Consider the following 51,372-nt stretch of genomic DNA (forward strand, 5'->3'; position numbering starts at 1 on the left):
CTTGGGAAACTGTTTGGATTTACTTCTGAGCGCGACGATTGTAACGGGAACGTTTGGGAAAGTCATCAACTGAAAACAAATTCCCAATCACAAAGCGATGCCACGCGCGCTCAGAAGTAAATCCAAACAGTTTCCCAAGGATATGAATAGCGATGATCACCTCATCTTTTGATTTCATCAAGTGGTGATTGTGACGTTGAAGATATGAATCCATAAGCAAAAGTTGAGTGGAAACAAAAGACAAAATCACCTCGTATTGTTTTTGAATGTTTGCTTGGTTTGTAGTAAAATGAAAGTGCTCTTGCATGGGGATTCTCCTTTCGAATGGTTGGTCGCACTTTCATTTTAAAGGAGGTCCACAAGCAAGGGCTCTTTTTTTGCTTATTCAAAATTATCTAGCACCACGGGTATAATTAATATTTATTAATACTTGAATAGGTAGGGTGTAGTAGGATAAACTCCATCATCCTTTTTTTTGAAACTGGAGGTCATTTCCCTATGATCGCACCTTTAGATCTTCATTTGTCTTATGGCGGTGTACCCTCCCAAGTCTCACGGAGTCCTTTTACTCCTACATTTCTTCATTCAACCTATCCATGAGGTGGAGGTCGGGTGTATGCTCCATAGCTAGCTCTATGCCTGTATGGTGTGATAACGACCGACTTCTCCGTGCTTCTGATGTCTATCTTCGATACGTCTTTTCAGTTTTAGCGACTACCCGCAATGTCTTTAATTGTGGAATATCTTGTATCATTTTTTCTTTATTGAATGGGATCGGTTAATGGATTAACACGCCGTGTGCGATAGTACTCATGTAAAGCTTTAAAGACTCTGTTTTTCGCTGTTAGGGGCATCGCCACCCGAAATAAGTGCTCGCAGTCATTTTCTCCTCCGTTTACTAATCGACTCTTTCCCACGATGTTTCCCCGATTCATTCTTTTTTAGGTTCAGCTCCGCGAGCTTAATGATTTGGCATAGATGCCGGTATTGGTGGAGGTCGCCCACCTCAGCGAAAAAACCAACTACCGTCATTTCTCCGATTCCTTTGATGTCGCACATCTCTTTGGCACCTGGAATCGTTAAAACCTTTCCCCTAACTACTTTCCATACTGTTTCATTATGAAAAAGCTAATCAAAACATGGAATTTGTTCTTTTTCTTTATAAGAACATGTGTTTTTAATGTCTAGAGAGTATATCCATCAACTTTTCCAGTGTTTTTTTCTACACTCAATTTTTGATCAATATAAAAACTTAACTTTTCAACAGTGTTATATTTAAATAAGTCAACAAGAGTTACTGTATCAGGATATATTTGATTAATTAAATAAAATACTTGTGAACACTTTAATGAGTCTCCTCCAATTTCAAAAAAGACATCTTGGACACTTATCATTTCAACCCCCAACACACGTTTCCAGATTTCTGCAATTTGTTTTTCTGTTTCAGTTTTTGGTAGTACATAGTGTACTTTTTCGTTCTTCTTTCCTGTTTGTGTAATTTGTTGACTACGTTCAATATAATCCTTTAAACTACCACCAGGATTATCAACCCATATATAACGTGAAGGTAAAATACCACCAGGTAGCTGATTAGATAGATATCCACTTATTAATTGATTTGATCGTAACTTATCCGGCATACATACTAAATATGCTATAATATCTTCTTTGCCATCAGATTTATTTTCAGTTACAACTAGGGCATCTTGAACAATTGGGTGACTTTTTAGAACTTCTTCTATCCTTAATAAATTATCATTAGAATTTTCAATACAATTTTCTTTTAATGACTTAATTTCATCCAAACATATCACCTTTCCTAATTAAACATCGATTTTATTGTTATTTCTGTTTAATTCCTATTCAGATTATTTAATTCACAAATTGTTTTAAGCTATTTCGAAAAAAGGAAATTTTTACCATAGGGTCTTCTAGGATTTTGTCAAAAACATCCAAATAATTAAATATAAGTTGGTTTATATCTTCCTCTCTAAATAAATCTGTACAAAACTCTATTCTACCCGAGATGATTTCTGAATCATCAAAAATTTCTGCAACTATATCATATTGAATAGATGTTAAATTAATAGGCATTACTTCTAATGTTAAATTATTTGAAATTTCAACTTTGCTTTTTGAGTAATGATATGTTAAGAATATTTGACATAATGGTGGTCTACTTGGATCTCTATGGGTTTTTATTGTATTTATAATTATTTCAAAAGGAACATCCTGATGAGAAAATGCTTCTAATATTGTTCTTTTAGAATCTTTTAATAATTCCAAAAAGGACCATTCCTCATCCAGCTTTGTCCTTATTGGGAGAGTATTTACAAAAAGACCAACTAGATCCTCGGTGTTATCGGTTCTTCCAGAAGCACTAGTACCAACTATAATGTCTTTCTGGCCAGTATAACTATAAAGCAGTAAATTCCATGCTGTCATGAACAACATGTACGGAGTAACTCCCTCTTTTTGTGCAAGTTCTCGTAACATTTGGCTTTTTTCTCTAGAAATTTGAAAGTTGATGTATTTTCCATTGAAGCTTTGTACTTCTGGTCTAGGCTTTTCTATAGGTAATTTTATATATTGAGGTGCACCTTTCAACTTGTTCTTCCAATATAGTAATCGATTTTGAAACTCATCAGTATTAATATATTGGCTTTGCCAATGAGCAAAATCTGAATATTGAATTTTTAGTTCTGGTAAATTACAAGGATTTTTATTAACCATACTATTATAGATAGTGAAAGTCTCGTTTAATAAATTCTTAAATGATATAGCGTCTCCAATTATGTGATGAAGTGTAAAAATTAATATATGTTCTTCTTTACTTTTTCTTAAAAGCTTTATTCTAAAAATTGGGCCTTTTTCCAAGTCGAACGGCTTTTGCCCTTCTAATTGTATTTTTTGATATACAAATTCATCATTGACGTCATCAATTAATTCTACTTCCAAGTTAAATTCAGGTTCTTTTAATTTTTGTATTGGCAAACCATATTGATTAATAAAGACTGATCTTAATGTTTCATGCCGCTGAATAATTTTGTTTATACTCTTTTCTAAAATACGAATATCTAATTTACCAATTACTTTAATTGGTAGTGACATATTGTAAACATTTGTATCTTTGTGGAGTTGTTCTTGAATCCAAATTCCTTTTTGTGCATATGACATTGGGTAACTTGCCTTATCTGGTCGCTCATGAATAATCATTTGTCTAAAATCTTTTCCAGTTAACTTATGCGAGTTGTAATTGATTAATTTCTCAATTGTCGGATGTGAGAAAACTGTCTGTATTGAAACATCAATTCCTAAATTTTTACGCATTTTCGATACCAATTTCGCCGCTAGTAGTGAATGCCCGCCTACTTCAAAAAAATTATCGGTTATCCCGATTTTATCTGTTTCCAGTAACTCCTCCCATATTTTTACCATTTCCCTTTCAAGTACAGTCTTAGGTTTAACATAAATCTTATCTGCAGGCTGATGAAGTGTAGATGGACTTGGGAGTGCTGAACGATTTACTTTTCCGTTTGGAGTCAACGGAATATTCTCCATTTCAATGAAGTGTGTTGGAATCATATAATCGGGTAAACGCTTTTTAAGATATTTGCGAACATCGTATTGAAAATTAGCATCTTTATTAAATAACGAAACATAAGCTACTAAAGACTGATTTCCATTGGGTGTTTTATGTATTATGACTGCTAATTCTCTTACATTATTGTGTTGTCTTATTATAGACTCAATTTCACCTAATTCTACTCGAAATCCCCTTATTTTTACCTGATCATCTTTCCTACCAATATACTCAATATTTCCATCAGGGAGATAACGAGCTATATCTCCAGTTCTGTATAATCTATTTCCCTTACTAATTTCAGGTATCTCTAAAAATTTATCAGCTGTAAGCTCAGGGTTGTTAAAATACCCTCTAGCTACACTTTCTCCACCAATAAAAATTTCACCAGGTACACCTATTGATACAGGCTGATAGTATTCGTCTAAAATATATATTTGGGTATTACTTATCGGTTTCCCAATTGGTACTGTATCAGTACTAAATTTTTGGTTAATGTTTTTCAGAACAAAATCTATTGTTCCAATAGTAGCTTCAGTGGGTCCATATTCATTTATAATGACACATGAATGTTCATAATTATAAATTCTTTCTATTAAGTCAAAATGTAATGATTCACCACCTACTATTAAAAACCGTTTAGGCAGAATATATTTACCATCTTCATTAGATAATAATAACGATAAATGAGATGGAACAACCTTTAGGCAATCAATGCTATGGAGTTTAAAATATTCTGCCAATTTGCTAGTGTCTAATATTCTTTCTTGAGAAATGACATGTAAGTGCCCGCCTGTACATAATGAAAGAAAAATCGGGGTATTCCCTAAATCTGCAGCTAATGTTGATACAGTTGCATAACTAAGTCTTGGAGTTTCATTTAAATTTAGCTTAATAATCCGATCATAAACATAGTTTAGTAGCTGCTTATGTTCCACACATACACCTTTTGGTGTACCTGTAGAACCAGATGTATAAATCGTATATACTAGGTTACCAGAGTTACAATTAATTTCTAAATCCTTTTCACTCTCATTAGAAATACTATCTTTATTTTTATCCATTAGTATAATTTTATTTTTAGGTAACATAAATTTTTCTAAATATTTTTCTTGGGTTAAAACAATAGAAACTTTTGCATCTTTCACAACAAAGTTTAGTCTATCTGGTGGATGTTCAGGCTCCAGTGGGACATATGCCCCTCCAGCTTTTAATACTCCCAAAAGAGCAATTATCATGTCTAATGATCTTTCTAAGCAAATACCAACTAAACTTTCTTTGTGAAGTCCGTTTTTTAAAAGGTAGTTAGCTAACTGATTTGCACTAAAGTTTAACTCTTGATACGTTATCGATTGATTTTCATATGTAACAGCAATTTTGTTAGGGTTTAATTTCACTTGCTCTTCAAAAAGATGGTGTATACACTTTTCCTTTGAAAATTCTTTTTTAGTTCTATTCCATGTAACTAACAATTCCTTTTTTTCTTCATGTGTTAGAATAGATAAATAAGACACTTTTTTATCTGGATTATCAACAATATTTTCCAGTAAGGTAATAAAGTGACGTGTCCATCTTTCAATTGTAGATGATTTAAATAATTCATTATTATACTCAAAAACACATTCCATTCCGTTTTTCGATTCTGTTACTTCCAGAGTTAAATCGTACTTACATGTACCATTATAATTTCTAGATGTTTCTATTGTTAAATTATGCAAATTCAGTTTCTGCTTAGGAGTGTTTTGAAAAACAAACATTACTTGAAAGATTGGTGAGTAACTATTGTTCCTTTTAAAATTAACTTTTTGTAGTATTTTTTCAAAGGGTACTTCTTGATTACTTAATGCACTTGTTGTGTTCTTTTTTGTTAGATTTAATAATTCACGAAATGTTGGATTACCCGACAAATCTGTACGAAGGACCAAATTATTAACAAAACATCCTATCAATTGCTCAACTTCTTCCGTATTTCTATTCGCAATTGGAGACCCTACTATTATGTCTTTTTGCCCTGATAAGCGATAAAGTAAAATTTTAAAAGCTGAAAGGAGTGTCATATAAATAGTTGAACCTTCTTTGAAGCTAATTTTTTTTAATGATTCCGACAATTCTAATGGGATTTCAAACTTAAATAACGCGCCTTTATAACTTTGTTGGAGTGGTCTAGGCATATCTGTGGGTAGTTCTAATATTGGCAATTCCCCCCCAAGATAATCAGACCAAAACTCCAGTTTACTTTTCATTTGATCGGACTTTAATAAATCTCTTTCCCAAACACTATAGTCTCCATATTGAATAGATAAATCTGAAAGATTATCAGTTGTACCGGAGTATAACGAGTTGTATATAACCGACATTTCTTCCATAAGTAACCCTAGAGACCAACCATCTGCAATAATATGATGTAAAGTAATGAATAATTTAAATTTTTCTGGAGCAACTTGAACTAATAACACTTTAATTAAATTAGAATTAGGGTCATTTAAATTAAACTGATGGTTGGCTTCTTTTTCTGCGAGAAGTGAACATTCTCTTTCTATAGATTCCTTTGTTAGATGTTGTAAATCTACATATTCAATTTCTATTTCTTGACTAGGCTTAACGATTTGCAATAATTCACCGTCATCCATTTCAAAATAGGTTCTTAATATTTCATGTCGTTCAACAATCCTATTTAAGCTTTTCGTTAAAATTTTAATATCTAAATTACCAGTGACATCAATACAAGAGGAAATATTATAGACAGATTTATTTTCTAGGATTTTATCTATTAACCACAATCTTTGTTGGGAAAAAGAAGCTGGAAAAACATACTCATGGCTACTTAAATGCTCATTAATATTTTCTCTACTCATTTTTTCACCTCATTTCGACGGATACGAGAAGATCGGTCTACCTTTTTTATTTTCCTTTCTATTTGAAAAGTGCCCTTTTTACTATCTACCAATTTAGCTAACTTTCTAATATTTGAGTTTTCTAACAATTCTTTAAGTGAAATTTCCAAGCCAAAATGATTTTTAATTCTTAAAAGGATTCTAGTAGCTAAAAGAGAATGACCACCTAAATCAAAAAAATCAACAGTTACCCCTATATTTTTTATCCCTAGCACCTCACACCAAATTGATGTGATTTTCTTTTCTGTATCTGTTATAGGTGTTATGAATTTTGTTTCTAATTCTACAAAATTAGTATTATACTGTAATTGTTTTCTATCCACCTTCCCATTTATTGTCAATGGAATCTCTTTTAAAAAAACAAACTTCGTAGGTATCATATAATCTGGTAAATATACTCTTAAGTAATCTATTATTTTAGAAATGTCTATTTCTTTAGAATCTTTTGTTACTAAATATGCCACTAAAAAAGTTTCTTCTTGTATAGAATGGCTTAGAACTACTACCTCCATTATTCCATTAAATAATGATAATCGTGACTCAATCTCTCCTAATTCAATTCTGTGCCCTCTGATTTTTACTTGATGATCTATTCGTCCCAAGTATTCTACATTACCATCAGGCAGCCACATTGCTAAATCTCCAGTTTTATACATTCGATTGTTTGGTAAAAAAGGGTTTGGGATAAACTTCTCTTCTGTTAGCTTTTGATTATTCATGTAACCCCTTGCTAAACACTTACCAGAAATACACAATTCCCCTGGAACACCAATAGGTTTTAGGTTGTTATGTGTGTCAATAATATAAAAGTGAACATTTTGAATTGGCTTTCCAATAGGTACGGTACTTAACTCAGTATTCGTAGGGCAATGAAAAGAAGATACCTCAATTGTTGCCTCGGTAGGACCATATAGATTAACTAAGTTAATTTTTAAATGTTTATTTACTAACTTATTAAAACGACTAACATGTTTAGGTTGTAAAGCCTCGCCACTACAGAAAACAAACTTTAAGCTTTGTAAATGAGATAGTAGTGTTGAATCTATCAATACATCCAAAAAGCTACTCAACATAGATGGAACAAAGTGAATAATTGTTATTTTCTCTTCAGCAATTTTTTCAATTATTCTCCTAGGATCCCTTTCATCACCGTGACCTAAAAGGCATACTCGAGCACCTATAAACATTCCAATGAACAGTTCCCATACTGATACATCAAATACATATGGAGTTTTTTGTAATATTGTTTCATTTTCGGTAAATTGATATTGCTCGACCATCCATTCCATTCGATTAATAACTGAATGATGTTCAATCATTACACCCTTAGGATTACCTGTTGATCCAGATGTATAAATCACATACGCGAGACTTTTCTCACTATGAATTGGTTCTGGATTTTCATGATTTACATTTTCAAATGATAAAATGTCTATAGGCCATACTTCTCCAGTGAAAAAGTCTAACCGCTCTTTATAATTTTTATGAGTCAGTACAATTTTTACTTTACTATCTTTTAAAATATAATCGATACGGTTTTTGGGATAATCAGTCATTATTGGTAGATAAGCTCCACCTGCTTTTAATATTCCAAATATACCTATTATCATATCAAGGGAACGTTCCATAAAAATTCCTACAACACTATCTTCTCCAACACCTTTGGTCCTTAGTAAATTGGCAAGTTGATTTGCTTTAATATTTAACTCTTTATAAGTCAATGATGTATCATTAAATGTATATGCAATTTTGTTTGGTGTTCTTTTCACTTGTTCTTCAAAAATATGGGTCAAAGTCTTTCCTCTAATTAAAGATACACTTGTCTGGTTAAAATCATATAATATCTTACTTTGTTCTTCTTTTGGTAAAATATTATATTCATCAAAATTTTTAAAAGGGTTTCTTAAAATATCACATATAAGTGTATACAAACGTCTATAGTGATTATCAATTTCATTTCTTGAAAAATATTCTGTCCAAAAATCTAAATCTATTGAAATTTGGCCTCTTTCTTCTCTATCATTTATGTGGATGATAAATGGATATTCTTGATATCCATTAAAATACCACCTAGTTTTGAAGTCATTCTCATTATTAATAAATTTTGAATTTTGATATGAATAAAGAATTTTAAAATAGTTTTGAATAGATGTTTTATGTTTATCTCTAATATCTTGGGCAAAAAAGTTAAATGGATATCTTTGATGCTTGAAGGTCGACAGTTGCTCCCTTTCAACTTCTTTAATGAACTTCGAAAAGTTGCAATCATGTGGAACATGTACCCTAAATGGTAATGTACTAATAAACATTCCCAATAAGTTCTTTTCTTTAGAAGAAGTCCTATTATGTACACTAGTTAATAAAGAGATATCATTTACTTCTGTAATTCTTTGAAGATAAAGGGTTAAAACAGATAAGAAAAATGTGTTTGTAGATATGTTTTCTTTTTTACAATAATCTTGAATCTCATTTGTCAAGCTATTTTCAATTGTATATGATAATCGCTCGGCTCTTAAACTTGATACAGGTTTTGTTTGATAAGTTAATGTGGTAGGTTTCTCAGGCAATTCACTGAACTTATTTGACCAATACTCTTTATCTTTAAAAAACCTTTTAGAGGAGAAATACATTAACTCTTTCTCAACAAAGTCTTTGTATGAATTTACACAATCGTTAGATACTTCCTTTCCTTGTAGTAAATAAAAATAGTTTTTCAATATTAAATCTCCAATGAGAGTCATAGTCCACGCATCCGATATCAGGTGGTGCATTTTGACATAGAACCCTGTCTCGTAATTTCCTAGCGTAAATATTACAGCTTCAATAAGAGCATTATCAAAAATATCAAAAGGTATCTTAGTTTGTTCATTTGCCCATTTATCTAATTGCTCTTCATTTATGAAATGATAAGTGGGGACTTCAATATTTTTGTAATCATATATATATTGCACAGGTCTTCCATTCTTTTCTGTAATCCGAAGACGTAATGTGTCATGGTTTTGAAAAAGAAGTTGAACAGATTGTTCTAACAACTTCAGATCCAAATTCCTTTTTATTCTCATTGATCCTGCAATAACTCCTATAGAAGTATTAGGATACAATTTTTCAGAATACCATATCCTCATCTGAGGTTGAGATAGAGGAAAATAGTTATTAGCTTCCATAATTTCACCACTCTCAATATATTCTGTTTTTTTAGTTATCTCTATTACTTTTTAAATAACTATTATTAATAAACCCTTAGTTTTATTGATTCAAAGCTCTAACAGTTAATTAATTTTAGGATTGTAAATGGAAGAAGTTTATTTATTAAGAACGTTTTGCAAAAAGCATGATGAATACATAAATGCACCAGCTTAAAAGTCATACACAGTGACAAAAAACACAATTCGAGACGGCAGACATTTTTTATCTCCCATCTAACTAAAGAACATGAATTCATAGGTGATATTCTTTTGAACACATTGTTTAAATATATGGATCAGCTTTCCACCTATATGACAGGAAGATCACCCATACCGAAAAAACACTGCACAAATTTTAGACTTTCCAACAATTCTCATATATCAATTTTTTCCTGAATTAGTAAATATTTTCAATAACAAAGTTTTTGGGTTTCACACCCAACTGGTGACCGATTTAGGAATTCAGCAGCCTCCCATTGCTTTATTGAAAGTACAACATCGATCAGAAAAATATACCTTTTATCTCAATACTTTTAGACCACATTTTCTGTCAATATAAAATTTTAAATCAATTCACACAACATATTTTTACTATTTTTTTTTATTTTTGTCAATTTGTTTTTTAAAAAGAAAATAACTACCCGTAGTGCTAGATAAAATCAGACAAGCATAAAAATAGCCCTTGCATGAGGATCTCCTTAAAATGAAAGTGCGACCAAACATTGAAAAGGAGAATTCACATGCAAGAGCACTTTCATTTTACAACAGATCGAGCCAAACTTCAAAAACAATATGAAGCGATTTTGTTCTTTGTATCGACTCAACTATCGATTATCCAGATCCATCTTCAACGTCGAAATCGTCATTTGTTGAAACAGAAAGACGAAGTCATCATCACCATCCATGTCTTTGGAAAGTTGTTGGGCTTCACTTCCGAACGGGCTTGGCACTGGCTTGTGATCGGGAATTTGTTTTCCAAGGACTTGTTCCATGAACATTCTCGATACAACCGTCGCTGCCGAGCGCTTCGCTTTGCGATCAAGTGGATTCGGCACCAACTGGCCAAACGTGGACAACACCATGCGTATGCGGTCGTGGACAGTTTGCCGGTCGAACTGTGTCATTCCGCTCGAATGTATCGCGTCAAACGATTCCTTGGAATGGTCGATATGGGCGATTGTGCTTCCAAAAGGATCACGTTCTATGGGTGGAAACTTCACCTGCAGGTTACCGACCAAGGGCTTCCGATGGGATAGGTTGTCACCGAAGCGTCTTGTCATGACCGGATGGCCGCGGAAACCGTCATAACGCAAATTCCACATCCGTATAACCTAGGTGACAAAGGATATATCAGCCAAAAGCTGCAAAAGAAGCTGTACGAAGAGCACCGAATCGCTTTTTGGACGCCCGTTCGAAAAAATCAGCGAATTCGCCAATCGGACGTATGGAAACAGTGGATAAAACGAAAACGCAAAGTGATTGAAACCGTGTTTTCGATTTTAGTCGATTTGTATCGGATCATCGAGATTCGAGCGAGCTCGGTTTCTGGATTTGAAACGGCACTGGATGGTACTCGCTTGTTGTTCTTAGGCTAGTTGAGTGTTAAAGCTCAACTAGCACCACGGATAAATAATTATTAAATATTAAATTTTATGGCTATTAATCACAAAATGTACTTTACAAACAGCTGTTTTTTTGATCAAGAATAAACATCCATGAGTAAATTTTACTCCCCACCCATGCATGAAAATCAAGCCTTCCTTCCCATAATGAATATTAACGCAAACCGTTTTGAAAGACGTTCTTTTTTATGGTGGTTCGACCCTGTAGAATAAACTGTTTGAGTCCATTTGGTGCTCCACCCATTGTGAGCCCTTTTCCTATGGAAAAGGTGACTACGAACAGAAAAATGCCTAACACACAAATGGACTCTCTGTTTGCGAATTCATCCATGAAAGGAGTAAGGATGATGGATGTTCTTTATCATCGTTGCGCGGGCTTAGATGTCCACGCGAAAACCATTGTCGTTTATGCACTAGTTGGGGAGGAAGAGCACATTCAGAAAGAAATCGAACCCTTCCCTACCTTCACGAAAGATTTGTTTCGCCTTCTGAAATGGCTAGAGGATCGTAGGATTACTCACATTGCGATGGAGAGCACAGGTGTGTATTGGAAACCGGTCTTTAACATTTTAGAGGGCTACTTTGACATTACCCTTGCCAACGCGCAACGAATCAAAAATGTACCGGGGAGAAAAACCGATGTATCGGATGCCGAATGGATGGCCAAGTTGTTACGCCATGGATTGATTGAAAAGAGTTTTGTGCCACCTGCGGATATTCGTGAGTTGCAGGATTTGACCCGTTTGCGCAAAAAGTGGATGGGGCAATTGACTGCAGAGAAGAACCGAATTCACAAAGTATTGGAATGTTCCAATATCAAGCTTAGCGCCGTGATTTCCGATATCTTTGGAGCATCTGGCCGGAAATTGCTCAATCGTTTAATGAAACAAGGGTATATCGAAGAGTGGGAAATCGACGCTTGCATTCACGAAAGGATGAAAGAAAAAAAGGCACAAATTCAGGAATCGCTCTTTGGTACATTAACGGAGCATCAATTGTTCATGATTCGGCAATCGTGGAAGCACATCGAGTATTTGGAAAGCTTGATTCAGGAGATGGACCATCGAATCGACCAACTCTTACAAACGTATCAGCAGGAGTTGGAACTTCTGATGACGATCCTAGGAGTCAAAAAAGAAACTGCCGCCGTCATCATCGCGGAAATTGGAGTGGATATGGGACAATTTCCGACTTCCCAGCACCTCGCCTCATGGGCAGGGGTCGCTCCGGGCAATCACGAAAGTGCCGGAAAACGAAAAAGCACGCGAACAACCAAAGGGAATCCTCATATCAAATCGGCTTTATGCGAGGCAGCATGGGCGTTATCACGATGTAAGAATCAGCGTTTGGCGGCAAAGTTTTGGTCATTGAAATCACGGAGAGGAACGAAAAAAGCACTCGTTGCGATCGCGCACCGAGTACTTATCATTGTGTACTGCATGCTTTCTCGAAAAGAACCGTTTCGAGAACAGCCAACTCATTAGTATAACCAAAAAGAATAAGAACTATACGAGATACCTAAAAATAAGGTAGCTCTGCTTTCTTATTGCCTTTTTTGGTCATTAACAGGGTGTCCCATTTGATCGAGGAATATACCACTTCGGCCATGGTTCGTTGATTTTCACAGAAAAAGAGAGCACTTCGTAAATGCTTTTTTATTTATATGAAATTCTTTACCCCAACATTTAGTATAGAACCAAAGTTTTTTGATACGGTTTCTTAGAAGAGATTACGGCACTAGAAGTGGATGGGCAAGCCTCATCTCATGTAAAAAGAAAAGCCCTGCAGAGATTTCTCTCCACAGAGCTTCTCGATAGATTTGTGTATTAGTCTTTATTAGTAACCGTAATATCTAGTGATTTAGCTACACCATCAAAGTTGACTACTAGACGCAATTTCGCACCATCAGCTGTAATTCCTAAATCGTCATCTGCATCAGTATAAATTAAATCTCCAGTTAAACCACTGTTATCTTCTACTGTGATAGTATCAGAAGCTGCACCAGTCACACCAGACAATGCAATAATTGATAAAGCAGGGTCAATTTCAGCTTTCGTATCTGCTAAAGTATATCCACCAAATTGGTCTTGAGCCCATACGAATACTTTACCAAAACCTGTAGCAGCTTTTAAGGTAGCTTTGTCAGTAACAGTTAAAGATGTAACATCTTTCGCATCAGTAGCGCCTACTGCTTTATTTTTGAATGCAATTGAAGTTACTTTAAGGTCATCTTTAGAAATTGTTACTTCTTGAGTTAATGTTTTAACTCCGTCTTCAGCGTTATAAACAACAGAGATTGTTGTCTTCTTATCTTCAGTGATACCGCTATTTTTACCAGCTACGTACCACTTGCCATCTACATTAGCTACAATGCTATCAGTAGTATTGCTTGTAATAACGTCTAAGATTTGGTCAGATGGAATTACAACAGTATTACCGTTTGCATCTTTTGCAGTTAATTTAATTTCTTTAGCATATCCTGCAGCTACATCGGCAGCTGTTATGTTAGTTGCAGTACTATCGATTGCAGAACCACCTTTATAGATTGTACCAATAGGTTCAATAGCATAAGTCAACTTAGAACCATTGTTATCTACAACAGAAATTGGTAATTCCTTAGTTGCAATAACCTCTGAGCCTTTCATCAACTTAGCTACAAGAGTCGCAGAACCAGCTTTAGCAGCCGTTACTACCACTGAAGGTGCAGTTTCATCAGTATCAATTGCATTATCAACTGTGATGAAGTCAGCGTTGTCTTTTACTTCATACTTAACTTCATAGCTGCCAGAATTAGTAGTTACTTTATTACCGTATTGGTCCTTAACAACGTATTTTACCGTTGTAGTAGCACCTTTTGCTAAGCTTGTAGCATGTTTGCTATTTGTATCGATTTCAATAGTTGATGGAACAGCTGGTTCACCAATTGTTACGTTTAGACGAGCTGTTTCACCAGTAGCATTTACAGTAACAGTGATTGTTGCTTTTTGACCTTTAGTCGCCCCAACAGCTGGTGTAACTACTAATTTACCATAGTCTTCACTTGACGGTGTGTTGTTGATTGTTGCTGTAGCAACTGCAGAGTTAGAAGTTGAGATTGTAAATGCTGAACCAGATGCATAGTTTTTAGGCTCAATTTTGTTACCATATTTATCAGTAACTGTTAAGCCCACAGCAACTGCAGAACCACCTTGGGCAATGTCAAGAGCAGATTTCTCTAACGAAACACTATTGATTACGCCAGTTTGCTGCTTAACCTCTAATGGTAAACGGTAAACATCACCTGTTACTTTATTTACGAATGTTAAAGTGACATTACCGTATCCTAAGAATTTAGCAATCTTTACTTTTGTAACCTCAGGTGTACCTTCTTTTACAAATGTAACATCAGAAGGATTTACAATTGTTTCATCAGAAGACACTACAATAATATTACCAGAAGGTGATTTGTCTAACTCTAACTTGTTGCCGTATTGGTCAGTTGCTGTATAAGGAACTTTTACATCAGTTAAATCCTGAGTTAACATTGTTTTTCCAGTAGGTAACTGAACGTCACCAAATGTTACATTATTTAACTGAGCACCAGCAACTACTTTTAGCTCTTTTGTAGCAGTTAAACCAGTTGGATTGTGTAAGAATGATACTTTCACAATGTCTCCAACTTTAAAGTCGTCTGCATTTGCAGCTGTATTAACTACGAATGATTTTAATATTGAATCATAAGTTACTGTTACTGTTTTACCTTGAGTTACGTTATAACCAGTAACTGTGAACTCAGTATCTTTTACAGATAATGCTTCGCCGTATTGGTCTTTTAACTCAATACCTACTTTAGCTGTAGTTGTAGCATCAAGTAAGTTTTCGTTTGTGATTGTTAATGTAGATGCTTTTTGCGCTTCAACTACTACAGTCTTAGTTACATCCTCACCAAGACCTTTTACTGTTACCTCATATGTTCCTGGTTCAATTGCTAAGTTGCTTGTACGAACTAATTTAGCAACTTTTCCATCATAGCTGTCTAATTTGAATAATGCAGTATTGCCATTGAATTTAACTTCAAAAGTAACCTTAGCTTTTTCTTCAGTAGTTAATTCTTTAGAGAATGTTACCGCTAAAGTCTTAGCGTTAATCGCACTTATCAAACAACCCCTCTTTCCCATCCCTCCAGCGGTTTAAAGTCAAGTCATATCAAGGTTTTCCGGCAGGAGGTGAATGATGATGTTGCTATTTTGCTCGTATCTTCTGGCGATCTTATCTTGATCGTAGGGCATCTTGTTGAACAGATAGCTGCATATGATGGAATGAATACAACTGAATACACAGGGAGGAACGGAATATAGCCCATTTTGCGTCAAAAGACGATGCGGCCGGAAGCGGCTTGTTTTATACGTTGGTGTGAAATTGGCTGATAAAGTAGTCCAATGCTAAGCACATGACTTGGGTTTGGGTCAGGTTGGTTTGTTCTCTGAACGTTTGGAGCTTCTCGTATAATTCAATCGGCAACCTCACGGAAGTGGTATAGGAAGCCTTTTTTGTATAGGCAAATTCCTGCGCTTTTTGCCAAAGGTTGTACGATGGCTGGGTATTCGGACGCGGGAACGGTTCTTGATTCTCAATGAAATCAAGGAGCTTGTTGGATTGCTGGAGAAGGCGAATGACTTCGGCGTTTTCCAGTAAATCCAGCGGGTTGAATGCTTCCGGGCCGGAAGTGTCCATCGCTTGCTCTGTTTTGGGAGAAGGGGGATGGTCGGGAATATAGTTATGCAGATGAGCATCCCAGCGATAGTTCATTTTGGTCATAAACCGCGACAGGCTTCGCGGGTTGGAGTAGCCGACTTCCATCGCGATTTCTTTGGCTTCTTTTTTCTCTGCATACATGGCGATGATTTTTTTGATTTTCTCTTCTTTTTTTGTCATCTTCCTCATCCTCCATTACAATTTTTCCACCGCCTCTTGCAGCTCTTCGCTCAACAGATGCAAATAGATTTCTGTCGTTCGCAAGGAGCTGTGGCCAAGCAATTGCTGGATTTTATATAAATCAATTCCCTTGCGAAGCAGATTTGTCGCAAAGCTATGCCGGAACGTATGGCAGGTCACCTGCTTATCCCAGCCGATCTCGGCGACGAGTTCATGGATTAAATACCGCGCATAAGAGGAGGAGAGCCTGCCTGTTTTTTTGGTGCTAAATAGAAAGGGGCTGTCGCTTCCTCTGAGATGGCGAATATAAAACGATAGCTCTTTTTTTAGTTTCGGATGCAACGGGCACATTCGCTCCCTTCGGCCTTTACCAAATAGTGTGATTTGATTTTTTTCAAAATGGATGTCAGATAGCTGCAGGCGGCATAACTCGCTAATGCGGGCTCCCGTATAATACAAGGTGTAAATTAATGTTTTCGTCAGGCCATGAGCGTGCTGGAATAATTCTTCGATTTCCGTCTCCGTTAATGGCTGTCTTTCTTGGCGAATGGATGGGAATGGCGCGACTTTTTCACATGGATTCGCCGTGATGTTTCCTTCGCGTATTAAGTATTTCATAAATGAGCTGAGAGAATACAAATGTCGCTTTCGGCTGGCGTCGGCAAAATTTCGTTGTTCTTTTAAATAGTACAAATAACGTTCAATCATTTTATGATCGATGGGCTCAATCGTGGGAATGCAATCATATTCGTCAGCCATCCAATCGTTAAAGCTGCATAGATCTTTTTCATATCCCTTGATCGTTTCCTGACTTCTATTGAGCATGGGGAGATAATGATGAATAAATTCGTGAATATGCTTTAATAACAAATGGTCTCCTCCTCTATGCTGACAATCTTGACTGTTCCACCTTTGCATGTGCGCCATGGATTCATTTGCGTGTTGGAAAATGATAAGTGGAAAAGGGGCCGTGATAATTCTTTCTTCTCTGGACTCTGTCAATGGCTCGCTTCGTAAACGCTGCCATTGTTTTCTTTTGGGACTATCGTCTTTCTCCTAGGTGCTAGCTAGAGCTGTGTGCGCCTTCATGATGAGGAAGCGAGCTTTTGTTGGCTATGGGATTTCTCTTGGGTTATGCATAAAATTATGAAGGGATCGTGACGCTTTCGGTTTTGCGCGACAATAAAAAAGCGGGTTTGGTTTCTTAAGGGATGGTGAGTGAGACGCGGTGTTTCACGTAAAGATGATGCCTCTCTTGCGTCCAAGAATGATTGAAGTGCTAAGCTCTCATGCCGCTTTTTCAGTGTTGACCCAATGGCTCTTGTCCTGATTATGGCTATTCACAGGCTAAGAGTGTAGAGTTATTATAACAAATTTTTAATGCTGATGCTTGATAGAGGCATCTCAAAGGCGCAAATGTTGTTCCTTTGTTTCGTTTTACCTATATAGAAAATTGCGAGGGGCAGAGGAACTGAAGATGGTTTCTCTGTCTTTTTATATTGGAATATGAGTCTGGCATTTTGTGGAATTTGTCGAAGAATAAGTAATTGTCTGTGAATAAAGAAAGGGGTACAATAGACATACAGAACTAACGTTTGGTTTTAGGGGAATAATGAATGGGCATTTCAAATTTTATTGGGGAACAGCGGTTGTTTGTAGAGGGTTATTAACACAACACTCAATCAGTAATGATTGGCATGATCGAAAGGAACTATTAGATCATTTGAGCTATCTGTCTATATGAAAATAAAGAAAGGAATAGGGGGATTATGAAGGATGGAGAGTATAGACAGAGTGTCGCGGTTGGGGGCGACACTCACTTTATTTGGAAGTGTAGTCTGGATTACATTAAAAACCTCTTTTACGATATGGTTTCAAACCTTTACTAGTTTTGTCTATTTGAAGATTATTTTCGGAATCGAACATTGGCTTACTTTGATTTTATTGGTAAGTGCTGTGATTCTTTCTTTTAGGGTTATAAGTTACGTTTGGCTGGAATTAATAACTTTTAAAGTTTTTAATGATCCAGAGGATGGAAAAGAAGCTATAAAACGTGCTAATAAAGCTTTTGATGCTATCTAGTGTTCTCTGGTGGAATCACTAAGAATAACGATCATTTTAAAAATGATATCAAATCATACATCTTGCTTGACATGCATTCAGCACGATTATATAATGATATCATCAACGAATCATATTAAAGGTGGCAGTAATGAAAGAATATAGTGGTCGAATCTTACTAAGAATGTCTCCCCAATTACATCAAGAAGTTGCACAATTAGCTTCGTCCTATAGTCAGTCGCTGAATGAATTTCTTATTCAAACTATTGAGGAAAGGGTTGAGAAAGAAATGAAAACGAATGTGTCTTTTTCGCGTGTGAACATTGATGAGTTGAAGGTGAAAGAAGTAAGGGAGGCGGTGATTGTCACTCAACACCCATGGTTTATGGAGTTGCTTCATAAGCACAACGTTTACTTCTTTAATCCTTCCCTTGGAAGAGTGACACCGATGCAGTATTTGCTTTTTTATGAAACGACGAAGCAAGAAAGTGATGGAACAAAAAACGAGCATCCGCGTCATATCGCTTATTATGGAAAAGTAAAGGAAATCATTTATGACATTCAGCCAGGCGACTACATGCATATTCCTGAACTACAACCTTTAATGAACGATCCGAAGTTTTGGGATGAAATTCGCACGTGGGAAACGACGAATGTGGTTCTTTTACGTGAAGTGGGAACATTCGCGAATCCTCTTCCGCTGAAAAATGGTTTAGAGGCGAGATACTTAGTGAACAAAACAACAACTTTGCCTTTGTTAAGAAATGCAACGTATATTGACGAACTATATTAAGTCTCATCTTTCTCAATCCCCTGCATTATGATTGTAAATGGTACAAATGAAGTTGGTATTACTGGCGCAGAAGCTGGGGATGCTTTCACAGTAACTTACTTGTTAGATGGTAAAACAGCAACGGTTAAGTTGACTGTTACTGCTGAATAATTTAAAAACCGCTGCTTTGTTTTGGGTTGCGGGCCTGTCATCATCCGAAATGAAATGGCAGAGTTTACGAAAAAGACATTGGATATGCTTCGTCAGCCGTTAGAGACAGGAAAAGTGACGATGAGCCGCGTTGCTTCCAAAGCCACTTATCCTGCTCATTTTATTCTGATTGGGGCGATGAATCCATGTCCAATGTGGATATTTAGGATCAAGAACGCGCTATTGCCCCTGTATATATGTACCCAAACTCTTTCCCAGCCTCATTTATGAACACAGATATATGAGTTGATTATTTTTCAGGAACAAAAGACGAACAGAGACAAAAGTATATGGAATTTGTCAAAGGAACCAATTTCGCTTCTACAAGCGGCTTGTAATCAGTCGCGCGTATGCGTTTTAAAAGGCAGATCTCCTCTTCCTTTCAGCGGTTGCAAACCCTTAAAAAAGAAACAGAGCGCCATCAGATTCTCGGCGATCCGTACCCGCCACACGTTGAAGTGTAATGCCAAAAGGCCCCTCGCAGGGAATGGCTGCGGAGCTTTTTCGTCTCATACATTTCCATACATATTAAAATAAGGAGGGAAAGGAATGGGAGAGATGTGGGAATGCGTTCAAGAAAAAGGAAGGGGATGAAGCCATGGCACGTTTTCGAAGTGTCGTGGGAAAGAAATGGATATTGTAACTAGCAACACTCGTTCGCTTTTAGAAATCAGAAAGTGATTTCCCGAATAATAATGGTTTCCAATTCTTTATCGAAGCCGTGTTTTTCTCTTCGAAAAGCCTTCTCAAAAGCATCAGGGTTTTTTATTAATTTCACTTTATCAAAGATAAACAGGAAAAGATGATCGGCTTCATAATGAAAGGAATCTGAGCCTAACTCTTCCCTTAATTTACGTTCCGTCATGTTTTCTCTTGTACATTTCACCTCTATTACAATTCCATATTTATCGAGTACGATATCATATCTGATGGAAGCATAACCAGCATCATCTACCACCTCTAATCTAGCATCTGGAAATATGGGGCGGATGAGCGAATATAGCATCCGCTGAACATCATGCTCATTTTCGATTTTAGTCTTATCCAAATCTTCCTTATTATGTGTGAAAATGACGGTCGGAATTTTACTTATTGTCGGCATATAATAATAAGTGCATGTATTAAGGTGAAAAAGAGGGGGTGTATTGCGCTAAATGAGGAAATCGAACTAATTCTAATGACAAATTTTGCAGCAACTGCGGAGCTTCTATATGGCCTCGGCCTAATAAATTATTAGTGACTGCCAATATCTTAATGCTCATTGCTTGTATATGAATGGAAGCAGTATAATAAACAGACAGAAAAGGTGGCGAGCTATTCGGTTGAGCAAGCCAAACAAGAAAGGGCTATTTTTGTTTTAGAAGGGAAAAGGATGAACGAGTATCAACCAACCAATAGTAACTGGAATGATAGAAAAGAGGGGAATCGAGCCATAAATAGTGTACATTAACATAACTTTGGAGCTTGACAGGCACCGTTCCCATCCCCTTCTCAAAGTTTTATTAGATTTATTTTTATAAGATGATATCCCCCTTTTCAGTGACTGGATATACCAACCCGCCAGAGTATTCCGGGTATTGGAAGTGCTCCGGCTGATACGTTTGTTCATCGTGTACTCTGTACTCCGCTGAGCTTCTTTTTCTCCTCATTTTCACGTATAATCGAACATATCGGTCTGTAGTAACTCTTTCATGACGCCTTTTAAAAGGATTCCAAACATTATAGTAGGTGCTCCAATAGGCAGTCCCCGCTTCTACCTCAAATTGTCCAGCACCAAATATTTTCCCCTTGTTAGCTAAAGCTTGTTTAAGTAAATCTGGTCCTACTTTAGCAGCAAGTTCTTCCAATTGCTGACCAAGATAAGCTGTAGCGCAGCCTAGGTATATACATCCTGCTAATTTTGCTGCTTCACCCCAACCGTACGACTTGGACCAAAGAACGATATCCCATCCTTTCTCTATGTCATTTTTCATTTGCTCAAATGTACTAGGCACTCAAATTCCTCCCATTAACCAAAATTGAGCACGAAATATTTATATTTGAAATGCCTGTATAAAGTTACAAGTAAAAAGAGCAAGTTTAAGCACATTGTATTTACTCAGTAATGGAGCAAGAGCATGTGGCAAAACGCATAATGGATGCAAAATACGCACAAAAAGCCCATAAATCGAAGGGAAGCTTGATTTTTCTGCTATCAAGTGAATCGTGTTATCTTGTGTGATAGCTACAATCAACGGAAAGGATGCGTAATGTCACCAAGTGGCTTGGCTCTTTTGAAACAAGCCAGTCACCATCCATTCCAAACACCAATAGTTAAGGACTTTTGGATTATTTGTCAGGTGAAAATTAGGTATATATAATGAATGATTGATGATAAAAATCGTTATAGAATTATCATTTACCCTTATTTTACTTATGTTACCATCTATAAAAAAGATAGATGGAGGAGTGAGTCAACATGCATACAGGAAAACGGAAGATGGTCCTACCTTTCGATCGAGAACGAAGCGAAACATCAGCGGAATGGTTCAAACCAACGGAGGAGCTGTACAGACGATGATCCGGCTGAAGCCGGATGAGTTAGAGGAGATCGCCCGGCATATTTCGGATGCCGAAGATGCTTGCGAGCGGGCGCGGACGACCTTGTCGTGGGAGCTTTCTTCTCTCGCGATGAACCTTCCTGGCGTAAGCATGCCCGCAATCGAAGGGTTGCGGGATGAACTCGTTCCTTGGCTACAACGTTATGAAGACAAACTGAATGAAGCGAAAGATGCGTCTCTCAACATGATAAAGAAAGTGGAGTAAGGGTTGGTGTCTGTCACTGCCAGAATAGAGGCGCAGGATTTCATCGGAAAACCGCTCGTAAGCTTGTTGAATTATGATAAAGGATGAGTCATACGCATTGCCCACATGAACAAAAACGAGTTTGTCTGATTTTTTATATAGATGCTTTAGATTCTCCTTGAAGATCCTTTCTTTTTTGTTATGGCAAAGCTTTATGCCTCATTTCGCAGTTCAATGTTTGTAACGATACTGGTTGATATATGCTTTTGAGTCTGAAAAAAGCATTTTTCATTCATCGATTCAAATGATCGCCTTTGCGGCAAGAATATTTGCTTGTCGAAAAATCAGGGGTATCCTTTTCCGGAAGAATGTATATACTATGTATATACATTTCGGGATGAGGGTGATATAATGAACGCAAAGGAACATTTAGAAAGCAAAATCAACCAAAGTAAAGGAGGGGACTACATGTCTACAGTTGTTGCTCAAAAATGGGGAAACAGTTTGGGCATTCGTATCCCAAAAGATGTTGCTGATCAAATAGGGATCAAACAAGGTTCCGAAATGGAATTAAACGTGATTGGAAATGAAGGGATCATCACATTAAAGCCAAAAAGAACACGGAAGAAATACACATTGGAAGAACTGCTATCACAGATTACACCTGAAAATCGGCACGAGGAAGTTGATTTTGGGGTAGAAGGGAGTGAATTGATTTAATGCCAGCAGACGTACCAGAGAGAGGCGATTTCGTTGTTTTAAACTTTCATCCACAAGCTGGTCATGAGCAGGCCGGGAGAAGGAATGCTATTGTTTTATCGCCTAAAGAATTCAATCAAGCAACAGGATTTATCATTGTTTGTCCGATGACCAATCAAAAGAAGGGTTATCCCTTCGAAGTAGATTTACCAAAAGAAGGAATATCCCTTGATGGCGATGGCTATCCAATAACAGGGGTAGTTTTAACGGATCAAATTAAATCATTGGATTGGAAAGCTCGTAATCTAACAATTTTAAAGAAATATAATCCAGAAGATGCACAAATTGAAGAAATAGATAGAATCATTGATGAATGCCTAGCGAAAATAGAAACATATCTGACTTGACATCATCCTTTCTTTTTCAGAAAGGGCTATTTTTTGTCCTTTAAACATTCATGGGTGACGGAACGTACGGGTATTAAGAAGAAAGCTTATTATAATTTCTTAAAAGGCGAAGGAAATGTGGAGGAGTATGTTGCAAAGACCAATAAGCTATTCTGCATTAAGGATCCGTTCTTTTTTTACAAGGCAGATATGGAATTCAAAGAAAGAACGTTTGGCCGTAGCCGAGCTGATTCATTTATGAATTATGTGGCACTTTCGTTTTACGGTACAGTGGACGAAGAATTAAAAAAGGGTATGCATCTTTTTAGTGAATTTGTTGAACGGATCGATGTTTTAAAATCAGTCACAAATTCGGAAAATCCAAGGGGGAGTCCTTGATTACAAAAGATAATCTTGAAATGATTTTAGAGCCTAACAAAACACATTTGTCGAAAATGAAAAAGGCAATGGACCGTATTTACTCTCTCAGAGATCCTCTTGCTCATGTAAAGCCGCTTATTTTATAAAAACTGATCTTTACGAGCACGCAAATGTATTGCAGTTTCCGATTCAAAATGCTAACTATGGTGGGCTTGTGTATGACTATAACGGTGATTATTGTGTCCATATTAACACCGCACAGCGAGAATATACGAAAATTTCATGTGGGCGCACGAGTTTTATCATTTCTTTTTTGACAGAGATAAAAGCTTCCTTAAATAAGGACGTTCGCTCCCGCATCCTCTTTTCATTTCTCTTCTCCCGATCTTCGAAAAACTTCGGGACGTGACGAGCATCTATCTCAACTTCTCAATCTCCTCCAAAGACAGCTCCGTCAGTTCATGAATCGCTTGGATGTCCATATCCTTTGGTAAGCATTTTTTTCGCGATGTGGCGTTTTTCTTGTTGCCATCCTTGCGTAATCTTCGCTCCACGCCTTCTTTCCATCCTTTCTCTAGCGCCTTTTTCTCGTACGAAATGATCAATTCCAACACTTGTTTTTTTTCTTTTGTTTCTATTTCATTCATCTCGTTTCATAATTGCTGTTCTTCTTCGTCTGATAGGTTGACATATGTCTCAAAAAAGCCGATTAACAATCGTTGCTTTGCTTTGTCCCATTCCATACGCACCATCATACGTAAAAATTGCTTCTTTAGCTCTTACTCGTTCATTTTCAGCATACCCCATTCTGCTTAACTCAACGGTGAAAAAGTGAAAGTCCATGATTTTTCCAAACGGAAATTGAAGTGTAAAGTCTGAAGGTTCATGACGAAGGGAGTCTCAACAACGCAATGGGGACAATAGGCTTGCGATGTTTTTCAAACAAGCGGCTAAAATAAATAAACATTCGTTCTGGAAAAGAAGGTTGTACGTAGCTTTGATTTGCAATATGGACGATGATGAGACGATCTTCTCCTTTCCGTTTCGTCTCTGCCAGTATATCGACATGATATTTCTTCCCCGCCGTCACATCGGTGAACAGCTCCTCCGACAAAAACGATACATGCTCGAAGTCTATATACTCATACATGTGCGGGAAAAAGAGAAGAATCAACTCTTCAAAAAAAGTCGTGATCAATTCCTTAAACAATCGGTCATGATCAACCGTCATATATGCTTTCGACAAGATGGACAACACTCCTGCTTTGGAAATGAAAAAGAAGAGAGTCCTTCGACTCTCTGTTTCTAGGTTCGAAAAACTTTGGATGGTGACAGGCACTTAGTCTTCGTCGCTGGCGAAGAAACGTAAAATATAGATGAACAAATTAATGAAGTCGAGATAGATGTTAACGACGATCATAGGGATGTCTGCTTCGCTAAACCCGTGGCGGGCAAGCCGGTTGATGTCATAAATCGTAAAGCCGAGAAAAATCAAAATGCCTAAAGCGGCAATGCCCATTTGTCCGACGCTTGAAAACGGAATAAACCACTGGACGATGAGTAAGCCGAGCAATGCGAATGCCCCAAGCGTGAGAAAGCCGCCGAGGAATGAAAAATCTTCTTTCGTTTTCGCGGCGTAAAGAGCAACGCCAGAAAAGGAAATGACCGCTAAAGCAAACGCTTTAAAGACGGCTGCCGCCCCAATAATGGAAACGTAGTAACCGATGACGGGAGCCAACGTGGCGCCTGAAACGAACATAAACGCAAACATTAGCGGGTAGCCCACCATTTTTTGGCGCCGTGAAAAGATCATCACAAGCAGCAAAATGACTTCAAGAATGTAAAGCGGCAAATACCAAGCGGTGGAAATGGATTGCCCCACATACAGCCCGCCTGTCGCTACGGCTAATGCGGCTAAAAAAGCAACAGCTAGCTTAGCAACAGGGCTGCGCGACGGATAAACGACAGATGAGTTCATGTTCCTATCTCTCCTCGCATAAAAATCATCAGCAGATGTTTCTTTTAGTGTAGCAAACCTGACTTTTTTTGTCACTGCCTGATGGCGCGCCTGCGAAGGAGCAGTGCATGAAATCACCGCCTTTCCAACAAATCGGGTGGTTTATGGAAAAAAAAGGAGGCATTATTGCGTTTATCGCCATGATGAACAGCGTAAAAAATAAAACGAGAAGCTATGCTTCTTTTTTCGCGATTTGGCATTGGGAATTGTTGCGCTTTTGATGTTCAAGTAACAAAAGGCTTTGTCGATGCGATGGTTTAGGGCAAAAAAAAAAGCCTTATAGAAGTGAGGAGAGGGCAGATGGTTAAGCGGCTGTGGAGCAAACATCAAAAATGGAACATAATCCATGGAAACGTATACAGAATAAGCGCCGCTCCCCAGAAACGATCAAGGGAGCGGCGCAGTCTGTTTATTTAAAGGCCATCGCCGCTTTGACGGCTTTTTTCCATCCTGCATAGCATGCGTTTCGGGCTTCTTCGCCCATCGTTGGAGTGAATGTCCGGTCGATGTTCCATTGTTGCTCGATTTCGTCTTGGTCTTTCCAATATCCTATCGCCAAGCCAGCTAAATAGGCCGCTCCAAGCGCGGTCGTTTCGTTGACGACCGGGCGTTCCACCGGTACGCCGAGCATATCGCTTTGGAATTGCATGAGAAAGTTGTTTTTTACTGCGCCGCCATCCACGCGCAACGCTTTTAAGGAAATGCCTGAATCCGCTTCCATGGCCGTGAGCACATCTTTTGTTTGATAGGCGAGGGATTCTAGCGTAGCGCGAACCAAATGTTCTTTTTGCGTTCCCCGTGTCAATCCAAAGATTGCTCCTCTCACATCGCTGTCCCAATACGGGGTTCCTAGCCCAACAAAGGCTGGTACCACATACACGCCTTCTGTGGAGGTGACGCGTTCGGCATATTGCTCGCTGTCAGCCGCGTTTTTGAACATGCGCAACCCGTCTCTTAGCCATTGAATGGCAGAGCCTGCGACAAAAATACTTCCTTCCAGCGCATATTCCACTTTGCCGTTAAGTCCCCACGCGATTGTGGTCAGTAGCCCGTGCTGGGACGCAACTGCTTTTTCGCCGGTGTTCATCAGCATAAAGCAACCTGTTCCGTACGTATTTTTCGCCATTCCTGCTTCATAGCACGCTTGGCCGAATAGGGCGGCTTGCTGGTCGCCGGCTGCTCCGGCAATCGGAATTTCTTGTCCGAAGAAATGATACGGCACGGTATGGGCATAAATGTCAGAAGATGGCCGCACTTCTGGAAGCATGGACTTCGGTACGGTTAATAAGTCTAACAGTTCATCATCCCATTTCCGTTCATGGATATTGAATAACAAAGTTCGAGAAGCGTTGGAATAATCCGTGACGTGCGCTTTTCCGCCCGAGAGCTTCCAGATGAGCCACGTATCAATCGTTCCGAATAACAGTTCTCCTCGCTCCGCTTTTTCTCTGGCTCCTTCCACATGATCCAAGATCCATTTGATTTTGGTGCCGGAAAAGTAGGCATCAATAAGCAATCCTGTTTTTTGGCGAAAGGTATCATCAAGCCCCTTCGCCTTTAACTCCTCGCAAATGTCTGCGGTTTGCCGTGATTGCCAAACAATGGCGTTATAGATCGGCTGCCCGGTGTTTTTGTCCCAAACCACTGTGGTTTCGCGCTGATTCGTAATGCCGATACCGGCGATTTGCTCCGGCTTGATTCCAGATTCGGACAAGGAAGTGGCGATGACTGATAAGATGGAGCCCCAAATTTCATTGGCATTATGCTCAACCCAACCTGGTTTTGGAAAATATTGTGTAAATTCTTTTTGCGACAGATGAACGATTTCTCCTTGTTTGTTAAAGATGATGGCACGTGAGCTCGTTGTTCCTTGGTCAAGAGCTAAAATATAAGTTTCCATTTTCTTCACCTCATTTTTATTTAATCACCATTTTTTAGCTTGATACTTTCGTATTCTTATAGAGGTTGACGCTTTTTTGTTCTTTATTGCCGACTAGCGCTGCTGCTATGATAGCCGCAACCACGATGGTGAAAATCCAAAAGGCAGGGGTGCTGTCTCCTTTAAAAGCCCATTGATAAAATAACGCTCCATAAGTGCCTCCGATGATCGGCCCGACGACAGGAATCCACGCATAGCCCCAGCCGGAGCTTCCTTTGCCCGGAATCGGCAAAAGGAAATGGGCGATTCGCGGGCCTAAGTCCCGGGCTGGATTGATGGCATATCCCGTCGTCCCGCCTAGGGAGAGCCCGATGGCCACAATGAGAAAGCCCACGATAAACGGATTGATCCCGTCCGCGAATCGATTCGCTCCAAGCGACAGCAAGCCAAGCAGCAAAATAAACGTGCCGATGACTTCACTTAAAAGATTGGCCGCCGGATTTTTGATGGCCGGATCGGTGGAGAATACCGCTAGCTTGGCCCCCGGGTCGTCGGTCGCTTTCCAGTGGGGCAGGTAATGCAAATACACGACGACGGCGCCGATAAAGGCTCCGATCATTTGAGCGGCAAGGTAAGCGGGCACATCGCTCCAAGGGAACTCCCCGATCGCCGCTAATCCGATGGTCACTGCCGGATTCAGATGGGCGCCGCTAACTTGGCCGACAGCGTATACAGCCATGGCTACGGCAAGTCCCCATCCCATCGTAATGACAATCCAGCCGGAATTTTCGGCTTTTGATTTTTTGAGGACCACGCCGCCGACTACGCCACCTCCAAAAATAATCAATATCATGGTACCAATAAGTTCGCCAAAAAACGCAGACATTCCTATTTCCTCCTTTTCTTTTGGTATGGTCGTTTTTTGTGAGGAGATAGCTGTTTTAGCTCATAAAAAAGATCCACAGCAACTCCCCCCGCGCCTGCAATGAAGCAGACTGCTGTAGGGAATGACTGTGGATCTCCATTTCTCCGTCACAACTATTAACTTAGTTTCAGCTTACGATAAAAAGAAAGCGTTGTCAATTATTTTTTTGAATTGTTAGATTATTTTTGTGACATACGGATAAAATGGAGCCACATCATCATCAGATTATGAAGTTTTGCTGCTGCGGTGATGCCACCGCTTCGTTATCGCAGAGTAGATTCATTGCCCGGTTGGAGAAAAGAAGCGATAAACGTCCATGCTTCTTGCTCATCCTCCCCGTCGACCATCACTTTGATGGTTTGCCCTTCGGAGATGGCCACACTCATCAGATGAAGGATGCTTTTTGCATTAATCTTTTGTTGGCCGATCACAAGCTCCAGCTTGCTTTGATATTGGCTGGCTTGTTGGACAAGCTGGGCCGCTGGTCGGGCATGGAGCCCGTTTTCAATGGTGACGGTCACTTCTTTTTCGATCATTGGGTTCACTCCTCAAATGTTTGACTAGCGGTGAATTTTCACAAGTTCCTTTGCACTTTCACTCGCCCGGACGACTTCTGACAACGAGCTTCCTAAGCCGGCCTCCACGACCGCTGCATAGGCTCCTTCTATGAGAGGGGCGTCGGCTATCCTGATGTTTTCGTGCGGCTCCAGCATTTCAAGGGCCATTTCCGCATTGATAAGTGCGCTCCCTAAATCAAATAAGACCACAACGCCTTTTTCGGAATAGACGGATTCAATCGCTGTTTGGATGTCGAGTGCATTGGTTCCGATCCCGCCTTCCGCTCCTCCGGCGATGGCGATCGGTACGTCAGGCTGAACTTGGCTCAGCAGTTTTTTTAACCCGCTGACAATTTCATAGCTGTGCGAGATTAAGACAAGGCTGACATATTTCATGGGGCTGACTCTCCTTTTTCGAATGATTCGGCTAAAGAAGCAAATAGTAAATAAGAGGAAACGGCTCCGGGATCAAGATGGCCGACAGACCGCTTTCCTAAATAAGCCGCCCGGCCCTTTTTTGCTTCCAGCTCTTTCGTATCTTCCATTTTTTCTTTCGATAAATCCACCAATTCGTTTGCACGAATCGTTTCATGGCTTTTCATCCACGCGATGACCGGATCCCACACATCGATCATCGTCTTGTCTCCGACTTGTGCCTTTCCCCGCATTTTGAGCCCGTCCAAGGCGGCTGAGAACGCCGCAACGAAAGCGTTCCTATCCGCTTCTTTTCGGTCTTTAAGAACAAGAGAAGCTTTCATAAAAGCCGTTCCATATAATGGGCCTGAAGCTCCGCCTACCTTCGCAATGAGCGTCATGCCGACATCTTTAAACAACGAACCGAGGTCGTCGTAGTGGCTGTCTGCGATTTTGTTGGCCGCTTCTTGAAGTCCCCGCGCCATATTCAAACCGTGATCTCCATCGCCAATGGCTTGATCCAGTTCCGTTAAATACGCTTTATTTTCTTGAATTTTGTCGTTCAACCGTTTGATCCATTTTTTCGCTTGTTCTACATTCCATAACATGTTGGATCTCCCTCCTTTTTTAGCGGCGACTGATCAAAAAGCAAAGCCGTTATTTTTTGAAAGCAATGGTGTCCGCTTGCGCATCGAGCAGTTCGCTGAGCTGGTCGTCTAATTTTAATAATGAAATAGAGCAGCCGGCCATTTCGAGCGAGGTCATAAATTCGCCGACGAACGTTTCATGTATATGGATGCGCTTTTCTCTTAAAATCTCGGAAACTTTTTTATGGATAATATACAATTCCATTAATGGCGTGGCGCCTAAGCCGTTGATCATGACCGCCACCTTGTCGTGTTCCTTCAACGGCAAGTCCTCGAGAATGTTGTTGAGAAGGATTTGGGCGATTTCATCCGCCGATTGGATGGAGGTTTTTTCGATGCCGGGCTCTCCATGGATTCCCATGCCGATTTCGATCTCATTTTCACCCAGTTCAAATCCCGGTTTTCCAGCTGCGGGAACGGTGCAAGGAGTTAGGGCCATTCCCATGGATCGCACATTTTCCACTGTTTTCTTCGCGACTGCTTCCACCTCTGCGAGCGTGGCCCCTTGCTCCGCTAGAGCACCGGCGATTTTGTGGACGAACACGGTACCGGCGATGCCCCGTCGGCCTGTGGTGTATGTACTATCTTCTACCGCCACATCGTCATTTACCACCACTTTTGCGACCTGGATTCCTTCTGCTTCCGCCATTTCCGCCGCCATTTCAAAATTCATCATATCCCCGGTGTAATTTTTGATAATGAGCAACACGCCTTTTCCGCTATCGACCGCTTGGATCGCTGCCAAAATTTGATCGGGGGTGGGGGACGTGAACACTTCACCGCATACGGCTCCATCAAGCATGCCTTTGCCGACATATCCAGCGTGCGCCGGCTCGTGACCGCTTCCGCCGCCGCTGATGACGCCGACTTTCCCGGAAACCGGAGCGTCTTTTCTAATCATGACGTTCGTGTCTGGCAATCTTTTTAGTTTATCAGAATGGGCTTCTACCATTCCTGCCAGCATGTCATCGACTACTTGGTTCGGGTCATTGATTAATTTTTTCATAGACTTACCTCCTCTGAATGGTTTCTTTATTTTATAACTGCAAAAATCATGCCAAAAATGAAAACGCTTTATTATAGCGTTTTCATTATGGGATGACGAATACGTTGGGAAAAAGTATCAATTTGTTTGATACTTTTTCCCAACCAAGTGCTCCAAGCCGTATTCTCTTATTTTTTTGGCGGCCGTTTTATGAGTGATTCCCAGCGCTTGGGCCAGCTGGTTATAGCTCGGATAATACTGGCAGGCAAAAGCAAAAATTTGTTTTTCATATTCTTTGAAGGGCCGCACTTCGTTGCCCCAATCGATTGCTTGTTTCTCAGGCGTGTTTTGCTGTTCATGGCATGAAGGGTGGGAGATGTAGTAAGGCAAATCCTTGCAGCGCAAAATATCGTCATCTGCGAGATTAAAGAGCCGTTCAATCACATTTTGCAATTCCCGAATATTCCCTGGCCAGTGGTAGCTAAGCAGAGATTCCATGAATCCTTTTTCGTAGCCCTTGATATTTTTTCCCAAACGCTCATTCAATTGCTGACGAAACGCTTCCACTAAGAGGGGAATATCTTCTTTTCTCGCCCTTAAAGGGGGGAGATGAATCGGCACGACATGGAGCCGATAATAAAGATCTTCGCGAAACCGCCCCTCGTCCACCATTTTTTTTAGATCGTGGTTGGTCGCGGCAATCACGCGAACATCCAATGGAATCGGCGCATATCCCCCGATTCGTTCCACTTCCTTTTCCTGTAGCACACGTAAAATTTTAGCTTGCAACTCCAAGCTTAAATCGCCAATTTCATCTAAAAAAATCGTTCCTTTATGAGCGAGTTCAAATTTTCCGCGGTGTGTTTTATACGCCCCGGTAAAGGCTCCTTTTTCATAGCCGAACAGCTCGCTTTCCATTAAATGAGGAGGGATGGCCGCGCAATTCACGCGAACTAATAGATGGTTCTTTCTAGAGCTGGCCTCATGGATCGCTTTCGCAACGAGTTCTTTTCCTGTGCCGCTTTCGCCTGTGATGATGACCGTTGAATCGGTTTTTGCCGCCTTTGCCGCGATCGTTAACGATTCTTTAAGGATCTCGCTATTTCCGATGATTTGGTGAAAGGCTTCATGAACCCCTTGGTGTTTCGCCAGCTCTGACTCTAGGTATTTCGTTTTTTGCTCCATGAGATCAATTTTGTCAAGAAGTGTTCGAATATCATCGAAAGGAGTCAGCGTGGCGACTGCTCCGCGAAATGCGCCGTCCACAAACATCGGATTGATTTTCGTGATATAACTAGATTGTTGGTTTACTTGGATGAGCTTTACTAGCTGCTTTTCGGCTTTTTTCACGTGGTTCCATTCATGCGGGCCGATGATCGATTGAATGTGGGGCCCGCCCTTGATCTTTTTTAGCAAAGCGTTCATTTCCTCATTCGTGTAGATCAACGTCCCATTTTCATCTGTTAATCCGATCAAATCCGAGACCGATTTTAGAACGAGATGCAACCGTTGCTGCAGCTCTTTTACTTCATTTAATTCTTTGCTGATTTTCTCGATGGTTGATATATCTTGAAAAATCGCGACGGCTCCAATCACTTTTCCATTAAACATAATCGGGGAACGGGTGGTCAGCAGCGTATGATGATGGATCGTTTGTTTTCTCGATAATTCCGTTTTTCCCGTCTTTAGCACTTCATGCAGTCGGGAATGGGGGATGACTTCGTCTGCGCGCTGATTGATCAGCTCATGAGGATTGGTTTGCAAAAGCTGGGCTGCCCGCGCGTTGACGTAAGTAATGATATTGTCGCTATTGACCACGATGATTCCATTCGGTAAAGCTGAGATGGCTTCATGAAGGGTAAGGGAATTTTCCATGAGAAGACGATCGGTTTCCGATTGCTGCGAGTCTTCAAGATCTGTTGGCGCAAAAAAGCTTTGAATTTGCTGGACGATCGAATCGTCAAGTTTTTCGGCAACGTGCAGGATAAATTCCTCTCCTTGGCCGATCTTTAAGGACACTAATGATAGCAGATTGTTCACCTGCACTTTTTGATCGCGATAAAGAACGTACGTCTTTTTCAGTGTTTCTTGATTCGGAAGCAGGTTTTGAAGCAGCGAAATGAACGCGGCCGCCATTCGGACGTGAAGGCCGTTCTTTTTATGGACGGTGAGTTTTAGAAACATTTTATTTCCTCCTTATGGATATTTTAACAGAGCGGTTTTTTAAAACCCTCATCCTAGATCCCGCATTTTCCCATGTTTTTATTATGTGAATTGTTGGGAAAAGCGAGAAAGATTGGAGAAATCCTTCTTATCTCCATTATACGACAAAGGGGGATGCCTGGCATCGAAACGTGAAGGGAGAGGAATCTATGCGCTGGGTCGCGGATATAGATGGAAAAAATTCATCGTATTTACATGCAAAAAATTTTTCAGAAATCGAAAAATATGATACAATACATACAAAGTTAATATTCGGTTGGAGACAAGGAGAGACCACATAACATTGCGTCTGTAAAAGGAGCGTAGTGTGTATGTGGTCTCTTTTTTTCAACTTTTGACGGATCATAGGAGGAATCATTCATGAAGAAACCTGTATTTGCACAGCAAAGACAAGAAATTTTAAGAGAGGTCGCAGGCAAAACCTTCGATGTCATCATTATTGGCGGCGGCATTACCGGCGCGGGGATTGCGCTCGATGCAACGACAAGAGGAATGAGTGCCGTTTTATTTGAGATGCAGGATTTTGCCGCTGGAACCTCCAGTCGTTCCACGAAGCTGGTGCATGGAGGGCTCCGTTATTTAAAGCAGCTGGAGGTGAAGCTCGTCGCTGAAGTGGGGAAAGAACGCGCGATTGTTTATGAAAACGGGCCGCATGTGACTTCGCCTGAATGGATGCTGCTGCCGATTTATAAAGGAGGAACCTTTGGTAAATGGAGCACCTCGATTGGACTAAGAATATACGATTATCTGGCGGATGTGAAAAAAAGCGAGCGAAGAACGATGTTGACGGCGTCGCAAACGATGGAGAAAGAACCGCTCTTAAAGCGAGAAGGATTATTAGGCGGGGGATATTATGTCGAGTATCGAACAGACGACGCACGCTTGACGATTGAAGTGATGAAAAAGGCAGTCGAATGCGGCGCCAAAGCGCTCAATTATGCCAAGGTCAATGCGTTTATTTATGAGAAGGGGAGAGCTGTAGGGGTAAGCGTAGTGGATCAAATCACCGGAAAGTCCTATCAGGTTTTCGCGAAGAAAATCATCAACGCCACTGGCCCTTGGGTCGATACTTTGCGGGAAAAAGATCACAGTTTGAAAGGAAAGCATCTGATTTTGTCAAAAGGCATTCACTTAGTGTTTGACAAAAGCCGTTTTCCATTAAAACAAGCGATCTATTTTGATACATCTGACGGCAGAATGGTGTTTGCCATTCCGCGTGATGGAAAAACATATGTTGGCACAACGGATACGTTTTATGAGGGGGATCTGGCCCATCCGAAAATGACCGTGGAGGATCGCGATTATCTCCTTCGGGCGATTCATGATATGTTTCCAACGGTCGGCATTACCGCGGAAGATGTTGAATCCAGCTGGGCTGGACTCAGACCGTTGATTCATGAGGTAGGGAAAAGCCCGTCGGAAATCTCCCGAAAAGATGAGATTTGGACAGCAGATTCAGGTGTGATCACGATCGCCGGCGGAAAATTAACGGGATATCGCAAAATGGCGGAAACGATTGTGGATCGGGTCGCTCAATTGCTAAAAGAAGAAGGAAACGCCAGCTTTTCCCCTTGCCAAACGAAAAAGCTGCCCATTTCCGGGGGCGATTTCGGAGGCTCCGCCCATATGGAAACGTTTGTGGCCAAAAAAGCCGAACAGGGAGAAAAGGCGGGACTTTCGAGAAAACAGGCCGAACGATTGGCTCGCTTATATGGCACAAATGTAGACCGGGTGTTTGAATTAGCCGTTCAATTAAAGAAAGAAGCGGCCGAGCTTCAATTGCCGGTCGATGTGTTGGCTTCCCTTCAATATGGCCTGGAGGAAGAGATGGTTGTCAAACCGGAAGACTTCTTTATTCGAAGAACGGGAGCATTATTTTTCAATATTCATTTCGTTCGTCAATGGAAGGAATCGGTGATTCACTATATGGCGAAAACCTTGGAATGGAGTGAAGCGGAGCAACACCAGTATCAAAAAGAATTAGAAACATATTTGCATGATGCCGTCACACCTGTTCAAATATGATACTTGCCATCTCTGAAAGAATGTTGAGCCGGCATCCAAGGAAGCCTTGTAGAGCGCTTTTCTCTATAAGGCTTCTTTCGTTGAGAAACCATTCATTCAAAGTGGAAGTGTGTTGGTTACCCTTGATGTGGAGTTTCATCGCATTTCCCCTCATACTCCTAGAACTCTTTTTTCCCTTTCGTATCGTTTGTCAAGACAAACAGACGGATCTGTTTAGCGATCTAAAACGCTGAAAACATTCAATGATAGAACCAATCGCTCACCCCATACGAAACCCATTTCATGTCCATTGAAAAATCAGGTATAATAAGAACAAATGTGATGAATCCGGCAGATCATCCAATGAATAGGAAACATGGTGCTGGAATGTCGAAGATCGGCGGAAAAGCGTGGTGAAAACATGTTTAAAATTTTGCTTATTGAAGACGATCTCACCCTCTTTCAAGAAATAAAAGAACGGTTGACGCAATGGACATACGAGGTGCGGGGCATTCGCGATTTTGGAAAAGTGATGGAGGAATGTTCCGCTTTTAAACCGGATTTAGTCATCATTGATATTCAGCTGCCCAAATTTGATGGGTTTCACTGGTGCCGCATGATCCGTTCCCATTCGAATGTGCCGATTTTGTTTTTATCGTCACGGGACCATCCGACCGATATGGTGATGTCGATGCGGCTTGGGGCGGATGATTTTATCCAAAAGCCGTTTCATTTTGATGTGCTGATTGCGAAAATACAAGCGATCCTTCGCAGAGTATATAATTATAGCACCGATCAAATGAAGTTGAAAACGTGGTGCGGCGCGACGATCGACTATGAAAAGAATACCGTTACCAACGATCAAGGCACGATGGAATTAACTAAAAATGAAATATTGATCCTTAAACATTTGCTTCATAAGAAAAACAAAATTGTCACCCGGACCGAATTGATTAAGCAGCTATGGGAAGACGAGCGTTTTGTCAGCGACAATACATTAACGGTGAATGTCAACCGTTTGCGGAAAAAGCTGGATGAACTTGGCTTGGGCCGCTTGATTGAAACGAAAGTCGGACAGGGCTATATGGCAAAGGAAGAGGCCGCTATCGATGATTAAAAAATATATCATGGAAAGAAAAAGCTGGATCTTTTTCTTTTTATTTATGCAGCTATTTATCCTTTTTGTCTCTTATCTTGATGCCGCGATCTCATTGCAGTCTGCCTTTTATATAGTCTTTTTATTGACGATCATGTTGATCCTTTTTGTGATCGTCCGCTATAAAAAAGAAACCAAGTTTTATAAAAGCTTAGAAGAATGGGAAAGCGATCTTGACCTCTCAAACGTTCTCCATGCCGAAAGCCCTTTTGAAAAAATGGTGGAATCCACGCTCGTCAACCAAACGAACTTGCTGAAGCAGGCCGCTTGGGAGAATCGGGTCTCCTTAGAAGAGGAGAAGGATGAGCTGCTATCATGGATCCATGAAGTAAAAACCCCGCTGACCGCTATGCATTTAATCATTGAACGGGTAGAGGAGGAGAAAATCAAATCGCAGCTGTCATACGAGTGGCTGCGCATTCATATGCTGCTTGACCAGCAGCTCCATCAGAAGCGGATTCCTTTTATGGAAAACGATTTATACATCGAACATGTCGAGCTCGAGCCGCTTATTTTTAAAGAGATTAAAGCGCTGCAATCATGGTGTATGCAAAAAGGAATCGGCTTTGACATCGAGCTGGAGGTTCCTTCCGTTCTGAGCGATGCGAAATGGCTTTCTTTTATCATTCGGCAAATCTTAACCAACGCCGTGAAATACAGCGAATCATCCGATATCGTCATCAAAAGCTCGATGCAGAAGGGCCATGTCCAATTAGAAATTCGGGATTTTGGCCGCGGCATTGATCCGAAAGATTTGCCGCGCATTTTCGATAAAGGCTTCACATCGACGACGGCGCATCAAGATCAAGCGGCCACGGGCATGGGGTTATATTTGGCGAAAAAAGCCGCCGAACCATTGCTCATCGATATCGACGTCCAATCGCAGTTCCATGAGGGGACGACTTTCACGATCACGTTCCCGGAAAAAAATGAATTTGTCCGCATCACAGGCATGTGACAAAATTGTCACATGCTTTTTCGATTTGTTCGGCCAATCGAAGGAAAAAAACAACCAGGTGGATTAACATAGAAAACGAGGAGGGAAGCAACATGATCATTTTAGAAGCATCCAACATTTACAAAAGCTATGGAAATAAATTTAATAAACAAGAGGTGTTAAAAGGACTCGATATTCGTGTAGAAAAAGGGGAATTTCTCAGCATTATGGGACCTTCGGGCTCCGGAAAAACAACGCTGCTCAATGTTCTTTCTTCCATTGATCGGGTCAGTCAAGGAATGATTAAAATTGAAGGCAAAGATATTGTCGGCATGAAGGAAAAACAGCTGGCGGAATTCCGCAAAAACCATTTAGGATTCATTTTTCAGGAATACAACTTGCTGGATACCTTGACCGTAAAGGAAAATGTTCTACTGCCTCTATCGATTACGAAAACGCCCAAAAAAGAGGCGGAGCAAAAATTTGCTGAACTGGCGACAGAGCTGGGCATTTATGAGATCAAAGATAAATATCCGAACGAAATTTCCGGCGGACAAAAGCAGCGCACTTCAGCGGCGCGGGCCTTTATTCATGAACCGAGCATTATTTTTGCCGATGAACCGACAGGCGCTCTCGATTCCAAATCGGCATCCGATTTGTTAAATAAGCTGCAGCGTTTAAATCGGAAGAGAAAAGCCACGATTGTGATGGTCACTCATGACCCGGTCGCCGCCAGCTTCTCCAGCAGGGTCATTTTTATCAAAGACGGCCAGGTGTATACGCAATTAAACAAAGGAAATGAAACGCGGCAAGCCTTCTTTCACGACATTATGAAAACCCAAGGCGTGTTAGGCGGGGTGCAGCATGAGCATTAATCAACTCATCTTTCGCAGCTTGAGAAAAAACGTGAAAAATTACTATTTGTACGTGTTTGCTTTAATTTTTGCCGTTGCGCTTTATTTCTCTTTTGTGACATTGCAATATGATCCGGCCTTGAATGAGATGAAAGGAACGGTAAAAGGAGCCGCTGCCATTCGGGCCGCTTCCGTGCTGCTGATTGCCATTGTCGGTGTTTTTCTCTTCTATGCTAATGCCATTTTCATCAAGCGGCGGAGCAAAGAAATCGGTTTATTTCAGTTAATCGGCATGACGAAGGGAAAAATTTCCCGCATGTTGACGGCTGAAAACTTTATCCTTTATTACAGTTCTCTCATCATTGGCATTTTTATTGGATTTGCCAGCTCCAAGCTTTTGCTGATGATTTTGTTTAAAGTGACGAATATCGAAGCCATCGCCACTTTGTCTTTTTCCGAAAAAGCGTTGGTACAAACGCTGGTTGTGTTTAGTGTGATTTATCTGTTCATTATGCTGATGAACCGCTGGTTTATCCAAAAGCAGACCATTTTGTCTTTATTTCGCGTAACGTCCACGACAGAAGTAAAAAAAGTATCGGTTTTGGAAATGCTCATCGGAATTTTTGGTCTCGTATTGATACTGACAGGCTATTATGTGTCATCCAAATTATTTGACGGCGATTTTGTCACGATCAATGAGCTTTTCCTAGCGATGGCCTTTATATTAGGATCTGTCATTATCGGCACCTACTTCTTTTTCAAGGGAACGGTCAGCTTTCTTTTTTATCTCCTTCGCAAAAGAAAAGGAGGATACTTAAATATTGGCGAAGTATTGTCGCTTTCGTCTTTAATGTTCCGCATGAAATCCAATGCTTTGCTGTTGACGATTATTACAACGGTGTCCGCCCTTGCCATTGGGCTGCTGTCCTTAAGTTATATTTCCTACTATTCAGCAGGACAGACGGCGCGAAATACCGTGGCTGCCGATTTTTCTTTTATGAATCAAGAAGATGCCAAACGCTTCACGGAGGCTCTCAAGGAGAAAGGCATTCCGTATAAAGAAAAAGTGATCGACGTGATTCAGGTGAAGGCGGATCTCACCTCCATTCTCGAGAATGTGGATTCGAGCATCTTAAATGTGGATCTAGCAGCCATGCCGGTGCCGGTCATTCGCGACAGCGATGTGGAAACGATCGATTTGCCGCCGGATCAAACGCTGTTTACCGGTTATCAAGATTATCTCGCTCAATTTATGCCGTTTAAAAAATCGGGGCAGATCCAGTTAAAAGGAAAGCACGAAGAGATCAAGCTGCGCTATTTAGGACTGGAAAAAACCTATTATATTTCTTATCGTTTCACATACGGCTTTCCGACGGCCATTGTGGATAAAACGATTTTCGAACGGCTAAAAAAGGACATCGATCCGAAAATCCAAAAGGAGTCCACGGTTTATATCGGAATTCATATTTCCGATGAAGAAAAAGTAGAAAAAGCGGACGACATGTTTCAAACGATGAATTTCCATGCTCCAGCCGATTCCCGGCTCGCCATCATCAGCAACCAGAAGTATCAATTTGGGCTGATCATGTTTATTGTCGCCTTTTTAGGATTAACCTTCCTGATCACATCAGGCTGCATTCTTTATTTTAAACAAATGGATGAAGGTCAAGACGAGCAACCGAATTATACGATTTTAAGAAAGCTTGGTTTTACGCAAGGCGATTTGCTTTCGGGCATTCAAGGAAAGCAGTTATTCAACTTTGGCATTCCTTTAATCTTGGGATTGTCCCACAGCTATTTCGCCGTCCGCTCCGGCTGGTTCTTTTTTGGCACCGAGCTTTGGATGCCGATGCTGACCGTCATGCTCGTCTATACGGCGTTATACTCGATTTTCGGCATCCTGTCCGTTCTTTATTATAAAAAGATGATTAAAGAAGCGTTGTAAGATGAACAAACAGGCGTTCGTCCCCCTTCGGAGGGCCAACGCCTGTTGTTGGTTTTCGGATCATCTTTTCGAAAGAGGTGAACGAACGAATTGAAAAAATCCATGAAAATGAAGACGTTCATCACCTGAAAAAATGAACGTCTTTTTCAGATGGTTTGATGATCATCCATAGGCCTTGTACCCTAAGCTTTGATAAAGCGGTCGATTCGCTCGTTGGACAACGGATGATGTTTGTAAGTATTCCTAATTCGCCCGCTAGGTGTTTTGGCTAGTAAAAACAAAACCTCTTTCGTTACATCTACAGCTATTTTTTCGTTTTTTCATAATGACAATAAGTTCTCGATAATGAGCATTCTACCTGTAGAAGACCAGCTCATGCCGAACCAGTTATCAATATAGTGGATTTGTCCTTTCTTAACTGCCCGAATGTTCTGCCATATGCTATCTTTTTGTAAGGAACGGAACACATGTTCATCTTCTGGAAAATGGAAAATCTTTTGAATAAATAAATGGTCTGTGTCTAAATCCGGATACTTATCCGGTGAAAATTCAACATTCATTGAACTTGCGGGTACACAAAACCCTGGTTTAAGCTCCAATTCGCCATAAATCAGTTCGTTAAGCGGATGAAACTTCATCCCTTGAATGCGAATAAGCTTGTGTACTACACGCATCAATGTGATGCTTGCGTCTCCAAAACGACTATGAAGGATTGGTTTACTTTCTTGCACTCTTTTATCAGTCGACTCGATGCAGCGTTCTGCTTCCTTTTCCCTTCCAACCAAAGCTCCGATTTGTCTATAGACTTTCCGCCAGTCCATGGTGAAATCCAGAAGATGAGTTGGGGCGATCGCTTTAAGCTGTTCCAGGTAAGGGAGGTGAAAGCTATCGCCAATGATGAGTTCTGGATTCGCTTGCCGAATTTGAGATAGATGATTACTGACGTTTTCTTCATGCTCATCTTTATTGGTGGTTTTCGCTTGATGACAGTTGGCTGAATAGACCGGATCGACGCCGAGCGACATAAGAATGTCATGAAAGCGAAGGCAAGAAACAGATGCAATCCGGATATTCCGTCTTTTTATATATAAAGTCGGTGAGATTCCTGTTTTTTGTTTGAACAGGCGGCTAAAATAAAATTCGTTACTAAATCCACTTGCGGAAGCCACTTCTTTAATCGTATACCGTCGCGTGAGCAATAAGTGTTTCGCATGTTCGATGCGGTGGGCATTCAGATAATCAATAGGGGATACACCCTTGATTTTTTTAAATTCTCGAGAATAGGAAGTCGGGGTATAGCCCGCGATTGCTGCCAAGTGCTCCAATGTCAACTTGCGATCGAAATGCTGATGCATATGTTCGATGCTTAGCTTGATCCCATCGGATATTCGCGATGCGTTCTGCTCATTTTGACGGATATAACGCAACAACTGAGCCAGCCATTCCTGAAAATAAGCGTTGATTTCCAAAGGTGGTGTTGTTCGAGAACGAACAGCAGCATAAAGTGTTTTGATTTGGTCAAGCATTATGCCGTTATAATCTGGAAGAATCGGGATCGCACCAGGTGTTAAAGGTGCGAATGTCTCGGGAGTTACAGATGGTTTCCAATGCTTGGGACATATGCAACGAGTAAAAAGAAGATAATAATGAATAGGCTCACGATGCGTTTCTACTTTGATGTTCATGTTTGGCAAAAGAAAAAACAGCTGATTCCGCTGAAGAATATGAACAGACTCATTAATATGAAGAAGGCCATCACCTTGTATTACATAGATAAAAGTAGGAGTAGGGATAGTGAACAATCTTCGGGTGTAAGTTGCATCATATTGTCTTTTAAATATGGATGATAATGACAGTATCATTTCTCGTTCCAATGTCACACTCTCCTTATTTTAGGTTGTAAGGGAAGCTGCAATTTCTGTTTGTGTGCGAAAGTTACAAAGGATTGTGCAAAATCCGACATGTTTTTTAGACATAATTGTGCATGTACAAGAAACGAGTGATATTCATATAATTGATTGTGATAATCAATATCAATTATAAAGGTATTGTAGATTTAAATACAATTAGGAGGAGTGCGATATGTGGCTTTTTTTATCTAAGCGTTTTCCTTCTCGTGATCTTATGAGCATGTTGGCTTTTGGTCTATCCTTTGTTCTGCTATTGTTGCTGACGGCTTGTGGCGGAACAACGGAGCAGCCGAAAACGAAGGAAGGGGCTGCCGCATCGGAGGAAAATTCCGGTGGAGAATCAAAAACAAGAACGATTCGCCATGTGATGGGGAACACCCCCATTCCCGCTGAACCTAAACGGATTGTAGTGTTAGACAATGCCGCATTGGACAATCTGCTTGCCCTTGGTGTGACACCGGTCGGCGCGGCGTCTGTCGCCTCATTTGATGAGCCATTTCCTTCTTACCTTAAGGGAACAGAAGGGATTGCTAAGATTGGAACGATCGAGCAGCCGAATTTAGAGGAAATTATGAGGTTAAAGCCTGATTTAATCATTGGAACCAAAGTAGAGCATGAGGCTATTTATGACAAGCTTGCAAAGATTGCACCTACTATTTTTATTGAAAATGTAGGAACTGCGTGGAAAGAAAACTTGCGTTTGCATGCAGAGGCCATAGGGAAAAAAGAAGAGGGGAAAAAGTTGATAGCAGCGTATGAGCAACGGATTGAACAATTTCGATCGAGATTAGGAAACCGTACAATCGAAATCGCGTTGCTGCGTCCAAGAACGGATCATGTGCGAGTGTATTTGACGGATTCTTTTAGTGGCATTATTGCTCATGAAGCAGGATTAGCTCGCCCTGAATCACAAGCAGAGAGAGGACAACAACATGTGGCCATGACTGAAGAACAGATTGCTGATCTAGATGCAGATGTGATTCTCATATTTGGACGTGAAGAGGAGATGGGATTTTTTAATGAAAAAATTTTGACTAATCCAATATGGAAAACGTTGAAAGCAGTCAAAAATCAAAAGGTGTTTTATGTCAGCCCAGAAACTTGGTTGAGCGGGCACGGTATACAAGCTGCTAATTTGATGCTAGATGACCTCGAGCAATTCATCCTTGCGCCATAATATAGGGAGTGAGTGGGGCATGCGTGTGGCAGGAATATTTGTGGGTTTTGGCGTGGTACTTGTCGCTTTTGCAGCAAGTATCGCTTTTGGTAAAGCGGCGATTCCTCTTGCGACTGTATGGAATGCGCTATGGTATTTTGACGGATCACAGGAGCATCTGCTGATTCGCACGGTTCGATTTCCCCGTGCGCTAATTGCCACGGCAGTAGGAGCTTGCTTGGCTACCGCAGGTGCTATTATGCAAGGAATAACACGCAACCCCTTAGCCGGTCCTGAGTTGTTCGGAGTGAACCAAGGGGCATCCTTGGCTGTAGTTGTCTATATTTTTCTTTTGGATGGGGAGTCTCTGTTTGGGCATTTAGCTTATGCGTTGGTTGGTGCTGGTTTATCGGGGGGATTGACCTATGTGTTGGGATCGCTTGGTCGTCAAGGGCTGACGCCAGTCAAGCTTATCTTGGCTGGTTCAGCTATTAATTTATTTTTCGCTTCTCTCATTCAAGGTGTTCTCGTGATGGATGAGCGTTCACTGGATACGATGCGCTTTTGGTTGGCCGGGGCGCTGACTGGCCGCGATATTTCTCTATTTATGAACGTTTTACCTTTAATGGTCTTAGGGCTGATTTGTGCAATTGTGTTGGGAAGACAAGTGAATTTAATTAGTCTTGGAGAGGAGACAGCCCGTGGACTTGGTCAACGGCTAGTGTTAGTTCAATTAGGGGCGTTGCTAGCTGTGATTTTGCTGGCTGGTGCATCAGTAGCGATTGCTGGACCTATCGGTTTCATTGGATTAGCTGTTCCTCATGTAGCGAGAGCTTTGGTTGGGAGCGATTATCGGTGGATATTGCCCTATTCCGCTATATTGGGGGCGCTGTTGCTTTTGTTGGCAGACATTTTGGCTAGATTTGTGTGGCCGGCTCAAGAAATCTCCGCAGGAATTGTGACAGCTGTCCTTGGAGCGCCGTTTTTAATTTATTTGGCGCAAAAGAGGGGATGAGAAATGGTTGGATTTGTGTCTAGTCGTTTATTCGCTTTGATTCTCTTGATGCTGTTTGTACTGAATGCGACCATTGTGTTGCTGCATATCGTGTTGGGTGCTTATTCTGTCCCGCTGCACGAGGCTTTCCAAGCTCTTGTTGCGGGAGGGGCTGACGAATATCATTTTGTCGTGCGAACCTTGCGTTTGCCTCGCGCTCTTATCGGCTGTTTGGCGGGAGCTTGTTTGGCCATCTCTGGGGCGTTGCTGCAAGGGATTACCCGCAATCCGTTAGCTGCCCCTAGTATCGTTGGAATTAATTCAGGAGCGGCACTGGCGGTGGTGATGACAATGGTAGTGTGGCCCGCTCTATCCGTGCTTTTTTTGCCGCTAATAGCATTTGTTGGCGCGTTGGGGGCGGGCGGATTCTCTTATTTACTAGCTAGCCGGCGTAGCCTTTCTCCAACGCGCCTCCTAGTCGTAGGAGTTGGTATTTCGGCTATTGCAGGAGCCCTTGTCACTTTCCTACTAACAGTTGGAAAAATCAACGATGTTCAGAGAGCAATAATCTGGATGGCTGGAAGTGTATATGGACGAAGTTGGGAGCATCTTTGGCCGCTATTACCATGGCCTCTTATACTGATTCCTGCAGCTTGGATGTTATCCCGTCGTCTTGATTTACTTCAATTGGGGGAGGATGTGGCAGTGGGGCTAGGAGTGAATATGAAACGGGTGCGGACTTTGTTGTTGCTCATTTCTGTCAGTTTGGCCGGCGCGGCGGTGGCCACAATTGGTACGGTCGGCTTTGTTGGGCTGATGGCGCCCCATATAGCTCGTTATTTGACGGGAGCGTCTTTTCGGAGATTGCTTCCAACAGCTGCTTTAGTAGGGGGAGCTCTTGTGGCAGGTGCTGATTTGCTTGGGCGTATTCTATTCAAACCGCTAGAAATTCCTTGTGGCATTTTAATTGCCTTGGTTGGCACACCGTATATGGTTTACTTGCTATATCGACAGCGAAGTTTGTAAGGAAAAGGTGGGTGCCTGTCACTTGTCGAATGGATTCTTGTTTGCATGTTTTCCCCGTTGATCGCTAAGAGATTCTCCATTACGATACTTTTTTACCCATCCCTTTACTTGAGTACAGCTTGGAATTCCCAATTTCTTCGCAATCTCTTGATAGCTCATTCCCTCATTCTCATCCATGTGAATCGCTCTTTGTTTGAATTCCTCCGTATAATGGTGAAATGTTTATCCTTTTCGTGCCATAAAAAATCCCCTCCAAGTATAGTGGAACACCCAACGATTAAAAATGGGCTTTTTACACTGTCTACTTAAAGGGGATAATATCAGGTAAGGGCAATTTCGTGAAATGAATATTCATTACAGACCAGCATTTTTCGATATGTGATGTCATTTCTAATAATGAAAGCTTTTTTCTAATTAACTTTTGCATCACCAATGTCTAATGGTTATTATATAGAAAAAAATGTAAATCCCTCTTATGCTTTTGTATCGATTTTATTTATTAAAGTTTCATCCTTGTCGACAAGGCCTAATTGAAATGCCTTTGATATAACATCTTTTACTTTTAATGTAAATTCAGGATCTTTACTATAATTCATTTGTATTTGAAGTGCGTCTCTATGAAATTTAGACATTTCCCCGGCGTTTTCCTTGCTTACAACTTTATTTTGATTCAAAAGTTCGTTAAATTGCTCAAAAGAAATATCTTTCGATTTTCCACCAACAAATTCAGTTCCATCCTTTATGCTTTTTTGAAATTTAGCAAATAATGTCAATCGAGTATAAGCAGCGAAATTTGGGTCATTTGGTTTGATTTGCATTTTTTTACCTCCTATTTATTAACTGTAATGAATAGATTATCATAAATTGTATTATTAGGTGGATAATAATTATTTGCTGATACAGTAAACGTGCCCGATGAAACTGCCGAAAGTGGGATACCTATATATTTTATGGTCCCTATAACGATATTGTTTGAATTCGTTACATAATCATCTGGTAATGCCTGGAATGTACTAGATGTGATATTATTACCGTTGTTATATATTCTTAATGTACCAGCTTGAATGGTTCCTTCAACATAGACTGCAATATATCCATTTTCGCCACTCATCGGTATACTAGCAGATTGTTGGTTAAAACCGATTTTTTCCCAATTTCCATTTTCTCCGTCTGATGTTACTCCAATAAATTGAATGTTTGTTCACGCTGGGGCTGGAGCTGCATGTGCTGATCCACTAAACATAAATGGAATAGCTAGTAAACTTACTAAGAATACGGATAGTACCTTTTTCGTAAATATTTCCTCCCCTTTATAGTTTTTCCAATAATCAACTATAATTATTTTACACGAAAAATTTAAAAAATTTAACCTTTTGTACTAAAAAAAGGGAAAAGGTACTATGTTTATGTTTTGTTAATTCTTTGAAAATTTAATCTCTAATAATTCCAATAAAAGCTCATGAAGGGCTGCATCCATATGTTTAATAGAGTTGTAGTTTGCAAAGTTTTGGATAAAAGTTTTTGATTCTAACACCATACTGACAGGAAAAACATTTCATCCGGATATGAATAGGACTACGTTGTTAGTCTGTTCTGCCCACTATTCCGCTTTCCTGAATGCCCTATCTTTTTTGATCCATGATTTTATTTACGGATCCATAAAAATTGGGCTCAACTTATCAATCCACTAACAAAACCAATCCATTTTCAAGTTCCTCTTTCATCAGAAATTTTTTAATCATTTATACAATCTTTCCCTTTTCTGAAAACAACAACAGGTTAAAAAATAACACGATGAACGCAGCTAGGTGGGGGTTCCTAAGGTCTTAAGGCAAGTATAAAAAGCAGACAGTCACAACGACACAAACATTCAGACAGATACCTGTCACTTGTCGAAAAGGTAGAGTAAAAAGCACCATATCAATGGCGATTTCGTATATAAGTTTTACTTCCTATTTGTTAGTTGGATATTTGGGAGATATGATCAATATACGTTTTATTTATCTTGCTTTATCCATTATTATTATCTTAGGTGGAACGTTCTCAATGACTTCTATTTATTTACTTAAAATATATAATAGGCAGAACTTAAACATGACGATTAAGTAGTGGTATCGTGTTGTACGATATGGCCCGAAACCGAGGTTTGTCCAAGAATGGTCATCCGTAAGCCCGTCATATCCCTTTAGCATAAGGATCACCATCATGTGAGCAGGCCCATTCTGCCCCATGTTTCACATCATCCGCCGAGAAGCCTTCCACCTCTAAACGGAGCAGAGGAGGGGAGGGGAGTGTTGTCGACGAAATTTTTTTTCCCTTGAAAAGCTAGGGAACCTTGATATCACCATATTTCTAGAGGGAGGATGTCCCATGTTATTTATAGATAATAAAGGAATCACAGATCCAACCGTTAACTTGGCTATTGAAGAATACGCTTTAAAACATTTAGATAGTAATGAAACGTATTTATTATTCTACATAAACGAGCCGTCGATCATTATTGGCAAAAATCAAAATACGATTGAAGAAATTAATGCGGAGTATGTGGAGAAAAATAACATTAAAGTGGTTAGAAGACTTTCAGGTGGCGGAGCGGTTTATCATGATTTCGGAAATTTGAACTTTAGTTTTATTACCAAAGATGATGGAGAAAGTTTTCATAACTTCAGAAAATTTACGGAACCGGTGATCCGCGCTTTAAAAAAGCTTGGGGTCAATGCTGAACTCAGTGGCCGTAACGATATTGTCGTAGATGGAAGGAAAATTTCCGGAAATGCGCAATTTTCGACGAGAGGACGAATGTTTAGCCATGGAACATTAATGCTTCATTCAGAGATTGACCATGTGGTATCTGCACTCAAAGTGAAAAAAGAGAAAATTGAATCGAAAGGAATTAAATCCATTCGAAGCCGTGTGGCCAACATTTCTGAATTTCTTGATCAAAAAATAACGATGGATGAGTTTAAAACATTATTGCTGCAATATATTTTTGAGGGGAAAGAGCCCATTCCCGAATATCAGTTGACAGAAAAAGATTGGGAAGAAATTCATCGCCTTTCGGAGAGAAGATACAAAAATTGGGATTGGAACTATGGGAAATCGCCGAAATTTAATTTGCAGCATTCGCGAAGATTCCCGATTGGCTCCATTGATGTTCGTCTTGAAGTGAATAAAGGCATGATTGAAAACTGCAAAATTTATGGAGACTTCTTTGGTGTTGGGGATGTCAAAGAGATTGAAGAACGATTAACAGGAATAAAATATGAAAAAGCTGAAATTGAAAAAGCGCTCAATGGGATAGATGTTAAACATTATTTTGGCAACATATCATTGGAGGATTTTTTACAAATTGTATATTGATTTGCTGTTTAAGGGGCTGTCCAAAAAGTGGATAGCCCCGCTGATAAGGTAGAGCATGGGATGTTCGTAATGATCCTTTAGCAAACTATGCCCAAAACCGCAAAGCATAGAAGTATAAGTATGACTGATAAAAGTACAGCCCTCCATTTCTTCTTCAAAATGGCTCTCCCTCCGTTGCAACAAGCGGCTATCATCCCTTGATTCCTTTACAATAGTTCACTTGTCTATCACCTGAATCTTTTCTGCCCCAACCTGCAAAATTTTCGACTCTTGTACAGGCGGGGCATACCAAACTCTAATTTTTTGACCAACATTTATCTTCTGATAATCTTTCTCATGAACATAAAATAAAAAACTATCGTGATGAGCTGCATATGTCAATATTTCGTCCTCGGACATACGGCGTATATCTTCTTTTGTCATATCTTGAATAACCAATAGCCTTTTACCGTTATACTCTTTCTTTAGCGCTACATACCCCTCAAATAAAACAAAATCAGACCGTTTTCTTCCTGTTTCCTCATTATCACAAGAAATGAATAATAATGGTATAAAAAAACAAATAATTAATTTTTTCACAGTTACCTCCTAACCAAGAACGAAGGTGTCATTCTGTATGTTTGTGAACCTTTTTAGCCGGGAATCATTAGCTACAGTGCTGGTGGAAATCAAACTGCTTCTATTTTATAATAAAGATTTTATATTATTAAAGATGATTCTGTGAAATATGGAAATGTTGTAAAATAAAAGTATGTTTCTCTTTGTTTTGAACTTACAATGAGTATTTTGATGGTGGCAATAGCGAATGGTCTATTTGGGGGAGGATGGATAATGAGACGACTTTTTATCAAGCAGAAGCTATTTAGTATGGGTGAAAAATTTACAGTCAAAGATCATACGGAAAAAGATGTTTATTACGTGGAAGGCAGTTTTATGAAAATTCCTAAAACGTTTTCAATCCGGAATGCAAGTGGAGAAGAAGTGGCTCTTATTACGAAAAAAACGTTCAGTTTTTTACCGAAGTTTTTTGTAGAGGTGAATGGTCAAGAAGTCTTAACGATAAGAAAAGATTTTTCTATTTTGAAACCGCGCTATACGATTGATGCAGCCAATATTGAAGTTCGTGGTAATTGGTGGGAAATGGACTTTCAAGTTTTGCGGCAGGGGAAGGTTGTCGGCTATGTTAGTAAGAAGTGGTTCACTTGGGGGGATCGTTACGAAGTTCAAATATTGGATGAAGAGATGGAAAAGATCATCATCGCCATTGTTATTGCTATTGATTGTGTAAAAGCTGACCAAGCTAATGCTTCCACCATTCATACTAGTTCATAAAAGGAAAGCCTGCTACGTGGGAACGGGTGCCAGTCACTTGTCGAAAATCATTTAGAACCCCTTCAACTGCTTAAAATACGGCTGGAGGGGGGATAGGAAGGGACTGTGGCGTAGAAAGAACTTGAACCCAATGCAACATCAGTCAAATCGGAATTTTTCTACCTGATCAAAAATGAATCATAGGGCTGACTCATCATCTTAAAATATTTTTAACAACTGGTAGATCCGCTGCCCTCGTTGTTTACAACGAAGCGGCTTTGTTTTTTGATATGTCTGAAGTGTGATGGTGTTTTCATTAGGATGAAATCGCCTGCGCCTTTTCCGGCAAATAATCGACGAATGACAGGCCCTGTCCCTTTCCCCTCGTTTTTATTTATTCTTCTATTCCTAAAGCCTGGAGGTAATGTGTCAAACTTTCCTCTACACATTTGGTCACCAGTTCGGTAAAGGGCTTCAATTCCCCTTCTACACTTGCTTTTTCTAACGCTTCATAAATACTTTAAGCGATGTTCAGGGCTTGCCTTAATAATCGCAGGAGGGTATCCATGGTGCATGAGTATAAAGTTCATCATCAAACGTGCGGTTCGTCCGTTCCCATCCGCAAAAGGATGGATATAGACAAGCCGAAATTGAAGCTCTGCAGCTAATTGGACGGGATGAAGCACGGTCTTATTTTGTTCATACCAAGAAAATAAATGATTCATTTCCTCTTGGACATTTAAAAAATGAACAGGGTGATGAACGCTTCCTGAGATGCCTACATGATGTGTTCTGTATTTCCCTGCATTTTCATTGTCAATAAATGAATTTGTTTCAAAACCCATTCTGTCATGATACCGGCTCTTCGACGAAATCAATCGCCTCAGCATGGTTAATCGCTTCAAAATGTTCTTTTAATTTTTTTCCTCCAATCGTAATCCCTTCTTCTACCACCATTTTTGTTTCCAACAAATTCAATGTATTTCCTTCCATAGCGTTAGAATTGTAAATCCATTCAATACGGAATACTTCGTGTACGTTTTTTACAAACTAGGCGGCAGCGGTCTTTGAGCATCCAGCTTTGCCTTTAATTCATCTATTTTTTGAAACATGCCTTTCACCTCTTGATAGGAATCGCAATGGCGAATAGGTTGATATACCGCTTTAATTATACTTTATGGAACGTGTTGCAAAACGCATAACGGGTGCATAAAAGGACGCAAAAAATCCACCGTCTTGGAAATCATATACAGTGACCAAAAACACATTTCCAAGGGGTGGACACTATCATGATTTCCAATTTTGTTATCGAACATGCACTGAATAGCGAAATGGATCCTCTTTTACAGGCTTTATTTCAATACATCGACCAACTTTCTTTACCAGAAACACCTTATATAACCGGGCGACCACCGATTTCGAAAAAATCATTGTTAAAATGTTTCTTTTTAAAAACCTATTTTTCCATTGATTCTTTACGTCAGTTAGTGGAAACACTCGATCGATTTGGCTACTTCCGGCGTATTTGTGGACTCAAAGAGGTTCCACATCTTTCTACGTTTTCACGTGCAGGTAAGTGGT

At 40.1% G+C, this 51,372-nt stretch carries 39 protein-coding genes and 8 pseudogenes; 22 read left to right on the forward strand and 25 right to left on the reverse strand.

What is annotated here, in order from left to right:
- Nucleotides 1–25: 25 nt before the first annotated feature.
- The 5 genes and pseudogenes from B6A27_RS02625 to B6A27_RS02645 all read right to left on the reverse strand — a co-directional run.
- Nucleotides 26–307 (reverse strand): annotated as a pseudogene (locus tag B6A27_RS02625) (IS982 family transposase); the annotation flags it as partial.
- Nucleotides 308–779: 472 nt separating this feature from the next.
- Nucleotides 780–1,077: pseudogene (locus B6A27_RS18990) on the reverse strand (transposase); the annotation flags it as partial.
- A gap of 107 nt (nt 1,078–1,184) precedes the next feature.
- The gene (locus B6A27_RS02635) at nt 1,185–1,805 is read right to left on the reverse strand and encodes a phosphopantetheine-binding protein (protein WP_080860002.1); all 621 of its coding nucleotides are present in this window, start codon (nt 1,803–1,805) and stop codon (nt 1,185–1,187) included.
- Between the two features lie 67 nt (nt 1,806–1,872).
- Nucleotides 1,873–6,438 (reverse strand): non-ribosomal peptide synthetase, encoded by a 4,566-nt coding sequence (locus tag B6A27_RS02640; protein ID WP_080860004.1) that lies wholly within the window; start codon nt 6,436–6,438, stop codon nt 1,873–1,875.
- The gene (locus tag B6A27_RS02645; RefSeq protein ID WP_080860006.1) at nt 6,435–9,641 is read right to left on the reverse strand and encodes a non-ribosomal peptide synthetase; all 3,207 of its coding nucleotides are present in this window, start codon (nt 9,639–9,641) and stop codon (nt 6,435–6,437) included. Before B6A27_RS02645 ends, B6A27_RS02640 begins: the two co-directional genes overlap by 4 nt.
- 761 nt (nt 9,642–10,402) lie before the next feature.
- On the opposite strand from B6A27_RS02645, the pseudogene B6A27_RS02650 reads away from it, so the two are divergent.
- Together B6A27_RS02650 and B6A27_RS02655 are read left to right on the forward strand one after the other, a co-directional pair.
- A pseudogene (locus B6A27_RS02650) lies at nt 10,403–11,257 on the forward strand (IS982 family transposase).
- 374 nt (nt 11,258–11,631) lie between these two features.
- Entirely contained in the window at nt 11,632–12,768 is a 1,137-nt protein-coding gene (locus B6A27_RS02655; RefSeq protein ID WP_080860007.1) for an IS110 family RNA-guided transposase, read from the forward strand.
- Between the two features lie 342 nt (nt 12,769–13,110).
- Here the strand turns inward: B6A27_RS02655 and B6A27_RS02660 are convergent, their stop codons facing one another.
- From B6A27_RS02660 to B6A27_RS02670, 3 genes are all read right to left on the reverse strand, one after another.
- A complete protein-coding gene (locus B6A27_RS02660; protein WP_080860008.1) occupies nt 13,111–15,423 on the reverse strand; it encodes a hypothetical protein in 2,313 nt (770 codons plus the stop codon).
- Between the two features lie 241 nt (nt 15,424–15,664).
- On the reverse strand, nt 15,665–16,198 hold the full coding sequence (locus tag B6A27_RS02665; RefSeq protein WP_044746341.1) for a hypothetical protein: 534 nt from the start codon (nt 16,196–16,198) through the stop codon (nt 15,665–15,667).
- Between the two features lie 15 nt (nt 16,199–16,213).
- Complete coding sequence (locus B6A27_RS02670) at nt 16,214–17,068, reverse strand: tyrosine-type recombinase/integrase (RefSeq protein ID WP_052661031.1); 855 nt, start codon at nt 17,066–17,068, stop codon at nt 16,214–16,216.
- A 906-nt stretch (nt 17,069–17,974) separates the two neighbouring features.
- Here B6A27_RS02670 and B6A27_RS02675 point away from each other — a divergent pair.
- From B6A27_RS02675 to B6A27_RS02685, 3 genes and pseudogenes are all read left to right on the forward strand, one after another.
- Nucleotides 17,975–18,280: a hypothetical protein gene (locus B6A27_RS02675; protein ID WP_080860012.1), complete on the forward strand. Its 306-nt coding sequence runs from the start codon at nt 17,975–17,977 to the stop codon at nt 18,278–18,280.
- Nucleotides 18,281–18,410: 130 nt separating this feature from the next.
- Complete coding sequence (locus tag B6A27_RS02680) at nt 18,411–19,052, forward strand: toxin-antitoxin system HicB family antitoxin (protein WP_080860014.1); 642 nt, start codon at nt 18,411–18,413, stop codon at nt 19,050–19,052.
- A 186-nt stretch (nt 19,053–19,238) separates the two neighbouring features.
- Nucleotides 19,239–19,434: pseudogene (locus B6A27_RS02685) on the forward strand (ATP-binding protein); the annotation flags it as partial.
- 477 nt (nt 19,435–19,911) lie between these two features.
- On the opposite strand, the gene B6A27_RS02690 reads toward B6A27_RS02685, so the two are convergent.
- Nucleotides 19,912–20,343 carry a PD-(D/E)XK nuclease domain-containing protein gene (locus B6A27_RS02690; protein WP_255375057.1) on the reverse strand — a complete coding sequence of 144 codons (432 nt, stop codon included), beginning with the start codon at nt 20,341–20,343 and terminating at the stop codon, nt 19,912–19,914.
- Between the two features lie 412 nt (nt 20,344–20,755).
- A complete protein-coding gene (locus B6A27_RS02695; protein ID WP_080860015.1) occupies nt 20,756–21,235 on the reverse strand; it encodes a hypothetical protein in 480 nt (159 codons plus the stop codon).
- 562 nt (nt 21,236–21,797) lie between these two features.
- On the opposite strand from B6A27_RS02695, the pseudogene B6A27_RS02700 reads away from it, so the two are divergent.
- From B6A27_RS02700 to B6A27_RS19205, 5 genes and pseudogenes are all read left to right on the forward strand, one after another.
- Nucleotides 21,798–22,013: pseudogene (locus B6A27_RS02700) on the forward strand (pre-toxin TG domain-containing protein); the annotation flags it as partial.
- A 423-nt stretch (nt 22,014–22,436) separates the two neighbouring features.
- Nucleotides 22,437–22,745 (forward strand): AbrB/MazE/SpoVT family DNA-binding domain-containing protein, encoded by a 309-nt coding sequence (locus B6A27_RS02705; protein WP_066151033.1) that lies wholly within the window; start codon nt 22,437–22,439, stop codon nt 22,743–22,745.
- Nucleotides 22,745–23,131 carry a type II toxin-antitoxin system PemK/MazF family toxin gene (locus tag B6A27_RS02710; protein ID WP_080860017.1) on the forward strand — a complete coding sequence of 129 codons (387 nt, stop codon included), beginning with the start codon at nt 22,745–22,747 and terminating at the stop codon, nt 23,129–23,131. The genes B6A27_RS02705 and B6A27_RS02710 overlap by 1 nt, the downstream gene beginning before the upstream one ends.
- Before the next feature lie 33 nt (nt 23,132–23,164).
- The gene (locus tag B6A27_RS02715) at nt 23,165–23,509 is read left to right on the forward strand and encodes a hypothetical protein (RefSeq protein WP_080860019.1); all 345 of its coding nucleotides are present in this window, start codon (nt 23,165–23,167) and stop codon (nt 23,507–23,509) included.
- Nucleotides 23,506–23,637 (forward strand): hypothetical protein, encoded by a 132-nt coding sequence (locus tag B6A27_RS19205; protein ID WP_255357525.1) that lies wholly within the window; start codon nt 23,506–23,508, stop codon nt 23,635–23,637. The genes B6A27_RS02715 and B6A27_RS19205 overlap by 4 nt, the downstream gene beginning before the upstream one ends.
- 270 nt (nt 23,638–23,907) lie before the next feature.
- On the opposite strand, the pseudogene B6A27_RS02730 reads toward B6A27_RS19205, so the two are convergent.
- Together B6A27_RS02730 and B6A27_RS02735 are read right to left on the reverse strand one after the other, a co-directional pair.
- Nucleotides 23,908–24,722: pseudogene (locus B6A27_RS02730) on the reverse strand (Rpn family recombination-promoting nuclease/putative transposase).
- A 108-nt stretch (nt 24,723–24,830) separates the two neighbouring features.
- The gene (locus B6A27_RS02735) at nt 24,831–25,469 is read right to left on the reverse strand and encodes a Bax inhibitor-1/YccA family protein (RefSeq protein WP_080860021.1); all 639 of its coding nucleotides are present in this window, start codon (nt 25,467–25,469) and stop codon (nt 24,831–24,833) included.
- A gap of 107 nt (nt 25,470–25,576) precedes the next feature.
- Here B6A27_RS02735 and B6A27_RS18595 point away from each other — a divergent pair, with 107 nt between their 5' ends.
- Entirely contained in the window at nt 25,577–25,729 is a 153-nt protein-coding gene (locus B6A27_RS18595; protein WP_161491022.1) for a hypothetical protein, read from the forward strand.
- Between the two features lie 188 nt (nt 25,730–25,917).
- Here the strand turns inward: B6A27_RS18595 and glpK are convergent, their stop codons facing one another.
- From glpK to B6A27_RS19290, 7 genes are all read right to left on the reverse strand, one after another.
- Nucleotides 25,918–27,408 (reverse strand): glycerol kinase GlpK, encoded by a 1,491-nt coding sequence (glpK, locus tag B6A27_RS02740; RefSeq protein WP_080860022.1) that lies wholly within the window; start codon nt 27,406–27,408, stop codon nt 25,918–25,920.
- Between the two features lie 34 nt (nt 27,409–27,442).
- Entirely contained in the window at nt 27,443–28,273 is an 831-nt protein-coding gene (locus B6A27_RS02745; protein WP_080860024.1) for an MIP/aquaporin family protein, read from the reverse strand.
- Nucleotides 28,274–28,575: 302 nt separating this feature from the next.
- Nucleotides 28,576–28,848, reverse strand: a complete 273-nt coding sequence (locus tag B6A27_RS02750) for an HPr family phosphocarrier protein (RefSeq protein WP_080860026.1) — start codon at nt 28,846–28,848, stop codon at nt 28,576–28,578.
- A gap of 24 nt (nt 28,849–28,872) precedes the next feature.
- Nucleotides 28,873–29,265: a dihydroxyacetone kinase phosphoryl donor subunit DhaM gene (gene dhaM / locus B6A27_RS02755; protein ID WP_080860028.1), complete on the reverse strand. Its 393-nt coding sequence runs from the start codon at nt 29,263–29,265 to the stop codon at nt 28,873–28,875.
- Nucleotides 29,262–29,891 carry a dihydroxyacetone kinase subunit DhaL gene (dhaL, locus tag B6A27_RS02760; RefSeq protein WP_080860030.1) on the reverse strand — a complete coding sequence of 210 codons (630 nt, stop codon included), beginning with the start codon at nt 29,889–29,891 and terminating at the stop codon, nt 29,262–29,264. The genes dhaM and dhaL overlap by 4 nt, the downstream gene beginning before the upstream one ends.
- Nucleotides 29,892–29,940: 49 nt before the next feature.
- Entirely contained in the window at nt 29,941–30,936 is a 996-nt protein-coding gene (gene dhaK, locus B6A27_RS02765) for a dihydroxyacetone kinase subunit DhaK (protein WP_066151007.1), read from the reverse strand.
- A 117-nt stretch (nt 30,937–31,053) separates the two neighbouring features.
- Nucleotides 31,054–33,099, reverse strand: coding sequence for a sigma 54-interacting transcriptional regulator (locus B6A27_RS19290; RefSeq protein WP_080860032.1), 2,046 nt, complete (start codon nt 33,097–33,099; stop codon nt 31,054–31,056).
- 399 nt (nt 33,100–33,498) lie between these two features.
- Here B6A27_RS19290 and B6A27_RS02775 point away from each other — a divergent pair, with 399 nt between their 5' ends.
- From B6A27_RS02775 to B6A27_RS02795, 5 genes are all read left to right on the forward strand, one after another.
- Nucleotides 33,499–35,163 (forward strand): glycerol-3-phosphate dehydrogenase/oxidase, encoded by a 1,665-nt coding sequence (locus tag B6A27_RS02775; protein WP_080860034.1) that lies wholly within the window; start codon nt 33,499–33,501, stop codon nt 35,161–35,163.
- Between the two features lie 400 nt (nt 35,164–35,563).
- On the forward strand, nt 35,564–36,259 hold the full coding sequence (locus B6A27_RS02780; protein ID WP_066151061.1) for a response regulator transcription factor: 696 nt from the start codon (nt 35,564–35,566) through the stop codon (nt 36,257–36,259).
- Nucleotides 36,252–37,256, forward strand: coding sequence for a sensor histidine kinase (locus B6A27_RS02785; protein WP_080860035.1), 1,005 nt, complete (start codon nt 36,252–36,254; stop codon nt 37,254–37,256). Before B6A27_RS02780 ends, B6A27_RS02785 begins: the two co-directional genes overlap by 8 nt.
- Before the next feature lie 92 nt (nt 37,257–37,348).
- Nucleotides 37,349–38,110 (forward strand): ABC transporter ATP-binding protein, encoded by a 762-nt coding sequence (locus B6A27_RS02790; RefSeq protein WP_080860040.1) that lies wholly within the window; start codon nt 37,349–37,351, stop codon nt 38,108–38,110.
- Nucleotides 38,100–40,034, forward strand: coding sequence for an FtsX-like permease family protein (locus B6A27_RS02795; protein ID WP_080860042.1), 1,935 nt, complete (start codon nt 38,100–38,102; stop codon nt 40,032–40,034). Before B6A27_RS02790 ends, B6A27_RS02795 begins: the two co-directional genes overlap by 11 nt.
- A 320-nt stretch (nt 40,035–40,354) precedes the next feature.
- Here the strand turns inward: B6A27_RS02795 and B6A27_RS02800 are convergent, their stop codons facing one another.
- Entirely contained in the window at nt 40,355–41,908 is a 1,554-nt protein-coding gene (locus B6A27_RS02800; protein ID WP_080860044.1) for an AraC family transcriptional regulator, read from the reverse strand.
- A gap of 208 nt (nt 41,909–42,116) precedes the next feature.
- Between B6A27_RS02800 and B6A27_RS02805 the strand changes: the two genes are divergently transcribed.
- From B6A27_RS02805 to B6A27_RS02815, 3 genes are read left to right on the forward strand one after another with little or no spacing between them, the layout of a single operon-like run.
- Nucleotides 42,117–43,121, forward strand: a complete 1,005-nt coding sequence (locus B6A27_RS02805; protein WP_080860046.1) for an ABC transporter substrate-binding protein — start codon at nt 42,117–42,119, stop codon at nt 43,119–43,121.
- A gap of 19 nt (nt 43,122–43,140) precedes the next feature.
- Nucleotides 43,141–44,115, forward strand: a complete 975-nt coding sequence (locus B6A27_RS02810; protein WP_201722542.1) for a FecCD family ABC transporter permease — start codon at nt 43,141–43,143, stop codon at nt 44,113–44,115.
- Between the two features lie 3 nt (nt 44,116–44,118).
- The gene (locus tag B6A27_RS02815; protein WP_080860050.1) at nt 44,119–45,120 is read left to right on the forward strand and encodes a FecCD family ABC transporter permease; all 1,002 of its coding nucleotides are present in this window, start codon (nt 44,119–44,121) and stop codon (nt 45,118–45,120) included.
- A gap of 18 nt (nt 45,121–45,138) precedes the next feature.
- Here the strand turns inward: B6A27_RS02815 and B6A27_RS19340 are convergent.
- From B6A27_RS19340 to B6A27_RS19345, 3 genes and pseudogenes are all read right to left on the reverse strand, one after another.
- Nucleotides 45,139–45,318, reverse strand: a pseudogene (locus tag B6A27_RS19340) (helix-turn-helix domain-containing protein); the annotation flags it as partial.
- Nucleotides 45,319–45,593: 275 nt separating this feature from the next.
- Complete coding sequence (locus B6A27_RS02825) at nt 45,594–45,938, reverse strand: hypothetical protein (RefSeq protein ID WP_044744360.1); 345 nt, start codon at nt 45,936–45,938, stop codon at nt 45,594–45,596.
- 11 nt (nt 45,939–45,949) lie between these two features.
- A complete protein-coding gene (locus B6A27_RS19345; RefSeq protein ID WP_139788053.1) occupies nt 45,950–46,315 on the reverse strand; it encodes a DUF4879 domain-containing protein in 366 nt (121 codons plus the stop codon).
- Between the two features lie 1,175 nt (nt 46,316–47,490).
- Here B6A27_RS19345 and lplA point away from each other — a divergent pair.
- A complete protein-coding gene (gene lplA, locus B6A27_RS02830) occupies nt 47,491–48,480 on the forward strand; it encodes a lipoate--protein ligase (RefSeq protein ID WP_080860054.1) in 990 nt (329 codons plus the stop codon).
- A gap of 216 nt (nt 48,481–48,696) precedes the next feature.
- On the opposite strand, the gene B6A27_RS02835 is transcribed toward lplA, so the two are convergent.
- Nucleotides 48,697–49,059 carry a DUF3221 domain-containing protein gene (locus tag B6A27_RS02835; protein ID WP_044744358.1) on the reverse strand — a complete coding sequence of 121 codons (363 nt, stop codon included), beginning with the start codon at nt 49,057–49,059 and terminating at the stop codon, nt 48,697–48,699.
- A 252-nt stretch (nt 49,060–49,311) separates the two neighbouring features.
- Here B6A27_RS02835 and B6A27_RS02840 point away from each other — a divergent pair, with 252 nt between their 5' ends.
- A complete protein-coding gene (locus tag B6A27_RS02840; RefSeq protein ID WP_080860056.1) occupies nt 49,312–49,812 on the forward strand; it encodes an LURP-one-related/scramblase family protein in 501 nt (166 codons plus the stop codon).
- A 373-nt stretch (nt 49,813–50,185) separates the two neighbouring features.
- Here B6A27_RS02840 and B6A27_RS02845 read toward each other — a convergent pair.
- A pseudogene (locus tag B6A27_RS02845) lies at nt 50,186–50,903 on the reverse strand (Fic family protein).
- A gap of 177 nt (nt 50,904–51,080) precedes the next feature.
- Between B6A27_RS02845 and B6A27_RS02850 the strand changes: the two are divergent.
- The coding region (locus tag B6A27_RS02850) for a transposase (RefSeq protein ID WP_139788052.1) at nt 51,081–51,372 on the forward strand (292 nt) is incomplete at its 3' end.

Origin of the sequence: Anoxybacillus sp. UARK-01 (assembly GCF_002075365.1) — a bacterium.
In the GTDB taxonomy this organism is placed as follows: domain Bacteria; phylum Bacillota; class Bacilli; order Bacillales; family Anoxybacillaceae; genus Anoxybacteroides; species Anoxybacteroides rupiense.

Excerpts from the sequence above, each read along its gene's own strand:
- B6A27_RS18595 (WP_161491022.1), top strand. The coding sequence starts at position 25,577 with ATGAAATCACCGCCTTTCCAACAAATCGGGTGGTTTATGGAAAAAAAA.
- B6A27_RS02750 (WP_080860026.1), bottom strand. The coding sequence starts at position 28,848 with ATGATCGAAAAAGAAGTGACCGTCACCATTGAAAACGGGCTCCATGCC.
- B6A27_RS02840 (WP_080860056.1), top strand. The coding sequence starts at position 49,312 with ATGAGACGACTTTTTATCAAGCAGAAGCTATTTAGTATGGGTGAAAAA.
- B6A27_RS02710 (WP_080860017.1), top strand. The coding sequence starts at position 22,745 with ATGCCAGCAGACGTACCAGAGAGAGGCGATTTCGTTGTTTTAAACTTT.
- B6A27_RS02735 (WP_080860021.1), bottom strand. The coding sequence starts at position 25,469 with ATGAACTCATCTGTCGTTTATCCGTCGCGCAGCCCTGTTGCTAAGCTA.
- B6A27_RS02795 (WP_080860042.1), top strand. The coding sequence starts at position 38,100 with ATGAGCATTAATCAACTCATCTTTCGCAGCTTGAGAAAAAACGTGAAA.
- B6A27_RS19290 (WP_080860032.1), bottom strand. The coding sequence starts at position 33,099 with ATGTTTCTAAAACTCACCGTCCATAAAAAGAACGGCCTTCACGTCCGA.
- dhaM (WP_080860028.1), bottom strand. The coding sequence starts at position 29,265 with ATGAAATATGTCAGCCTTGTCTTAATCTCGCACAGCTATGAAATTGTC.
- B6A27_RS02785 (WP_080860035.1), top strand. The coding sequence starts at position 36,252 with ATGATTAAAAAATATATCATGGAAAGAAAAAGCTGGATCTTTTTCTTT.
- B6A27_RS02745 (WP_080860024.1), bottom strand. The coding sequence starts at position 28,273 with ATGTCTGCGTTTTTTGGCGAACTTATTGGTACCATGATATTGATTATT.
- B6A27_RS02645 (WP_080860006.1), bottom strand. The coding sequence starts at position 9,641 with ATGGAAGCTAATAACTATTTTCCTCTATCTCAACCTCAGATGAGGATA.
- B6A27_RS02680 (WP_080860014.1), top strand. The coding sequence starts at position 18,411 with ATGAAAGAATATAGTGGTCGAATCTTACTAAGAATGTCTCCCCAATTA.
- B6A27_RS02825 (WP_044744360.1), bottom strand. The coding sequence starts at position 45,938 with ATGCAAATCAAACCAAATGACCCAAATTTCGCTGCTTATACTCGATTG.
- B6A27_RS02815 (WP_080860050.1), top strand. The coding sequence starts at position 44,119 with ATGGTTGGATTTGTGTCTAGTCGTTTATTCGCTTTGATTCTCTTGATG.
- B6A27_RS02675 (WP_080860012.1), top strand. The coding sequence starts at position 17,975 with ATGGAGAGTATAGACAGAGTGTCGCGGTTGGGGGCGACACTCACTTTA.
- dhaL (WP_080860030.1), bottom strand. The coding sequence starts at position 29,891 with ATGTTATGGAATGTAGAACAAGCGAAAAAATGGATCAAACGGTTGAAC.
- B6A27_RS02790 (WP_080860040.1), top strand. The coding sequence starts at position 37,349 with ATGATCATTTTAGAAGCATCCAACATTTACAAAAGCTATGGAAATAAA.
- B6A27_RS02780 (WP_066151061.1), top strand. The coding sequence starts at position 35,564 with ATGTTTAAAATTTTGCTTATTGAAGACGATCTCACCCTCTTTCAAGAA.
- B6A27_RS02775 (WP_080860034.1), top strand. The coding sequence starts at position 33,499 with ATGAAGAAACCTGTATTTGCACAGCAAAGACAAGAAATTTTAAGAGAG.
- lplA (WP_080860054.1), top strand. The coding sequence starts at position 47,491 with ATGTTATTTATAGATAATAAAGGAATCACAGATCCAACCGTTAACTTG.
- glpK (WP_080860022.1), bottom strand. The coding sequence starts at position 27,408 with ATGGAAACTTATATTTTAGCTCTTGACCAAGGAACAACGAGCTCACGT.
- B6A27_RS02655 (WP_080860007.1), top strand. The coding sequence starts at position 11,632 with ATGGATGTTCTTTATCATCGTTGCGCGGGCTTAGATGTCCACGCGAAA.
- B6A27_RS02705 (WP_066151033.1), top strand. The coding sequence starts at position 22,437 with ATGAACGCAAAGGAACATTTAGAAAGCAAAATCAACCAAAGTAAAGGA.
- B6A27_RS02805 (WP_080860046.1), top strand. The coding sequence starts at position 42,117 with ATGTGGCTTTTTTTATCTAAGCGTTTTCCTTCTCGTGATCTTATGAGC.
- B6A27_RS02810 (WP_201722542.1), top strand. The coding sequence starts at position 43,141 with ATGCGTGTGGCAGGAATATTTGTGGGTTTTGGCGTGGTACTTGTCGCT.
- B6A27_RS02690 (WP_255375057.1), bottom strand. The coding sequence starts at position 20,343 with ATGCCGACAATAAGTAAAATTCCGACCGTCATTTTCACACATAATAAG.
- B6A27_RS02640 (WP_080860004.1), bottom strand. The coding sequence starts at position 6,438 with ATGAGTAGAGAAAATATTAATGAGCATTTAAGTAGCCATGAGTATGTT.
- B6A27_RS02665 (WP_044746341.1), bottom strand. The coding sequence starts at position 16,198 with ATGACAAAAAAAGAAGAGAAAATCAAAAAAATCATCGCCATGTATGCA.
- dhaK (WP_066151007.1), bottom strand. The coding sequence starts at position 30,936 with ATGAAAAAATTAATCAATGACCCGAACCAAGTAGTCGATGACATGCTG.